Origin of the sequence: Kitasatospora cineracea, from assembly GCF_003751605.1 — a bacterium.
GTDB lineage: Bacteria > Actinomycetota > Actinomycetes > Streptomycetales > Streptomycetaceae > Kitasatospora > Kitasatospora cineracea.
The window spans coordinates 228,000-284,524 of sequence record NZ_RJVJ01000002.1; the positions used below are offsets into that span (position 1 = coordinate 228,000).

General features: G+C 74.7%; 46 protein-coding genes, 6 pseudogenes and 1 riboswitch (2 of these 53 cut by a window edge). Of the genes and pseudogenes, 29 read left to right on the forward strand and 23 right to left on the reverse strand.

The features are described 5' to 3' along the window. The 7 genes from EDD39_RS27535 to EDD39_RS27565 all read left to right on the forward strand — a co-directional run. Positions 1-226 carry the end of a hypothetical protein gene (locus tag EDD39_RS27535; RefSeq protein ID WP_208765666.1) on the forward strand. It extends 275 nt beyond the left edge of the window, so only the last 226 of its 501 coding nucleotides appear in the window; its start codon lies off the left edge, out of view; it ends in the stop codon at positions 224-226. A gap of 115 nt (positions 227-341) precedes the next feature. After that, positions 342-2,084, forward strand: a complete 1,743-nt coding sequence (locus tag EDD39_RS27540) for a class I adenylate-forming enzyme family protein (RefSeq protein ID WP_123561267.1) — start codon at positions 342-344, stop codon at positions 2,082-2,084. Beyond that, positions 2,081-3,349, forward strand: a complete 1,269-nt coding sequence (locus EDD39_RS27545; RefSeq protein ID WP_123561269.1) for a beta-ketoacyl-[acyl-carrier-protein] synthase family protein — start codon at positions 2,081-2,083, stop codon at positions 3,347-3,349. The genes EDD39_RS27540 and EDD39_RS27545 overlap by 4 nt, the downstream gene beginning before the upstream one ends. Further along, positions 3,346-4,347 (forward strand): VOC family protein, encoded by a 1,002-nt coding sequence (locus EDD39_RS27550; protein WP_123561271.1) that lies wholly within the window; start codon positions 3,346-3,348, stop codon positions 4,345-4,347. The genes EDD39_RS27545 and EDD39_RS27550 overlap by 4 nt, the downstream gene beginning before the upstream one ends. 17 nt (positions 4,348-4,364) lie before the next feature. Beyond that, entirely contained in the window at positions 4,365-5,282 is a 918-nt protein-coding gene (locus EDD39_RS27555) for a phytanoyl-CoA dioxygenase family protein (RefSeq protein ID WP_123561273.1), read from the forward strand. Beyond that, positions 5,279-6,247, forward strand: a complete 969-nt coding sequence (locus EDD39_RS27560) for a thiamine pyrophosphate-dependent dehydrogenase E1 component subunit alpha (RefSeq protein WP_208765667.1) — start codon at positions 5,279-5,281, stop codon at positions 6,245-6,247. The genes EDD39_RS27555 and EDD39_RS27560 overlap by 4 nt, the downstream gene beginning before the upstream one ends. Next, positions 6,244-7,206, forward strand: coding sequence for an alpha-ketoacid dehydrogenase subunit beta (locus EDD39_RS27565; RefSeq protein ID WP_123561275.1), 963 nt, complete (start codon positions 6,244-6,246; stop codon positions 7,204-7,206). Before EDD39_RS27560 ends, EDD39_RS27565 begins: the two co-directional genes overlap by 4 nt. 123 nt (positions 7,207-7,329) lie before the next feature. On the opposite strand, the gene EDD39_RS27570 is transcribed toward EDD39_RS27565, so the two are convergent. Both EDD39_RS27570 and EDD39_RS27575 read right to left on the reverse strand, forming a co-directional pair. After that, positions 7,330-8,511 (reverse strand): globin domain-containing protein, encoded by a 1,182-nt coding sequence (locus EDD39_RS27570; RefSeq protein ID WP_123561277.1) that lies wholly within the window; start codon positions 8,509-8,511, stop codon positions 7,330-7,332. A gap of 283 nt (positions 8,512-8,794) precedes the next feature. After that, positions 8,795-9,232: pseudogene (locus EDD39_RS27575) on the reverse strand (RrF2 family transcriptional regulator); the annotation flags it as partial. Positions 9,233-9,513: 281 nt separating this feature from the next. Between EDD39_RS27575 and EDD39_RS27580 the strand changes: the two are divergent. Continuing rightward, complete coding sequence (locus EDD39_RS27580; RefSeq protein ID WP_123561279.1) at positions 9,514-10,992, forward strand: carboxyl transferase domain-containing protein; 1,479 nt, start codon at positions 9,514-9,516, stop codon at positions 10,990-10,992. A 16-nt stretch (positions 10,993-11,008) separates the two neighbouring features. On the opposite strand, the gene EDD39_RS27585 is transcribed toward EDD39_RS27580, so the two are convergent. The 4 genes from EDD39_RS27585 to EDD39_RS27595 all read right to left on the reverse strand — a co-directional run bounded on the left by EDD39_RS27585 (position 11,009) and on the right by EDD39_RS27595 (position 14,312). Continuing rightward, complete coding sequence (locus EDD39_RS27585; protein ID WP_148089538.1) at positions 11,009-11,467, reverse strand: hypothetical protein; 459 nt, start codon at positions 11,465-11,467, stop codon at positions 11,009-11,011. A gap of 117 nt (positions 11,468-11,584) precedes the next feature. Beyond that, positions 11,585-13,222, reverse strand: coding sequence for an alpha/beta hydrolase (locus EDD39_RS27590; protein WP_162870228.1), 1,638 nt, complete (start codon positions 13,220-13,222; stop codon positions 11,585-11,587). Next, entirely contained in the window at positions 13,219-13,527 is a 309-nt protein-coding gene (locus EDD39_RS39875) for a hypothetical protein (protein WP_123820738.1), read from the reverse strand. Before EDD39_RS39875 ends, EDD39_RS27590 begins: the two co-directional genes overlap by 4 nt. A 257-nt stretch (positions 13,528-13,784) precedes the next feature. Further along, on the reverse strand, positions 13,785-14,312 hold the full coding sequence (locus EDD39_RS27595; RefSeq protein ID WP_123561285.1) for an HAD domain-containing protein: 528 nt from the start codon (positions 14,310-14,312) through the stop codon (positions 13,785-13,787). Between the two features lie 48 nt (positions 14,313-14,360). Here EDD39_RS27595 and EDD39_RS27600 point away from each other — a divergent pair, with 48 nt between their 5' ends. The 3 genes from EDD39_RS27600 to EDD39_RS27610 all read left to right on the forward strand — a co-directional run bounded on the left by EDD39_RS27600 (position 14,361) and on the right by EDD39_RS27610 (position 18,336). Further along, entirely contained in the window at positions 14,361-15,362 is a 1,002-nt protein-coding gene (locus EDD39_RS27600; protein ID WP_123561287.1) for a PDDEXK-like family protein, read from the forward strand. Positions 15,363-15,473: 111 nt separating this feature from the next. Beyond that, positions 15,474-15,914, forward strand: coding sequence for an effector-associated constant component EACC1 (locus EDD39_RS27605; RefSeq protein ID WP_148089539.1), 441 nt, complete (start codon positions 15,474-15,476; stop codon positions 15,912-15,914). 91 nt (positions 15,915-16,005) lie between these two features. Further along, on the forward strand, positions 16,006-18,336 hold the full coding sequence (locus EDD39_RS27610) for a caspase family protein (RefSeq protein WP_162870229.1): 2,331 nt from the start codon (positions 16,006-16,008) through the stop codon (positions 18,334-18,336). 477 nt (positions 18,337-18,813) lie between these two features. On the opposite strand, the gene EDD39_RS27620 is transcribed toward EDD39_RS27610, so the two are convergent. After that, positions 18,814-20,016 carry an alpha/beta hydrolase family protein gene (locus EDD39_RS27620; protein WP_244257318.1) on the reverse strand — a complete coding sequence of 401 codons (1,203 nt, stop codon included), beginning with the start codon at positions 20,014-20,016 and terminating at the stop codon, positions 18,814-18,816. A gap of 301 nt (positions 20,017-20,317) precedes the next feature. Between EDD39_RS27620 and EDD39_RS27625 the strand changes: the two genes are divergently transcribed. The 5 genes and pseudogenes from EDD39_RS27625 (at position 20,318) to EDD39_RS27645 (ending at position 23,879) form a co-directional block, all read left to right on the forward strand. Then, the gene (locus EDD39_RS27625; protein WP_232795147.1) at positions 20,318-20,764 is read left to right on the forward strand and encodes a MarR family winged helix-turn-helix transcriptional regulator; all 447 of its coding nucleotides are present in this window, start codon (positions 20,318-20,320) and stop codon (positions 20,762-20,764) included. A gap of 187 nt (positions 20,765-20,951) precedes the next feature. Further along, complete coding sequence (locus tag EDD39_RS27630) at positions 20,952-21,200, forward strand: ribosomal protein L7/L12 (RefSeq protein ID WP_123561295.1); 249 nt, start codon at positions 20,952-20,954, stop codon at positions 21,198-21,200. A gap of 427 nt (positions 21,201-21,627) precedes the next feature. After that, on the forward strand, positions 21,628-22,671 hold the full coding sequence (locus EDD39_RS27635; RefSeq protein WP_148089541.1) for a hypothetical protein: 1,044 nt from the start codon (positions 21,628-21,630) through the stop codon (positions 22,669-22,671). A 118-nt stretch (positions 22,672-22,789) separates the two neighbouring features. After that, positions 22,790-23,299, forward strand: a pseudogene (locus tag EDD39_RS27640) (transposase family protein); the annotation flags it as partial. Between the two features lie 94 nt (positions 23,300-23,393). Beyond that, positions 23,394-23,879 carry a TnsA-like heteromeric transposase endonuclease subunit gene (locus EDD39_RS27645; protein WP_341869361.1) on the forward strand — a complete coding sequence of 162 codons (486 nt, stop codon included), beginning with the start codon at positions 23,394-23,396 and terminating at the stop codon, positions 23,877-23,879. Here the strand turns inward: EDD39_RS27645 and EDD39_RS42270 are convergent. Next, positions 23,789-24,091 carry a hypothetical protein gene (locus EDD39_RS42270; protein WP_279638450.1) on the reverse strand — a complete coding sequence of 101 codons (303 nt, stop codon included), beginning with the start codon at positions 24,089-24,091 and terminating at the stop codon, positions 23,789-23,791. The genes EDD39_RS27645 and EDD39_RS42270 overlap by 91 nt on opposite strands. A gap of 713 nt (positions 24,092-24,804) precedes the next feature. Here EDD39_RS42270 and EDD39_RS39070 point away from each other — a divergent pair. The 3 genes from EDD39_RS39070 (at position 24,805) to cobM (ending at position 27,368) form a co-directional block, all read left to right on the forward strand. After that, entirely contained in the window at positions 24,805-25,089 is a 285-nt protein-coding gene (locus EDD39_RS39070) for a hypothetical protein (protein ID WP_148089542.1), read from the forward strand. A gap of 189 nt (positions 25,090-25,278) precedes the next feature. Next, a complete protein-coding gene (gene cbiE, locus EDD39_RS27655) occupies positions 25,279-26,631 on the forward strand; it encodes a precorrin-6y C5,15-methyltransferase (decarboxylating) subunit CbiE (protein WP_123561301.1) in 1,353 nt (450 codons plus the stop codon). Beyond that, entirely contained in the window at positions 26,628-27,368 is a 741-nt protein-coding gene (cobM, locus tag EDD39_RS27660; RefSeq protein WP_123561303.1) for a precorrin-4 C(11)-methyltransferase, read from the forward strand. Before cbiE ends, cobM begins: the two co-directional genes overlap by 4 nt. Before the next feature lie 70 nt (positions 27,369-27,438). On the opposite strand, the pseudogene EDD39_RS27665 reads toward cobM, so the two are convergent. Beyond that, a pseudogene (locus EDD39_RS27665) lies at positions 27,439-28,631 on the reverse strand (FAD-dependent oxidoreductase). A 118-nt stretch (positions 28,632-28,749) separates the two neighbouring features. On the opposite strand from EDD39_RS27665, the gene EDD39_RS27670 reads away from it, so the two are divergent. Further along, positions 28,750-29,403, forward strand: a complete 654-nt coding sequence (locus EDD39_RS27670) for a TetR/AcrR family transcriptional regulator (RefSeq protein WP_123561305.1) — start codon at positions 28,750-28,752, stop codon at positions 29,401-29,403. 351 nt (positions 29,404-29,754) lie between these two features. On the opposite strand, the gene EDD39_RS27675 is transcribed toward EDD39_RS27670, so the two are convergent. Both EDD39_RS27675 and EDD39_RS27680 read right to left on the reverse strand, forming a co-directional pair. After that, positions 29,755-30,243 carry a DIP1984 family protein gene (locus EDD39_RS27675; RefSeq protein WP_123561307.1) on the reverse strand — a complete coding sequence of 163 codons (489 nt, stop codon included), beginning with the start codon at positions 30,241-30,243 and terminating at the stop codon, positions 29,755-29,757. Positions 30,244-30,392: 149 nt separating this feature from the next. After that, entirely contained in the window at positions 30,393-31,007 is a 615-nt protein-coding gene (locus tag EDD39_RS27680; RefSeq protein WP_123561309.1) for a TetR/AcrR family transcriptional regulator, read from the reverse strand. A 76-nt stretch (positions 31,008-31,083) separates the two neighbouring features. Here EDD39_RS27680 and EDD39_RS27685 point away from each other — a divergent pair, with 76 nt between their 5' ends. After that, on the forward strand, positions 31,084-31,758 hold the full coding sequence (locus EDD39_RS27685) for a peroxiredoxin-like family protein (protein WP_208765668.1): 675 nt from the start codon (positions 31,084-31,086) through the stop codon (positions 31,756-31,758). 35 nt (positions 31,759-31,793) lie between these two features. Here EDD39_RS27685 and EDD39_RS27690 read toward each other — a convergent pair whose 3' ends face one another. From EDD39_RS27690 to EDD39_RS27705, 4 genes are all read right to left on the reverse strand, one after another. Further along, positions 31,794-33,524: a proline--tRNA ligase gene (locus EDD39_RS27690; protein WP_123561311.1), complete on the reverse strand. Its 1,731-nt coding sequence runs from the start codon at positions 33,522-33,524 to the stop codon at positions 31,794-31,796. 161 nt (positions 33,525-33,685) lie between these two features. Then, a complete protein-coding gene (locus EDD39_RS27695) occupies positions 33,686-34,315 on the reverse strand; it encodes a bifunctional 4-hydroxy-2-oxoglutarate aldolase/2-dehydro-3-deoxy-phosphogluconate aldolase (protein WP_123561313.1) in 630 nt (209 codons plus the stop codon). 81 nt (positions 34,316-34,396) lie between these two features. Beyond that, positions 34,397-36,097: an N-acyl-D-amino-acid deacylase family protein gene (locus tag EDD39_RS27700; RefSeq protein ID WP_123561315.1), complete on the reverse strand. Its 1,701-nt coding sequence runs from the start codon at positions 36,095-36,097 to the stop codon at positions 34,397-34,399. Further along, positions 36,097-37,536 carry an alanine racemase gene (locus EDD39_RS27705; RefSeq protein ID WP_123561317.1) on the reverse strand — a complete coding sequence of 480 codons (1,440 nt, stop codon included), beginning with the start codon at positions 37,534-37,536 and terminating at the stop codon, positions 36,097-36,099. The genes EDD39_RS27700 and EDD39_RS27705 overlap by 1 nt, the downstream gene beginning before the upstream one ends. A 248-nt stretch (positions 37,537-37,784) precedes the next feature. Between EDD39_RS27705 and EDD39_RS27710 the strand changes: the two genes are divergently transcribed. The 3 genes from EDD39_RS27710 (at position 37,785) to EDD39_RS27720 (ending at position 40,181) form a co-directional block, all read left to right on the forward strand. Further along, a complete protein-coding gene (locus EDD39_RS27710; RefSeq protein ID WP_123561319.1) occupies positions 37,785-38,855 on the forward strand; it encodes a sugar kinase in 1,071 nt (356 codons plus the stop codon). Positions 38,856-38,979: 124 nt separating this feature from the next. Then, positions 38,980-39,738 carry an IclR family transcriptional regulator gene (locus tag EDD39_RS27715; protein ID WP_123561321.1) on the forward strand — a complete coding sequence of 253 codons (759 nt, stop codon included), beginning with the start codon at positions 38,980-38,982 and terminating at the stop codon, positions 39,736-39,738. Between the two features lie 32 nt (positions 39,739-39,770). Beyond that, positions 39,771-40,181, forward strand: a complete 411-nt coding sequence (locus EDD39_RS27720; protein ID WP_030463315.1) for a RidA family protein — start codon at positions 39,771-39,773, stop codon at positions 40,179-40,181. Here the strand turns inward: EDD39_RS27720 and EDD39_RS27725 are convergent. Then, the gene (locus EDD39_RS27725; RefSeq protein ID WP_123561323.1) at positions 40,171-41,280 is read right to left on the reverse strand and encodes a cobalt-precorrin-5B (C(1))-methyltransferase; all 1,110 of its coding nucleotides are present in this window, start codon (positions 41,278-41,280) and stop codon (positions 40,171-40,173) included. The genes EDD39_RS27720 and EDD39_RS27725 overlap by 11 nt on opposite strands. 267 nt (positions 41,281-41,547) lie before the next feature. Between EDD39_RS27725 and EDD39_RS27730 the strand changes: the two genes are divergently transcribed. Then, complete coding sequence (locus EDD39_RS27730; protein ID WP_123561325.1) at positions 41,548-42,288, forward strand: cobalt-precorrin-6A reductase; 741 nt, start codon at positions 41,548-41,550, stop codon at positions 42,286-42,288. A gap of 7 nt (positions 42,289-42,295) precedes the next feature. Here the strand turns inward: EDD39_RS27730 and EDD39_RS27735 are convergent, their stop codons facing one another. Genes EDD39_RS27735 through EDD39_RS27745 form a run of 3 tightly spaced genes read right to left on the reverse strand, consistent with a single transcriptional unit; the run spans position 42,296 to position 45,773 of the window. After that, on the reverse strand, positions 42,296-43,933 hold the full coding sequence (locus EDD39_RS27735; protein ID WP_123561327.1) for a precorrin-2 C(20)-methyltransferase: 1,638 nt from the start codon (positions 43,931-43,933) through the stop codon (positions 42,296-42,298). Further along, entirely contained in the window at positions 43,930-44,556 is a 627-nt protein-coding gene (locus tag EDD39_RS27740) for a precorrin-8X methylmutase (RefSeq protein WP_030909799.1), read from the reverse strand. The genes EDD39_RS27735 and EDD39_RS27740 overlap by 4 nt, the downstream gene beginning before the upstream one ends. Next, positions 44,553-45,773 carry a cobalamin biosynthesis protein CobG gene (locus tag EDD39_RS27745; RefSeq protein WP_244257321.1) on the reverse strand — a complete coding sequence of 407 codons (1,221 nt, stop codon included), beginning with the start codon at positions 45,771-45,773 and terminating at the stop codon, positions 44,553-44,555. The genes EDD39_RS27740 and EDD39_RS27745 overlap by 4 nt, the downstream gene beginning before the upstream one ends. Positions 45,774-46,009: 236 nt before the next feature. Next, positions 46,010-46,074, forward strand: a riboswitch (cobalamin riboswitch). Positions 46,075-46,269: 195 nt separating this feature from the next. On the opposite strand from EDD39_RS27745, the gene cobN reads away from it, so the two are divergent. Further along, on the forward strand, positions 46,270-49,878 hold the full coding sequence (cobN, locus tag EDD39_RS27750; RefSeq protein ID WP_123561330.1) for a cobaltochelatase subunit CobN: 3,609 nt from the start codon (positions 46,270-46,272) through the stop codon (positions 49,876-49,878). A gap of 92 nt (positions 49,879-49,970) precedes the next feature. After that, positions 49,971-51,530 (forward strand): apolipoprotein N-acyltransferase, encoded by a 1,560-nt coding sequence (gene lnt / locus EDD39_RS27755; RefSeq protein ID WP_123561332.1) that lies wholly within the window; start codon positions 49,971-49,973, stop codon positions 51,528-51,530. Between the two features lie 116 nt (positions 51,531-51,646). Here the strand turns inward: lnt and EDD39_RS27760 are convergent, their stop codons facing one another. Then, positions 51,647-52,417: a VOC family protein gene (locus EDD39_RS27760; RefSeq protein WP_123561334.1), complete on the reverse strand. Its 771-nt coding sequence runs from the start codon at positions 52,415-52,417 to the stop codon at positions 51,647-51,649. 280 nt (positions 52,418-52,697) lie between these two features. Here EDD39_RS27760 and EDD39_RS27765 point away from each other — a divergent pair. Both EDD39_RS27765 and EDD39_RS42785 read left to right on the forward strand, forming a co-directional pair. After that, a pseudogene (locus EDD39_RS27765) lies at positions 52,698-52,892 on the forward strand (GTP cyclohydrolase); the annotation flags it as partial. A gap of 135 nt (positions 52,893-53,027) precedes the next feature. Next, positions 53,028-53,204: pseudogene (locus EDD39_RS42785) on the forward strand (IS630 family transposase); the annotation flags it as partial. A gap of 166 nt (positions 53,205-53,370) precedes the next feature. Here the strand turns inward: EDD39_RS42785 and EDD39_RS27770 are convergent. From EDD39_RS27770 to EDD39_RS27780, 3 genes and pseudogenes are all read right to left on the reverse strand, one after another. Further along, a pseudogene (locus EDD39_RS27770) lies at positions 53,371-53,493 on the reverse strand (transposase); the annotation flags it as partial. 186 nt (positions 53,494-53,679) lie between these two features. Then, positions 53,680-56,010, reverse strand: a complete 2,331-nt coding sequence (gene hypF / locus EDD39_RS27775) for a carbamoyltransferase HypF (protein WP_123561335.1) — start codon at positions 56,008-56,010, stop codon at positions 53,680-53,682. Between the two features lie 8 nt (positions 56,011-56,018). Then, positions 56,019-56,525, reverse strand: the 3' portion of a protein-coding gene (locus EDD39_RS27780; protein ID WP_162870230.1) for a class I SAM-dependent methyltransferase. It continues 393 nt past the right edge of the window; only the last 507 of its 900 coding nucleotides appear in the window; its start codon lies off the right edge, out of view; its stop codon occupies positions 56,019-56,021.

A 56,525-nucleotide genomic window follows, 5' to 3' on the forward strand; every position in this document is an offset into this window, starting at 1 on the left:
GCTGCTGTTCTTCCAGTCGAACCCGAACGCCGTGCTCGGCCACGTCGCCGCCCGCTGGCAGGTGGACGGTCCGGTCGTCGCGCTCGGCCCCGGCTTCCCGGACGGGCCCGAACTGCACGAGCGGGCGGCCCTGTTGATCGAGGACGGCGACGCCGAGCAGGTGCTCCTGATCACCGCCGTCCAGGGCCCGCCCGACCGCGCCACCGCCGTCCTGCTCGCCCCCTGAACCACCGCAGCCCCGCAATCCCCCCGCACCCCCCGCACCCCCGGACTCCCCGTCGCGCGCCGCGGCCCGCCGAGGGGACCTCCCCCTTTCCCGCACCACGAGAAGAACGGGAACGATGAGCCTCCGCACCCTTCGCGCCGTGCTGTCCGCCGACAGCTCCGTCGGCGCCGGCAACGTCCTGACCACCCGCGTCGAGCAGGGTCTCGGCCCGGACTCGCCGACCCTGACCTTCGACACCCCCGTCGACGCCCACCCGGCGGGCGAGTCCCTGACACTCAGTCAACTCGACCTGGCGGTAAGGATCCGGGCCGCCGCCCTGCACGCCCGGGGGGTGCGCCGCCGCGACCCGGTCGCCGTTCAGGCGTCCGCCGCGGCCGACCAGGTGCTGTGCTTCCTCGCCCTGAGCCGCCTCGGCGCGATCCCGGCCCTGCTCAACCCGGCGCTGGACGCGGACACCACGGCCCGCTACCTGCGCCGGTTGAACGCGGTCGGGCTGCTCGCCGACACCGCGCACGCCAAGGCGCTGGCCGACGCGGCCCCCGCCGATCCGGCCCTCGGCGATCCGGGCTGCGGCACCCCGCTGCTCGCCGACATCGCCGAACTCGCCGGCGGTGAACCGGAGTCGGCGCCCGAGCCGTACCGGCACTGGCCGACCGACCCGGTGGCGATCACCCACTCCTCGGGCACCACCGGCCTGCCGAAGGCGGTGCTGCACACGCACGCCAGCCTGTACGCGGCGATCCGGCACCGCCTGCTGCTGCCCCGCCCGCAGGGCATCGACCGGGTGCTCAGCGCCCTGCCGGCCGCGCACGCCGCGACCCTGATCGCGGTCAACCTGGCGCTCAGCTTCGACGCCCAACTGCACCTGATCTCCGGCCAGTCGGGGCCGGCGGTGCTGGACGCCATCGAGCGCTGGCAGCCGCAGGGCGTGTACGGTTTCGCCACCACCTGGGCCGACCTGGCCCGGCAGGACCTCTCGGCCCGTGACCTGTCCTCGGTCGGCCTGTGGTGGAACACCGGCGACTGCGCGCACGAGGCGCACATCCGCCGCCTGGTCGCCCAGGGCTCGCGGGAGACCGCCACCCGGCAGGGCCGGGTCCGCACCGCCGGGTCGGTGTTCGTCGACGGCCTGGGCTCCTCCGAGATGGGCCACTCGCACTTCCACATCACCCACACCGTCGACTCCGCGCGCTACGGCCGCTGCGTGGGCCGCCCGCACGCCTTCGTCGACTGCGCGGTCCTCGACCCGGACGGCAACGAGCTCGGCCCGGGCCTGGTCGGCGAGCTGGGCACCCGCTCGCCCACCCTGTCGCCCGGCTACTGGAACGACTCGGTGACCACCCACCGCACCCGGGTCCGCGACTACTTCCTCACCGGCGACCTGATGTACCGCGACGAGGACGGCTACTACTACCACGTGGACCGGGCCGTCGACACCGTCGACCTCGGCGACGGCCGCCGCCTGCACACCGCCGCCAGCGAGGAGCGCGTCCTGGCGGCCTGCCCGGACGTGCACGACTGCACCGTGGTCGCCTTCCGCGACGGCGACCGGACGGTCGCGGACGTGCTGCTGCAACTCGACCCGGCCGCCGTCCGCGCCGCCACCCAGGACGACGCCCGCACCGCGACCCAGGACGATGCCGGGACCGCCGCCCGGACCACCGAGGTGCTCGCCGCGCTGGAGCCGCACGTCGCCGCCGTCGTCCGCTCGGTCCTGGTGGTCGAGGACGCGGACATCCCGCTCGGGCCGACCGGCAAGGTCCGCAAGGTGCTGCTGCGCCGGCGCCACCTCGCCGCAGCGACCTCGGCGACCTCGGCGACCTCAGCGACCTCGGCGACCTCGGCGGCCGCCCGATGAGCACGGTCGCCGCGCAGGTCACCGGCATCGGCTGGGTGACGCCGCTGGGCCGGGCCGTGCCGGAGGCGTTCCGGGCGCTGGCGGCCGGCCGTTCCGGCCTGGTCGCCCCGCCGGAGGGGCACCCGGCGGGGGGCTGGCTGCGGGTGGCGGGCATCGCCCCGCCCGTCCCGGCCACCGAGGTGCTGCCGCCGACCGAGACCCGGGTCGCCGACCGCTTCCTGCTGCTGGCGCTGGCCGCCGCCGAGGACGCCCTCACCGACGCGAAACTGACGATCCGTCAGGATACCGACCCGGAGCGGGTGGCGGTGGTGCTGGGCACCGGCGGCGGCGGGCTGGAGAGCTACGAGCAGCAGGCCGCCGGGCGGCGCGAGCGCGGCCGGGCCGCGGTCAGCCCGTACCTGCTGCCGGGCATGCTGTCGAACATGGCGGCCGCCCGGATCGCCATCGCGTACGGCATCCGCGGCTACAGTTCGGCCGTGATCACGGCCTGCGCGGCGGGCGCGCAGGCGATCGCCGAGGGCCTGCGGCTGATCCGCGGCGGCGAGGCGGACGTGGTGGTGTGCGGCGGCGCGGAGGCCCCGCTGCACCCGACGATCGCCGCCGCCTTCGACAACTCCCGTGCACTGGCTGCTGGTTGGGATGATCCGACGCAGGCGTCCCGGCCGTTCGACGCCCGCCGCAACGGCTTCGTGCTGGGCGAGGGCAGCGCCGTCCTGGTGCTGGAGAGCGCCGAGCACGCGGCGGCCCGCGGCGCGAGCGGCTACGCCTCGCTGGCCGGCTGGGGCGCGGCCACCGACGCCCACCACCCGACCATGCCGCGCCCGGACGGGGCGGGCGCGGTCTCGGCGATGCGGGCCGCGCTGCGCTCGGCGGGCCTGGAGCCGTCGGCCGTGGACTACGTGAACGCGCACGGCACCGGCACCAAGCTCGGCGACGTCGCCGAATCGGCGGCGCTGCGCGAGGTGTTCGGCGCGCACGAGCCGTTCGTCAGCTCGACCAAGGGCGCGACCGGCCACCTGCTGGGCGCCTCGGGCGCGGTGGAGGCGGCGGTGTCGGCGCTGGCCGTCGCCGAGGGCCTGATCCCGCCCACCCTGAACCTCGAACAGCCGGACGGGGCCTGCGCGTTGCGGCACGTCCGGGGCGCGGCCGAGCACAGCGTCGTGCGGCACGCCCTGTCCAACTCGATCGCGTTCGGCGGCCACAACCTGAGCCTGCTGTTCGGTCCGCCGAGCATCACGGCCAAGCACCTCGGAGGGGACTCATGACCGTGCCGGGCATCGCGTACACCGAACTGTACGTGGAGGACGCCCACAAGTACGCCGCGCGGCTGCGCGACGACTGGGGCTTCACGCTGTACGAGCCGGCGGCGGCCGCGCCGGGCACCGCGCAGGTGGTGGCGCACCAGGGGTCGGTCCGGGTGCTGCTGACCTCGGCGGTGGAGGCCGACCACCCGGTGGCCGGCTGGGTGCGGCGGCACGGCGACGGCGTCGCGGTGATCGCGCTGCGGCACGCCGACGCGGCGTCGGCGGCCGCGGCGGCCGAGCGGGCGGTGGCGGCGGGCGCCGTACGGCTGGACGGGGCGGGCACGGTGTCCGGCTTCGGCGACCTGGCGCTGCGCTTCACCGGCCCGGAGGACCTGCTGCCGCCGGGTGAACTTCCGGGCCCGGGTTCGCTGTTGTCGCTGGACCACGTGGCGGTGGTGGTGCCGGGCGGGCAGCTGGGCGACTCGGTGCGGTGGGCGGTCGAGGGGCTGGGCCACCGGGAGGTGTTCCGCGAGTACGTGGAGGTCGGCGACCAGGCGATGGACTCCCGGGTGGTGCAGAGCCCGTGCGGGACGGTCACCTTCACCCTGCTGGAGCCGGACACCTCGCGGGCGTCCGGCCAGATCGACGGCTTCCTGGCGGCGCACGGCGGCGCGGGCGTCCAGCACCTGGCCTACGCGACGGGCTCGATCACCGTCGCGGTACGGGAGTTGGCGGCCCGCGGGGTGGCGTTCCTGAGCACGCCGGGCGCGTACTACGACGCGCTGGAGTCCAGGCTGGGCCCGACGGCCATCCCGGTGGCGGAGCTGCGCGACACCCACGTGCTGGTGGACCGGGACCACGGCGGCGAGCTGTTCCAGATCTTCGCCCGCTCCACCCATCCGCGCCGGACGCTGTTCCTGGAGCTGGTGGAGCGGCGCGGCGCCGGCAGTTTCGGCACCGCCAACATCAAGGCCCTGTACGAGGCGGTGGAGCGCGAGCGCGCCACCGCGGACAGCTGAGCAGAGGGGAGAGGGAAGTGACCACCGTCATCGAGCAGTTCGCGTTGACCGAGGAGGAGTCGGCGCTGCTGCCGACCGTCGAGGAGGTGCTGGAGTACGCGGAGCGCGGCTGGTACCTGTCGCGGCGGCTGTTCTCCGACGCCGAGCTGGACACCCTGCAGGCCGCCACCGAGCGCTACTACGCGGGCGAGCGGGACCGTGAACTCCCGGCGCGGCCGCCGCACCTGGCGTCCTGGAAGCCGTCGGACGGGCCGGTGCAGCGGCACAACGACTACGTGCACTACGAGCACGCGGAGATCGGCCGGATCCTGCGCAAGCCGCTGCTGGGCGCGGTCGCGGCGCGGCTGGCGCAGGCGGCGGAGGTCCGGCTGTTCCAGTCGACGCTGATCTACAAGCCGCCGGTGCCGGGCGAGCCGAGCAACGTGGTGCCGTGGCACTTCGACAAGCACTACTGGCAGACCTCCACCTCGCAGCGGATGCTGACGGCGTTCCTGCCGTTCCACGACTGCACGGAGGAGATGGGCACCATCACCATGGTGGACGGCAGCCACCGCTGGGAGGAGCGGCCGGGCGGGGACGACTCGACCCGGCACTTCGCCGCCCGGGACCGCTCGGAGCTGGAGCAACTGCTGCACGAGAACGCCGAGTTCAACGGTACCGAGGTCCGCACCGTGCCGGTGGAGATCCCGCGCGGGCACGTGTCCTTCCACCACTGCCGCACCTACCACGGCTCGGGCCCGAACCGGTCCGCGCAGCCGCGCCGGGCGGTGTCGCTGCACCTGCAGGACGGGTCGAACCGGTACCGTCCGTTCCTGCGGCCGGACGGCTCGCCGGTGGCGTACAACCACGACGCGGTGGTGCGGCGGGACGCGAACGGGCGACCGGACTACGCGGACCCGGAGTTCTGCCCGGTGCTGTGGCGGTCGAGCCGGTGAGCCTGCCGCACCTGACGGACCCGGCGGGCCGGTACCGGGCGATGCGGCTGATCCGCTCGTTCGAGGAGCTCGCCCTGGAGTGGGTGCGCTCGGGGCTGGTCGTCGGCGGCACGCACCCGTACATCGGGCAGGAGGCGGTGGCGGTCGGCGTGTGCGCGGCGCTGGATCCGGCCGACCAGCTGACCTCGACCCACCGCGGGCACGGGCACGTGCTGGCCAAGGGCGCCGACCCGGGCCGGCTGCTGGCCGAACTGCTGGGCCGGGTGGGCGGGTTGAACGGCGGCCGGGGCGGGTCGATGCACGCCGCGGACTTCTCGCTGGGCATCCTGGGCGCCAACGGCATCGTCGGCGCGGGCGCGCCGATCGCGGTCGGCTCGGCCTGGGCGGCGCAGCAGCGCGGCGAACCCACCGTGGTGGCCTCGTTCTTCGGCGACGGCGCGCTCAACCAGGGCGTGCTGCTGGAGGCGTTGAACCTGGCGTCGATCTGGCGGGCGCCGGTGGTGTTCGTCTGCGAGAACAACGGCTACGCGACGACGCTGCCGGCCGCCGCGGCGGTGGGCGGTTCGGCGTGCGGCCGGGCGGCGGCGTTCGGCATCCCGGCCGAGACGGTGGACGGGATGGACGTGGAGGCGGTCCGGGCGGCGGCCGAACGGGCGGTGCAGCGAGCACGCGCGGGGGGCGGGCCGTCGTTCCTGGAGTGCCTGACGTACCGGTTCGAGGCGCACCACACGATGGAGCGGCGCTTCCGGCTGTCGTACCGGACGGCCGCGGAGGTGGCGTCCTGGCGCGAGCGCGACCCGCTGGCGACCGGCCTGCCGGAGGCGGCCCGCATCGATCGCGAGGTGGCCGAACTCCTTTCCGCCGCCGCCGAGTTCGCGCTCGCCTCGGCGGAGCCGGATCCGGCGACGGCCACTGACCACCTGTACGCGAGCGGGCTGCGGCCCCGGTCGGGAGCGGCCCTGTGACGCTGTTGTCGTACGCCAAGGCGATGAACCGGGCCCTGTCGGACGCGCTGGAGGCCGATCCGGCGGTGTGCGTGTTCGGCGAGGACGTCGGCGCGGGCCTGGCCGGGCTGACACCGGGCCTGCAACGACGCTTCGGCGCCGGGCGGGTGGTGGACGTGCCGCTGTCGGAGCAGGCGTTCACCTCGGCCGGGATCGGGGCGGCGCTGAACGGGATGCGGCCGGTGATCGAGTTGCAGATCCCGTCGCTGCTGTTCCTGGTGTTCGAGCAACTCGCCAACCAGGCGCACAAGTTCCCGCTGATGACGGGCGGGCAGGCCCGGGTGCCGCTGACCGTGGTGGTGCCGGGTTCGGGCTCGCGCAGCGGCTGGGCGGGCCAGCACTCGGACCACCCGTACGGCCTGTTCGCGCACGTGGGCATCAAGACGCTGGCGCCCGCGACGCCCACCGACGCGTACGGGCTGCTGAGTTCGGCGATCGCGGACGACGACCCGGTGGTGCTGTTCGCCCCGGCGGGGGCGCTGGCCGTGCGCGAGGACGTGACGGCGCCGCTGGCGCCGGTGCCGATCGGCGCGGCCCGGATCCACCGCGCGGGCACCGACGTGACGGTGGTCGCGGTCGGCCACCTGGTGCACCAGGCGGTGGCGGTGGCCGAGGAGTTGGCGGACGAGGTGTCGGTGGAGGTGCTCGACCCGCGCACCCTGTACCCGCTGGACCGATCCGCCCTGGTGGAGTCGCTGCGCCGCACCGGCCGGCTGGTGGTGGTCGACGACTCCAACCGCTTCGCCGGGTTCGCCGCCGAGGTGCTGGCGGTCGCCGCCGAGGAGTGCCGCCTGCTCGCCCCGCCGCTCCGGGTCACCCGCCCGGACGGCGCGGTCCTCCCGTTCGCCCCGGCCCTGGACCGGGCGCTGCAGCCGGGCGCCGAGCAGTTGCGGGACGCGGTCCGGGCCGTGCTGAAGTGACGGCCCGGCCCCGGCGGGGCGACGGCCCGGCCCCGGAGCGGTGCGCACCGCTCCGGGGCCGGGCCTCTGCGGTCATCCACCGCTTCCCGCGCGGCAGTTGACGGCTCGGGGGTGGGTCCGCGGTCAGGCCCGGCCGAGCCACAGGTCGGGGCCGAAGACCTCGTAGTGGATGTCGGCGGCGGGCACGCCCGCGGCCAGCAGCTGGGTGCGGACGGAGCGCATGAACGGGAGCGGGCCGCACAGGTAGGCGACGGCGTCGGCGGGGACGTCCAGGCCGGTCAGGTCGACCCGGCCGGTGCGGTCGGCGGGCCACTCGCCCTCGGGGCGCTCGTACCAGACGTGCGCCTCGGCGTCGGGGAGCTTGTCGACCAGCAGCGCGAACTCCTCGCGGAAGGCGTGCGCGGACTCCTGCCGGTCGCCGTGCACGGCGATCACCTTGCGGGCGGCGCCGGTCTCGGCGAGGTGGGTGAGCATCCCGACGATCGGGGTGCAGCCGATGCCGGCCGAGGCCAGCACGACCGGACGGTCGCCGTCGGCCAGCTGCACGTCGCCGAACGGGGCGCCGACCAGCAGGGTGGCGCCCTCGTCGACGTGCTGGTGCAGGTGGTTGGAGACCTCGCCGGCCGGGTCGCCGGCGACCTTCTTGACGGTGATCTGCAGGCCGCCGTCGGGCTGCCCGGACAGGCTGTACTGGCGGATCTGGTGGGCGCCGTCGGGGAGTTCGACCTGCACCGAGACGTACTGGCCGGGCTTGTGCGCCGGGACGGGGCCGCCGTCGGCGGGGCGCAGCAGGAAGGTGGCGACGTCGGCGGTCTCGGCGGTGCGGGCGGCCACCGTGTAGCGGCGGCGCTCGCCGCGGGTGCCGCTCTCCTCGTACAGGCGGGCCTCGATGGCGATCAGGGCGTTGGCCATCAGCCAGTACACCTCGTCCCAGGCGGCGGCGACCTCGGGGGTGACGGCGTCGCCGAGCACCTCGACGATGGCGGCGAACAGGTGGGTGTGGACCACCTGGTACTGGTCGGGGGCGATGCCGAGCGAGGCGTGCTTGTGGGCGATGCGGGCGAGCATGGCGTCCGGCCGCTGGTCGGGGTGCTCGATCAGCGCGGTGGCGAAGGCGGCTATCGAGCCGGCCAGCGCCTGGCGCTGGCTGCCGTCGGCCTGGTTGCCCCGGTTGAACAGGTCGCGCAGCAGCTCGGGGTGGGCCGCGAACAGCCGGTCGTAGAACGATCCGGTGATCTCCCCGATGGCCGCGCCCACCACGGGCAGGGTGGCACGCACGGTCTGCGCGGACTTCTCGGACAGCATCCGAAACTCCAAACTCGCATCTGAGATGCGCATTCAATGGCATGGAAAACCGACACGCGGAACCGGGCGGAGGACCGACCGGGGACCGGACGGGGACCGGACGGGGACCGGTGGAGAACTGCTGGTGACCGCATGGGGCCCGCCCGGCGTCCGCATGGTGACCGCCTGGGGCCCGCCTCGATGCTCGCCCGGGCGGGCTACGGCGAGGAAGGGCCGAACGGCCCCGGCCCCGGCGGGCCACCCGGACCTCCGGGGGGCCCTCCGCCCCCGGCGGGCCGCCGAACACCGGCAGTCCGAGCAGGACCGGACCGCCGGGCTCGCTCGGCACGCCGACCAGGTCGTTGACGGTCAGCGGGTCGAGGGTGGCGAAGAACGCCTCCTGGGCCCGCCGCAGCGCCCCGCGCAGCCGGCAGGAGTGGCGCAGCGGACAGGGCGGCTCGTCCTCGCAGCCGACCACGTCGCCGACGCCCTCCAGCTCCCGGACGGTCCGGCCGAGCGATCCGGTGCGCCCGGCGGCGGTCAGGGCGAGCCCTCCGCCGCGGCCGCGCCGGGCCTCGACCACGCCCAGGTGCTGGAGCCGGCTGACCACCTTCGCCGCGTGGTTGTAGGGGACGCCGACCGCCTCGGCCACCTCGCGGGTGGTCGGGGTCTGGTCCTCGTCCAGCACCGCCAGGCGCATGGCGATGCGCAGTGCGATGTCGGTGCTCTTGGTCAGCCTCACGGGCCTGACTCTAATCAATTGCGCATCTTGGATACCAATTACACCGGTGTCTGGTGCGTCACGTCCCGGCGCCCCTCCGCCCGGTCCGCGCGCCGCCGTCGCGGACCGGTGATCCTGCTCACCCTCGTGCGGCGCACCAGCAGCCGGCCCCGCCGCCCCGCTAGCCTCGGTGACGCCCGGCCACCCCGTCCCCGGCCCGGGCCGCCCTTCCCCTTGCTCCCGCTCCTGTTCCCCTTCTTGTTCCCGTTCTTGTTCCCGTTTCCCCGTGACGGAGGCCCCCGGTGACGGCACGTCAGCTCCTCGACCGACTGGTCGACCCCGGCAGTCTGCACAGCTGGGACGAGCCGATCACCGCCGAGTACGCCGACCCCGGCTACCGGGACGCGCTGGCCCGGGCCCGGGAGCGCACCGGCCTGGACGAGGCCGTGACCACCGGCCGGGCCCTGCTGGACGGGCGGCCGATCGCCCTGGTGGCCTGCGAGTTCGCCTTCCTCGGCGGCTCGATCGGCGTGGCCACCGCCGAACGGATCACCCGCGCCGTGGAGCGCGCCACCGCCGAACGCCTGCCACTGCTCGCCCTGCCCGTCTCCGGCGGCACCCGGATGCAGGAGGGCTCGGCCGCGTTCCTGTGCATGGTGCGGGTCACCGCCGCCGTGCACGCCCACCGCACCGCCGGACTCCCCTACCTGACCTACCTGCGCAACCCCACCATGGGCGGGGTGTTCGCCTCCTGGGGCACCCTCGGCCACCTGGTGCTCGCCGAACCGGGCGCCCGGCTCGGCTTCCTCGGCCCCCGGGTGTACGAGGAACTGCGCGGCGAACCACTGCCGCCCGCCGTCCAACGCGCCGAGACGCTCGCCGCGAACGGCCGGCTGGACGCCATCGTCCCGCCCGAGCGGCTGCGCACCTTCCTCTCCCGCGCCCTCACCGTCCTCACCGCCCGCCCCGCACCTGCGGTTTCCGCCGCCACCCCGCCCCCCTCACCCGTCCCCACTCCCCCGGACGCCTGGGAGTCGGTGCTGCTCAGCCGCCGCCCCGACCGCCTCTCCGCGCTCGAACTCCTGCACCACACCGCCGAGTTGTTCCTCCCACTGGACGGTGACAGCGCCCTCGTCCGGGGCCTGGCGCTGATCGGCGGACAACCCGTCATGGTCGTCGCCCAGCAGCGCCAGGGGCCCGACCGGCCCGCGCTGCCGGTCACCGCCGCCGACCTGCGGGCCGTCCGACGGCAGGCGGAGATCGCCGAGGAACTCGGGCTGCCGCTGCTCACCGTGGTCGACACCACCGGCGCGGAACTCTCCGTCGAGGCCGAACTCGACGGCGTGGCACTGGAGATCGCCCACTGCCTGACCACCCTGGTCGGGCTGCGCACCCCCGTGCTCGCCGTCCTGCTCGGCCAAGGCAGCGGCGGCGGCGCACTCGCCCTGCTGCCCGCCGACCGGGTGCTCGCCGCCGAACACTCCTGGCTGGCCCCGCTGCCGCCCGAGGGCGCCTCCGCGATCGTCCACCGCGACGGCGACCACGCCCCCCAACTCGCCCGCGCCCAGGGCATCACCGCCACCGCCCTGACCGCCACCGGCCTGGTCGACCAGGTGGTCCCCGAGACCGACGACCCCGCCGACCTCCGCGACCGCCTCGCCACCGCGATCACCGCCACCCTCGCCGAACTCACCCGACTCCCCACCCCCGAACGCCTCGCCGCCCGCGCCACCCGCAACCGCCGCCTCGGCGGCCCCACTTCGCCCCTCCCCCCGCGATGAACGCCCCCACCGCCGCCTAGTGCTGCGCCGTGGAGGAGGCGGAGGACGGCATGAGGCAGCGGGTGTTGATGGTGAAGGTGAGCCGGTCGGGGCCGCCGCCGGTGCTGACGTTGATGAAGTAGCGGCCTTCGTTGTGCTTGGCGTACAGAAGTGCCTCAGGCCGGCCGTTCACGGTCTCGCGGTAGCTGGTGACGGTGAAGCCGTCCTGCTCCAGGACGGGTTTGAGCTTGCGTACCGCACCGGGGTGCTCGGCCAGGGGGACAGTGCTCGCCACGTGGTAGGCCAGGGTGTAGCGGCCGTCCTCGACGACCTCACCGTTCTTGCCCTCGCAGTTGCTGAAGAAGGGATTGACGCTGTCCTTGTTCAGAGTGACGCCGGCGGCTTGGGCCATGTACTCGGTCATCTTCTGCGCCCATACCTGGGTGTCGGCCTTGGCCATGACAGGGAGCGGCTCGTTCGGGTCAGGACTGTTCATACAGGCTCCCAGGAGGAGTGACAGGGACAGGGTTGCAGCGCCTGCGAGAACGCGGCGCCTGGCAGGTCTGCTCGGTTGGTGCATCGAAGCGCCTCTTTCAGGGACAGCGTTCAGGTGTCAGAGGCCGGACACGATTGCACCGGGTTCGCCCCTGTGGTTGTCGACGGTGCTCGGTGTCATTCCGGCGATGATCCTTCCCTGGTTGGCCAGGCTCTCGCTGTCGGGGTCCCAGTAGCCGCTGTGGCCGGAGGTGTCGATCCTGATGGTCCGCCCTCCGAAGGCGCCGAGTGTCGGGTCGGGGCCGAGGGTCAGGCCGGTAGCCAAGCTGATGTTGTCGTCGGCCGCGGTCCCGGCCCAGAAGTGGTCGGGGTCGACGTGGAGGTTCGCGGCGTTGTCGGTGGACATGCCGGGGCTGGCGATGGCGACGATGTCGTCCGCCTGCAGTCCTTGACCGCCTGCTGCGGCGGCTCCGACAGCGGTGGTGCCGTAGCTGTGGCCGATGACGGTCAGGTGGCTGCGGTGGTCCCCTTCGGAGACGCGCAGGCCACCGGTGAAACGGCGCATGTCCTCGGCGCCGCCCTCGGCACGGCCGGGCGTCATGACGCTGGCGCTCACCTCTGGCGCGTCGTAGCCGAGCCAGGACACCACTGCGACCGTCTCGCCTGAGCGTCCCGCGTCCTTCGCCGAGTCCTGCAGTTTGTTGATGCGGTCGATCTGGCCGGGCATCTCCTTCACGGTGGTACCGGTGCCGGGCACCAGGACCGCGGTGTGGTCGGCGGTGTCCGGGTTGCCGGTGGACACGATGGCCTTCCCGTCGCCCCTCGGGTCCAGGCCCAGCAGGAGCAGCCGGTGCTGCTGGTCCGCCCCGTCGCGCTGGTCGAGTTTCTCCTTCAGCACGCGGAGGCTGGTCTCGCGCTGGTGGTACTCGTCGGCCGTCATCCCCGAGCCCCGCGCGTCGCCGGCCTTCAGGGCGTCGAGCTGCTGCTCCAGGACGAGGCGGTTGGCCCGGTCGCGGACGGTCGAGGGGAGGCCGTCGAGGCGGCCGATCTCCTCGGGGTGCAGGGCGGTGTAGTTCTGCTGCTGTTCGGGTGTCAGCGACTTCCACCACTCGGCGCTCTGCCGGGGGTCCTTGTTCTCCGGGATGTACGGCGCGGCGAGGCCGAGGTCCTTGGCGACGTCCTGGACGTCCTGCGCCGATTCGGCCGCCGCTCCGAACACCCGGGGCCGGGCGAGGATGTCGGCGCCGAGCCGTCCGAGTGCGCGGGCGCCCTGGTCGCTGGCCTCGCGGGCGGCGGCGAGCGCGGCGTGGATGCGGTCCTGGACCTGGTCGCGCAGCACGACCTGGCCCTGCCGCTCCTCCCGGGCGTCCGGGTCGTGGCGGTCGGGTGCCGCCTGCGGCGGCAGGCCGACCGTTCCGTCGTCCGCCACCGGCAGGTTCCACTCGTCGGCCCGTTGGAGCGCGTTCGACAGGTTCGTCCGGGCCTGGTCCATCCGGTCGGCGACGGTGTTCAGCACGAGTGCGGCCGACTCGGCCTCCACCCGGACGATCTCGAGCTTCTGCTCGGTGGACTCCATCGTGAAGAACGCGCTGTCCGCGTCCCTGCCCTGCCAGTGCCCTCGCAGCGGCCCGTTGACCCGGTGCCGGTGCAGGCCGTTGGCGTCCTCCGCCGCGGCGGACAGTCGGCGCCAGCCTTCGGCCGCGGCACGGAGCCCGGCGGGGTCGAAGCGCCGCAGCAGCGCGAAGTCGCCGCTCACCGTTCTCCGTTCCCGCGCCAGGTGCCGGCGATCCGGTCGTCGTTCCACTCGTGGCCCTGGGCGGTGGCTTCCAGGGCCGAGGCGGTGGTGGTCAGACGCTCCGCCAGTCTGTCGAGGGTCGGGTCCCAGCCTTCCGCGAGGCGCTGCAGTTGCCCTCCGATCGACCATCCGGCCAGTTCGCTGCCGGTCGAGCGGCTGGCGGCGACCGCCGTGGTGGCCGGCTGCTGCAACTCCTCGCCGATGCTCCGGGCGGCCGCCGCCGAGGCCCGCAGCTCGGCCGGGTCCACGCTGATCCGTTCGCTCACTGATCCCCCTGGTCGGCGATACCGGTGGTGATCGTAAGGTCACGGAGGGGCAGGGGCGTCCGTACTCGTACGCGGAGTCCGCGCGCGGCCCGGGCGACGGCCGGACGACGACCCGGGCGACGGCCGGGCGACGGCCCGGGCGACGCGCAGCGGGGCCGGTGCGGAGGCGGGCCGGTTCCGTTCACCCTTGGGGGCAGGGCGGGTTGACCGGTTCGCCCGTCCGGACGACGGCCCCGGACCGGTCCACCGCCGCCCCGTCAGACCGGGACGCGCAGCCACTCCTCCAGGACGGTGAGGTCCTCGTCCGTCAGGCCCGTCCGGGGGTCGACCCGGAGCAGCAGCGCGGGCCCCGGGTGCCGGGCGGCCACCCACTCCCGGTCGGCCGTCCCGATCTCGTCGTCCACCCAGGCGAACGCCGCCCCGCCCGCGTGCCCCACCACCAGCGGCGCCTTCCAGTGCACCCCGGGCGGAAGGTCCGCCGGGGCCGCCCCGTCCGGTTCCTCCAGCACGGGCCACGGCGGCAGTCCGAGCAGCGGCGCGACGCACACGTTGGCCTCGTGCTCCCACGTGGTGGCCCACACCGGACGGCAGCGCAACCCCGCCAGCCGCGCCCCCACCCGGGGATCCAGCCGCCCCAGCAACGGATGCCCCTCCGCCGCCCGCTCCACCACCTGCCGCACCCGACGCCCCGTCAGGTGCTCCACGTGCCACCCGGCCGGCCCGCCGAACGGGATCAACGGCCCGTCGACATCGAGGTACAGCAACGGCAGTCCCATTCCCCGCATTCTGCCGTCCCGCCCCGGGCGGCGGGCGACGGCGGGTAGCGTCCGACCGTGGCCTACGGACTGACGCGCCTGCTGCGCACCGAAGAGGACTGGTCGGACCTGCTCTGCTTCCTCGCCGAGCTGGACCCCGAACCGCTCCGGGCGGCGCTGCGCCTGGCGCCGGGGGCGGTGGCGGTCCGGCGGGAGGCCCCGGTGGCGGGGGGCCGGGCCGACCTCGTGGTCCTGCTCGACGGCGCCGAGCGCGCGGTGCTGGAGGTGAAGATCGGCGCCGGCGTGCACGGCGGACAGTTCGCGGCCTACGACGCCTGGGCGGAGTCGAAGGGCGTCCCGGCAGCGGACCGCCACCTGGTGGGCCCGAACACCGATCCCGTCCCGAACCAGCCGGCCCACTGGTCCCGCCGGCTCACCGTCCCCGGCCTGCTCGCCGGCTGGAACCGCTCCACGGACGACCTCGCCCGGCTGCTGTCCGTCCGGGCGCTCCGGCAGTTCACCCGGGTCGAGGCCGAGCTGACCGGCCCGGCGGACCGCGCCTCCGACGCGCTCAGCGACGCCCTGCGCCTGCGGCGGCTGGCAGGCGTCACGCAGGCGTCCGCCCCGCCCGGCACGGTCTTCGCGGCCAGGCAGCGCTCCCGGTCCGGGAACCCGAACGTCTGCGCCTGGCGGCCGACGGAGGACGGGTACGCCGTCGCCGAGATCCAGCGCCTGAACCCGAGGAACGGCACGGGCACGCCGTTCGAGATCCGCCTCATGGTCCAGACCCGGCAGGCCACCTCCGCCGCCAACGGGGCCCTCGCGGACCGGCACCGGGACTGGCTCGCCCGCAGCAGCTTCGTCCGGTACGCCGGCCCCGGCGTGCGGGAGCTGGTGACGGAGCCGGAGGGCGACGGGTTCAAGAAGAAGCCGGGGGCGAAGGGCCACCCGCGGTACTACGGGTACGAGGGCGGCGGGCACGGCAGCTCCGTCCTGCTGAAGGCCGCCGTCGACCTCGACGGCATGGTGACCGCGTTCGCCGCCGCCCTGCGCTACCTCGCCACCTACCCGGCCCGGTAGACCGGAGCCGGGCGGACGTCCCCGCACCACTCCGCACCACCGGTTCCGGCGGGCGGGAGAGCCGGCAGGCGAAGGTGCTGCGGACCGCCCGGGGTTCCTGCCATGATGCGCGTGACAGCACAACGGACGGGAAAGCAGGGCGAGTTGACTGGTGCGCAGATACGGCTGTCCGGTGCCGACCCGATCGGCGAGACGGCCGCCCTGTGGGAGTGGCTGCGCGGCGAGGAGCAGCTCCGGGGCCTGGTGAAGGCGGTGACGCCGCCGCCCGGCGAGGGCGAGCTCGGCGGGGCCGTGGAGGTCCTGCAGGTGGCCCTCGGCGCGACGGGTGTCGCGGGGGTCCTGGCCCGGTCGCTGACGGTGTGGCTGCGCACCCGCCGCTCGGACCTGAAGGTCACCGTGACCCGCGACGGCGGCGGCGCGACCACGGTCGAGGTGAGCAACCTCGCCCCCGGACAGGTCGAGGAGGTCCTGCGCCGGGCCCTCGACGGCGGGACGGAACGGGGCGACGGTGCGGGGCCCGGCGGGGGACGGGGTGGCGAAGGGGATGCCTGAACCAGGCGGACCGGACGGACCGGACGAACCGAACAGGCCGAGCGGACCGGACGGACCCGGCGGACCGGCCGGGCCCCGGGGACTCCGCGGGTTGCCGGGGCTGCCGGGGCTGCCCGGCGGCCCCGGGCTGCCGGCCGGGCTGACCTCCCGGGCCATCCTGATCGGCACGTCCAGCTACCAGGACCCCGCCTTCACCCAGCTGCCCGCCGTGGCCAACAGCCTCGATCGGATGCGGCGCATCCTCCTCGACCCGGAGCTCTGCGGCTGGTCCGAGGACGAGGTGACGGTCTTCCGGGACCCGCAGAACATCAAGGTGCTGGCCCCGCAGCTGCGCCGCTCGATCGAGAGCACCGACGGCGTCCTGCTGCTGTACTACGCCGGCCACGGCCTGCTCCAGCCGAACGCCCAGCTCTGCCTGACGTTCACCGACACCAACCCGACCGACCCCGACGTCAGCAGCCTGACGTACGAGAAGGTCCGCGACAACCTGCTCGGCTGCCCCGCCCGGGTCCGGATCGTCATCCTCGACTGCTGCCACGCGGGCCGCGCCACCCGGGCGCTCTCCGGCCCCGGCGGGGCGGGCATCGGGGCGCTCGGCGGCGCGCACCTCGACATCGAGGGCACGTACATCCTGGCCGCCGCCGAGGGCCCCGCGGACGTCGTCCCGCTGGAGCAGCAGCACCGCACGGCGACGTCCTTCACCCGGCACCTGACCGGACTCGTCGAGGAGGGCGTCCTCGGCGGGCCTCCGCTGCTCAGCCTCGGCGCGCTCTTCCCGCACCTGCGCAGCCGGCTCGTCGGCCACAATCTGCCGCTGCCGACCCAGTCGAACACCAAGTCGGCCTACCTCTTCCCGTTCACCCGCAACGCCGCCTGGGAGAGCGCCACCCGGGCCCTGCGCGAGTACCGGACGGCGATGGCCGACGCCCTCACCCGGGCCGACCGCCACGGCCTCGACGCCGACGCCCTCGCCACCGCGCTCGCGCTGTCCGCCGACTCGGCCCGCGCCTACCTCGACGGCCACTGGATCGTCCCGGCCGACATGCTGCGCGACTACCTCGCCGTCCTCGACCGGCACGGCTGCGCACCCGACCGCCCCGCCCGGGAACACCTCGCCGAACTGCGCACCCTCGCCGAGGCCGCCGCCGCGAACGACCCGGCCGAGGTGCCCGCCCTGCTCGCCCGCAACCACGCCCAGGCCCGCGAGATCCGCGAGCTGCGCAGCGCCCTGGAGCGCGAGCGCGCCGACGCCGCCGCGGCTGCCGGGGCCTCGGCGAAGGCCTCCGCCGCACTGGAAGCCGCCGACCGGGCCCGGGCGGAGGACGCGGCGGCCGCCGCCCGGGAGCAGCAGCGGGCCGAGGAGGAACTCGACCGCCTGCGCGACCAGGTCGACCACCAGCGCCGGCAACTCGTCCAGGCCACCCACTACACCCGGGCGCTGGAGTCGGAACTGACCGACGTCCGGCACGAGGCGGACCAGATCTCCCGCGAACTGCGGGTGCTGCGAAGGCAGTTGAACGCGATGACGGCCGCACCGGCGGTCCTGCCGCCACCGCGCGCCGCCGAGACCCCGATGACGGCGGGAGCCACCGCCACGACCGCCACCGGCACCGGTGCGTCCGCGACGACGGAGAGCGCCCCGCCGTCACGCCCCCGGCCGGCGCCCGGCCCGGCCGTCCCGCCGACAGCCCGCCCCGCCAGGGCCGCCGCAGCATCCGCCGCACCGTCCGCGCCACCGTCCTCGGCGCGGTGGCGGCGACGGTTCGGCAGGGCCTACACCTCCCTCAGCGTCGATTACCTGTCGCGCGGGTCGTCCGGCCGGGGCCGGTTCACCGAGCGGGCGGTCCTGCTGTGCGGCCTCGCCGCCGTACTGGGCGGCATCACCTGGGGCGTCCTGCTGCGGGCCGACGCGACCGCCGACGTGTTCGCCCCGCCGTGCGCCGCCGCGGCCGCCCCGGCGGCGGACTGCATCACCACCGAGACCGGCCAGGTCACCGACAAGAACCACCACTCCAACGGCGACAGCGACACCTGGACCCTGAAGGTCACCCACGGGACGGCCCACAGCAGTTACGACGTCGACCTGACGCTCTACGACTCGCTCCGCAGCGGCGACAGCATCGACGTCAAGAGCTGGAAGGGACAGGTCGTCCGGCTCGAACACGCCGGCCACTCCGACCGGGTCCGACCGGACTTCGCCCTGGACCGCCTCCTCGCCGTCCTGCTGATCGTCGCGGGCCTGGTCGTCCCCGTCGCGGTCCTGCTCCGGGCCCCCGTGCTGCGGACGGCGTACGTCCTGGCCTGGTGCTCGTTCTGGGAGGCGTTCCCCGGTCTGACACTGATCGCCAGCACCTCCTGGTGGGCCCTGCTCGCCATCCCCTGGGGCGCCATCGGCCTGATGAGCCTGGCCGTCCTCGCCTGAGCCCCTTCGCCGGCTCCAGCACCTCCCGGACTCCCCAGACCCCTCAGCCCCGCGCGCGGAGCCGGTAGCCGCCCTCGCTCACGTGGAAGCCGGGGCGGGGGCGGCGCACTTCACGGTCTTCGGCGGAGCGGTCGGGTCCTTGAAGTCCAGGACGTCCGACCAGCCGACCCGCGCCTGACCGCCGCCACCGCCCCGGCCTCCGCCTTCGCCTTCGCCGCCCGAACTGCCGCCGCCCGCAACGCCGTTGCCCGGCCGTCCAGGGAGAAGCCAGACCCGGTCTCCGGGTGCCACCCGCTCGACGGGACGGACGACTGGGGCGTGCCCGGCGGGACGGCGCAGGTCAGCGACCGCACCGTCCCGGTGTCGCGCCCGTCCGGGAGGAACTGCGCCGCGCACTCCGCCTGCGTCATCTTCTGCAAGATCGCCTGCCGCGTCTCCATCCACTCGTCTTCGACCGGCCCCCGGTGACCGGACGCCTCACCCGGCCGCCGCCACCAGAGTCTCCGTCGCCGGGGTCTCCGCTGCCAGGGTCTTTGTCGTCAGGGTCTCAGCCAGCCAGTCGGCCAGGTCGGGGAGCCAGTCCGGCAGGGCGTTGCCGAGCAGGTGGTTGCCGTACGGGACGTGGAGCAGTTCGACGTCCGGCAGGTCGGCGGTGAGGGCGTCGGCGTTGGTGACGCCCGGGATGCGGTCCGCACCGCCCTCGACCAGCAGCACGGGCAGCCCGCGCAGCCGGGGCGCCAGGGCGGCCAGGTCGAGCTGCTCGACGAAGGCCCGGGCGGCGGACGCGTCGCCGCAGCGCCGGGCGAGGGTGGCCGTGACGAACGGGACCACCCCGTCCCAGTCCAACCGGTACGGCCCGCTGACCAGCGCCGCCGCCCGGACCCGCGGGTCGTGGGCGGCCACGGCGGCGGCCAGGTAACCCCCGAGACTGAGCCCGAGCACCGCGATCCGCCCCGGATCGATCACGCCCCCGGCCGGGACGACCGCCCCGACAGCCCCGGCGCATACGCCCGGGTCGACGGACGGCATGGCGGGCAACTCGGCGGCGACGGCCAGGGCGTGGTCCAGGGCCCGGCCGATCGCGTGCCGGTGGTCCGGGCCGAGCGCCGGGCCGTCGGCCAGTACGCCCTGGCCGGGGCCGTCGACGGCCAGCACGGCCACCCCGCGGGCGAGCAGCGCGTCGGCCGGGCCGTGGAACTCCTCCTTCGAGGAGTCCATCCCCGGCACCAGCACCACCAGCGGGAACCGTTCGCCTGCCGCGTCCGCCGGTTGCGGCAGCCGCAGCCACCCCGCGTAGCCCTCGCCGGCGATCCGCCGGGCCCGGGGTTCGAGCAGGGCGAGGGCGGCACCCATCGAACGGTCCGCCTCCGCGGCGACGGCGGCGGCCCGTTCGCGGTCCGGGTCCGGGAGCAGCGCGGCGAGGTGGAACCAGCGGGCCGCCAGCCGGTGGTGCTGCCCGGCGGTGCGGACCCGGCCGCGTTCGGCGGCCCGCTCGGCCCGGGCGCGGTGGTCGAGGGCGGCCGCCCGGCAGGCGTCCGGCCACTGCAACAGGGAGCCGATCGGCGCGGTGACCCGGTCGTACTCGTACGGGTCGATGCCCGCGCCGTGGGCGCGCGGGCGGGTCTCGGCGATGAACCCGGCCGACATGCCGGGGGCGGTGAGGAAGGAGAGTTCGGTCATGGGTGCGCGGTCCTCCGAGGCGTGGCGAGTCCTGAACGGTCGGTCGGGTGGACGAGCAGACAGGCAGGCGGGCAGACGGGCAGACGGGCAGACGGGCAGTCAGGCTGATAGATCGACAAATCGATGGCCTGGAAGGTGCGTAGGCGGGCGGTGCACCCTCCGTGGCGCGGCGCGCGCAGCGGGTCGCGGCAGCCCGGCCGCCCCCGGCGTCAACAGCAACATCAACACCAGCCATAATCATCAATGCATTGATGACTGTCAACGACAATGATTGATGCGGGCCGCCCTGTAACATCGCCGCATGGGAATGCCCGTCAGTGACCGCCTCGGCATCGATCTGCACCGCGCCGGCCAGGAGTTGCTGGCCTCGAAACGCCTCGCGGTCGAACCGGCGGGGCTGACCGTGCCTCAGTACGCGGCGCTGTTCGTGCTCGCCGACAGCCCGGGCATCAGCGGGGCCGCACTCGCCCGGGCCTGCCAGGTCACCCCGCAGGCGATGGCCATCCTGCTCAAGCACCTGACCCAGCGCGGGCTGGTGGAACGGGCACCGCACCGCTGGCACCGCAACGTGCTGGAGACCCGGCTGACCGATCGCGGCCGGGCCGCCCTGGAGTTGGCCGACGACCGGGCGACCGAGGTCGAGCAGTGCCTGGCCGACGAGTTCACCGAGGCCGAGCAGGAGCAGTTCCGCACCTTCCTGTCCCGCGCCACCCGCGCGCTGCGCCGCGCCGCCGACGACCTCGGCTGACCCACCACCCGCACCCGCACCCGCCCCGCGCCCTTCCCCTTCGGTGTCGACCACGGGCAACCCCCGGGATGGCGCTGTTGGCGGATCCACCGGCGGGTTCCGGTTCTCGGCCGGCAACAAAAGGTCTGCGGGCCACCAGATGTGCGTTCTATGCTGACCGCCTGCGCACACCTCGAAGGAGTTCAGGATGGCAGTCGAGTACGCCTTACTGATCTGCGACCAGGGGCCCATTTCGGTGGTTCTGACCGACCCCGGGCCGCGCCCCTTCGAGGTCGTGAAGGTGGTCCGTCGGAGGACCGGGTTGAGCCTGTGGCACAGCAAGTCCCTCATCAGCGACCTGCCGGCCACCATCCTCGAGGATGCAGCACAAGAGGTGGCTGAGGCCACGGTGCGCGAACTCCTCGAAGCGGGAGCCCACGCCGAGGTGCGGGAGTAGAAGCACCCACGGGGCGCCTTCCACGGAATCACGGCCAGAACCGTTTTCAGGGTTCGCCATTACGTCATTACGTCACCAGGGCAGGTTCCACGGAGAAATGGACAGTGCCCGCGCAGCATGGACAACAAGCGGGCAATTCCAGGGTTCTGCGGACAATGAGCCTTTTCGAAGTGGCCACCGACCGGGCGCCGGTCGGCCTGATGCCATCTGTGGGGTTTTTGGAGCTGCGGCCCGGGTTGATGGAGTAGGAGCTGTAGAGCCGATGGGCGAGGGCGTGGTGGTGACCCTGCGCTCTGTGGTGCTGTCGGGGGCCGCCTCCAGGGTGACCAGCAAGATCGTCATCGGGTCACCCCGGCGTGGCTGGAACCGGTCGGAAGAGGTTGGTGTGGGTTGGTGGCACAGGGGGCCGGGAGAACGGGAGCACTGGGTGCTCGATCCGCTGGCGGGGGTGGGGCCGCTGCGCTTCGGGATGGACCCGGCGCAGGTCCGGGAGGCGCTGGAGGGAGCGGGCGTCCGGCCCGAGATGACGTGGCAGACGGGAGACTCCCGGGAGTACTACGACGAGCCGGGGCTGACCGCGTTCTACGCGCCGGGGCCGCGGTTGGTCGCGGTGCTGATCGACGCCACGGGCGGGCCGCTGGTGCGACTGGGGGACGTCGAACTGGTCGCCCGGGTGCCCTCCGAGGCCCGCGCCGACATTCACCGCCTCGCCCTCCTCGACGGGGCCGAGGTGCGGGTGAACCACCACGGGGAGCCGGAGGTTCTGGCCTGGGGGCTGTCCCTGTGCGCGGCGCAGGAGTGGGGGCGTTCGTCCGCGGGCCACCGGGAGCGTCGCGACAGGATGATCACCGGCCTCCTGGTCACCGGCTCCGAACTGGCCGAGGATCCCTGGAACACGGAGCCGGTCACCGGCTTGACCCGCAATTCGTACGCCCGGCGGACGCCCCCGGGCCCGCCGCCCGTGATGGCCGATCAGGACCGGCTGCGTTGGGAGTGCGCGCCGCTGCGGGGGGTCGGGCCGCTGCGGTTCGGGATGAAGCCGCGGCAGGTGGCTGCCGCGCTGGGCGGCCGGGAGCCTGTCGACCGCGAGGGCCACCACCCGTTCCGGCCGGGCGGGGGCCGCGACCTGGACAGGTGGGAGCTGGACCGCGAGCACTACGACCACGCCGGGGTGAGCGCGCACTACTGGGAGGGTGCGGACGGCCCCGAACTGAGCGCGGTGAGCGTCCACGGCCGCACCGGCCCGCAGGTCTCCCTCCACGGCGTCGAACTGGTCGGCCGCCGGCCCTCCGTCGTCGAGGCGGAGCTCTTTCGGCATGCCGAGGACCATCCGTTGAAGCTTTACTACAGCCCGTACGGGAACGTGGGCTCGGTCGAGCTCAACGTGTGGGTGCGGGCCGAACGGGTCGGGGACGGCACGATCACCGGGGCCCTGTTCTGCGTCGAGCAGTGGGAGTACAGCGACGACTGATGCCGAGCCCATCAAGGCAACCGCCGATCGGATGGTTGCGGAGGTGGAAGAACCGGCAGGGCTCTTGGGCGGTTGAGTGAGGTATCCGACATCTCAACTCTGCTGCCCGGGAGTCCCGCTGGTCACCCATCCAAGTGCACTGGACCTGCCGCACGCGCTCGTCGAGTGGGTCACCATGCTCATCGTCACCCGCGAAGGCGACCGCCGCTGCAAACTCCGGCCCTCCCAACGCGCGCTGGTCGCGCTGGTGTACCTGCGCAAGCACGACACCCTCGCCCGGATCGCCGCCGGCCCCGAGTACGTCCTGGTCGACGGCACCCTCGCGGAATGCGACCGCGTCGGTGATGGCCGGGCCGACTACTCGGGCAAGCACCGCCGCCACGGTGTGAACCACCGGGTCATCACCAGCCCGACTGGTCGGCTCTTGTGGATTTCCCGCGCTCCGCCCGGCCGCACCCACGACCTGACCGCAGCCCGCACCCACCGCATCGTCAAAACCTGCGCCAGGCTGCACATCCCGGCCCCGGCCGACATGGCCTGCACCGGTGCTGGCGGAACGTTCGCCGTGCCGACCAGACGCCTGCCCCGCAAGGAGCCCAGCGTCAGGCAGCGATCGGTGAACCGGGCCCACGGTACGGATCAGGTACGACGAGTCGTCCGTGCGGGAGATTCCCTTCAGGCAGCTGCAGTCGACGGATTTCACCTGGTCGATGCCGTGTTGACTGGAGCCGGCCCGGCTGCTCCTGGCCGACATGGTTCCGGCCACGAGCGCGATCCACGGCCAGCCGTGCCTCGTGACGGCCCGGGTCGGCGACCGGGCACGACGTCATGTCCCGGACTTTCTCCTGGTCATGAGATCCGGAGTGGTGCGGGTGGTGAACGTCAAGCCGGCCGACCGGCTCGCGGATCCCGTGATCGCCGATGCGCCGGCATGGCCCGGCGACTTGGTCCGGCAACACGGTTGGGAGTACGAGATCTGGTCAGGAGCGGATCGTGTGGTGCTGGAGAACGTACGGTTCCTGGCGGCCTACCCTCGCCCAGAAGTGGTTCCCGAGGCTACTGAAGTTGAACTCGTGATGTCGGCCCAGGATCTCACCGTGCTGCCAGGACGGCCGCTCTACGATCCTGTGCTGTCCAAGCGTGAGGCAACAAGCGCCACGAAGTGCTGGAGGGCGGCGAACGGCAGCGTTTGCGTCGCGTCGAAGTAGACCTCCGGCGGCTTCTCCTCCTCGGCTGCGTAGACAACCACCGTCACAGCCGTCGGCCCTGGAGCCGGGGAGGCAGGCATCGAGGGGCCTCCGCCTGGAACCATGCGGGCCTCGCTGAGCTCGAAGTGTGTCATCAGGTCTTCCGCTGAGCCCGTCACGGTAGTGAGGGCACAGAACAGATCACCTTCGCAGTCCCAAGTCAGGAATGACATGGCGATGATGTTGCCATACCAGGTGCCGTAGGCGATCGTGCACGTTCATCGCTCGGAGCGCGACGATTGCCCACACGACACCCACAGAATCAGTGACCGTCGGACGTAGAATCTGACGTTTCCACAGGGCCCAGTGCTCATCGCAACGCAGGCCCTGCAACCAGCGTGGCCGGAGATGTTGTCCACTGCCCGTGTCGGGCGGTCGTGCGGCGCATGTCGCGTCCGTGGACGGCTCGGGTGATGGTCCTTCGACCCCGGCGCGGGTGTGGTGGCGCTGGCGCCGTTCGTCGGCCTGCTGGTCGGTTCGGGCTTTGCGCAGGGCCTCGAGTTCGCCGTGGTGGTGGAAGGTCATGGAACAGGGAACATGACGGATAGTCAGTGGTGGCACGGTTCCCGTCGGGTGCGCCCGGGTCGGGTGGGCGTGCCGCGTACAGGCGTTACCGACCGAGGGAAGGTGTCCGTCCGTGATCGGCAGTTCTTCGACCCGTCGCCGTTCGAACGTCCTGAGGGGTGCTGCCGCGGCCGTCGCCGCCGTGGGCCTCCTGTCCGCCGCGGGGTGCGGGAGCGGGGGCGGCCCGGCGGCGGATGCGGCCCGACCGTCCGCCTCCGTGCCCCCGGCGTCCACGTCCACGTCCACGTCCTCCACCGCCCCCTCCGCGTCCCGCAGTGGCGGTCTGACGATCCAGGCCGGTTGCGAGGACCACGCCGAGATCATGAAGGAGCTGGACCAGGTCACCATCGCCGGGCGGTACGGGAACAAGCCCGCGCAGATCGGGGACCTGCTCCGGGAGGCGCAGGGCCGGTTGTCGGCCGATGTCGCCCGGGCGAAGGTCCCGGCGGTCAAGGAGGGCCTCCAGAAGGAGTTGGCGGGCGTCACGGCCGCGCTCGACGCCTACACGGCCGGGGACAGCAGCGGGGTCGACAAGGGGCTGCTGGCGGCCACCCTCGACGGTGCGAGCTTCGCGTGCATCGAGGCCGCGGCCGCGCCTCCGGCCTGACCCGCAGCCGGTCCCCGTCCCCGTCCCCGCTCCGTTCCACCCCCGCCGGGTACCGCCGGGTGCCGCCGTCGAGGGCTACCGCCGGTGTGGCCAATGTCGCACGGCGGATCTCCGCAGCTCGTGGGGGGTACGACGGGCGGCTGCGGGTAGGCTGCGGCTGCCCTGTCCCGGAGTCGTGAGGAGTTGTGCGTGTCTGCGATCACCGTTGTCGGGGTGGGGGCGGACGGCTGGCCGGGGCTCTCGGCGGTGGCGCGGGAGGCGTTGGCCGCGGCGGAGGTGGTGCTCGGCGGGGCGCGTCAGTTGGCGCTGCTGCCGGAGCAGCCGGCGGGGTCTGCGGGAACGACTGGAACGACGGACGCGGCGGGAACGGCGGGGGCAGTGGGGGTGACGGCGGAGCGGGTGCCGTGGCCGTCGCCGTTGCGGCCGTCGGTGCCGGGGTTGCTGGAGCGGTTCGCGGGGCGGCGGCTGGTGGTGCTGGCCAGTGGTGATCCGATGTTCCACGGGATCGGGCGGACGCTGCTGGAGTGCGGTGTCCCGGCGGAGTCGTTGCGGGTGCTGCCGCATCCGTCGTCGGTGTCGCTGGCGTGTGCCCGGCTGGGCTGGCCGGTGGAGGAGACCGAGGTGGTGACGCTGGTCGGCCGACCGGTGGAGTCGTTGCACGCGGCGCTGTACCCGGGGCGCCGGCTGCTGGTGCTGAGCGCGGACGCGTCGACGCCCGCGCGGGTGGCGCGGGTGCTGGTGGAGCGCGGGTTCGGGCCGAGCCGGGTGCGGGTGCTGGAGCAGTTGGGCGGTGCGGCGGAGGCGGTGCGCGAGGGGGTGGCGGCGGGTTGGTCGCTGCCGCCGGGCGATCCGCTGAACGTGCTGGCGGTGGACTGCGTCCGCGATCCGGCCGTCGCGGCGGAGGCTCCCCGGCAGCAGCTGGTTCCCGGCCTGCGGGACGAACTCTTCGAGTCGGACGGGCAGTTGACGAAGCGTCATGTCCGGGCGGCGACGTTGGCGGCGCTCGCGCCGGCGCCGGGCGAGCTGCTGTGGGACGTCGGCGGCGGTTCGGGGTCGATCGGCATCGAGTGGCTGCGGGCGCACCGCAGTTGCCGGGCGGCGAGCGTGGAGCGGGATCCGGTGCGGGCGGAGCGGATCGTCCGCAACGCGGCCGCGCTGGGCGTGCCCCGGCTGCGGGTGGTGACGGGGGCGGCGCCGGGGGCGCTGGCCGGGCTGGCGGCCGAACTCGGCCGTCCGGACGCGGTGTTCGTCGGCGGCGGGCTGACCGTGCCGGGGGTGCTGGAGGCGTGCTGGTCGGCGCTCGGTCCGGGCGGGCGGCTGGTGGCGAACACGGTGACGCTGGAGTCGGAGGCGCTGCTGACGCAGTGGTACCGGCGCCACGGCGGCGAGTTGGTGAAGCTGGCGGTGGCGCACGCGGTGCCGGTGGGCGGGTTCACCGGGTGGCGGCAGGCGATGCCGGTGACTCAGTGGAGCGTCGTCAAGGGCGAGGTTTCCGGTGCCGGGGCTTCCGGTGCGGACGAGGTTGTCGGAGGAGCGAAGTGACGGTCTATTTCATCGGTGCCGGTCCGGGTGCCGCGGATCTGATCACGGTGCGCGGCCAGCGCACCCTGGCCCGCTGCGGGGTGTGCCTGTACGCGGGCAGCCTGGTGCCGCCGGAGCTGCTGGCGGACTGCCCGCCGGACGCCCGGCTGGTCGACACCGCGAACCTGGACCTGGACCGGATCCTGGCCGAGATCGTCCGCGCGCACGGCGAGGGCCTGGACGTGGCCCGGCTGCACTCCGGCGACCCGTCGGTGTTCTCGGCGATGGCCGAGCAGATGCGCCGGCTGGACGCGGCGGGCATCCCGTACGAGGTGGTGCCGGGGGTGCCCGCGTTCGCCGCGGCGGCGGCGGCGCTGAAGCGGGAGCTGACGGTGCCGACGGTCGGCCAGACGGTGATCCTGACCCGGGTGGCCCGGCAGGCCACGCCGATGCCGCCCGGCGAGGAGCTGTCCGTCCTCGGGAAGAGCGGCGCGCTGCTGGTGCTGCACCTGGCGGCCCGTTACGTCGACAGCGTGGTCGAGGAGCTGCTGCCGCACTACGGGCCGGACTGCCCGGCCGCGGTGGTCGCCATGGCCAGCCGCCCGGACGAGCTGGTGCTGCGCGGCACGCTCGGCGACATCGCCGTGCAGGTGAAGGCCGCGGGCGTGCTGCGCACCGCCGTGATCATCGTCGGCCGGACGCTGGCCGCGACGGAGTTCCGCGACAGCCACCTGTACTCGACCACCCGGGCTCGCTGACCCGTCCCGGGCCCGGGCCGCCCCCGGCCCGCCCCGCCTCCGTTCAGCCCCGCCTCCGTTCAGCAGAGGCTCACCGGACGCCGGACGGCTCGGGTGCGCCCTCGCGCGGCTCGCCCTGGTGCGGTTCGTCGGACAGCAGGCCGTCGACGGCGCCGTCCAGGAGGCGCTGCATGTCGGCGGACCGGGGCAGCATGGTCGCCTCGTAGGCGCGGACGGCCCCGGCGAGGGTGTCGTGTCCGGCGATCGCGAGGGCGAGTTCGCAGGCGTCGAGCATGGCGAGGTTGACGCCGACGCCGAGCGGAGGCATGAGGTGGGCGGCGTCGCCGAGCAGGGTGACGGCGGGGTCGTGCGTCCAGGCGTGCGGGACGGGCAGGGCGTGGATCGGGCGGTCGACGTAGGGGCCGTCGTTGTCGGTGAGGAGTCGGCGCAGGCTGGGCGCCCAGCGGCGGTAGCGGTCCAGCAGGAGGGCGCGCAGGGCGTCGGTGTCCTGGACGGTGTGGCCGGCCCGGGCGATCCAGTCGGCGGGGACGCGCTGGATGACGTAGACCCGGATGTGGTCGCCGCTGTTGCGCTGGGCGAACAGTCCGCGTGTGCCGTCGGCGGCGGAGGCGCTGCCGGGGCCGACGAGGGCTGCGAGCTCGGGGTGGCGGCGGTCGACGTCGTGGAACCAGGCTTCGAGGAAGCCGGCACCGGTGTAGTGGGGGTGGCCGGGGAGAGCGCGCGGCGGACCTTGGACCAGGCGCCGTCGGCCCCGATGACCAGGTCGGCCTCGGCGGCGGTGCCGTCGGCGAAGTGCAGGCGGCGGGGGCCGCCGGCGGGGCCTTCCACGGAGCGCAGGGCGCGGCCCCAGCGGACGGTGTCCGGTGCGAGCGAGCGCAGCAGGAGGTCGCGCAGCTGGCCCCGGTCGATCTCGGGCTTGAACCGTTCGCCGTCCTCGGGGACGTGGTGGAAGCCGATCTCCCCGGTCAGGGCGTCGAGTTGGCGCATCTCCTGCCCTTCGGCGCGGGCGAGGCGGAAGAAGTCGTCGAGCAGTCCGGCTTCGCGCAGGGCGAGTTGGCCGTTGTCCTCGTGCAGGTCGAGCGTGCCGCCCTGGTCGCGGGCGTCGGGGCCGAGGTCGTGGTCGTACACGGTGACGGCGATGCCGTGGCGTTGCAGGATGCGGGCGCAGGTCAGGCCGCCGGGCCCGGCGCCGACCACGGCGATGCGGGGGGCGGAGGGGCCGGAGCGGGTGGAGGGGGCGGAGGGGGTGGAGGGGGTGGTCATGGTGGGGCTCCTTCCGGACGGGGCGCGGCGGTGCCGCGCTCCCAGAGGACCACAACGAGTACAAAAGTGCAACGACTCAACTTTTGAACCGAGTGAACCCGACAGGTAGGATGCCCCCATGCCCGACACCCCACCGCCTCCACCGCCCCAGCCGCCCCCGCCGCCTCCCCCACCGAGCCCCGCACCCCCGCCCCCGCTCCCGCCCCCGGGGCGCCGTGAGCGCAAGAAGGCCGCCACCCGCCAGGCCATCGCCGACGCCGCGCTGCGCCTGTTCCTGGAACGCGGCTACGACGACGTCGGCATCCGCGAGATCGCGGACGCCGCGGACGTCTCCACCACCACGCTGTTCAAGCACTTCCCGGTCAAGGAGGCGCTGGTCTTCGACGAGGAGGCCGACCTGGAGGCCGACCTGCTCGCCGCCGTGCGCGAGCGTCCCCCCGGCCGGTCCATCCCAGCCGCCCTGTGCGACCACGCCCTGCACCACCGCCGGGCCGCCGGCGACGGCGATCCCCGTTTCGCGGCCTTCACCGCCCTGGTGGACTCCACCCAGGCCCTGCGCGACTACCACCAGGCCATGTGGCTGCGCCACACCGCCGCGCTCGCTGCGGTGATCGCCGAGCAGAGCGGCCGTCCCGCCGACGACCCCGCCTGCACCGCCCTGGCCCACTTCGCCCTCGAGGCACCCCGGGCCGCCCAGGCCCACCAGGACGTCCGCGGGGCCGTGGTCCGCGCCTTCGACCTCCTCGACCGGGGCTGGGGCGGCCTCGACTGAGGCGCCCGCCCGGGTGTCGCACGAACGCGCGGACGCGGGGACGCAGGGACGCAGGGACGCAGGGACGCGGGGACGCGGGGGCTGCGGGAGTGTGGCGCGAGGGCCGTGCCGGTGGGCACGGCCCTCGCGCCGGGTGTGGGTTCCCCGTTCCCGCCCTCGTCGCCGGATCTGCACGTGGTGGTGAACTGTGCGTGGTGCACGGTCACTTGTGCGCGGTGCTGAGCTGCACTGTTGACGGGGAATCGAACCCCTGCGTTGCTCTTCACGCACCAAGGGCCGGATGGACCGCCGGCCGCGGTGTGTGCACGCCTCCGCTGTGACTACCTGCTCCCACACCCGGTACGCGGGGGATCAGCCGTCGGCCGTCCCGTCCTCGATCAGGTCGATCTCCCAGTTGGTGCGCTGGATCAGGGTGTCCACCTCGCGGATCTCCTTGGCCAACAGGTCGGCGCGGGAGCGGAGTTCGGCGACCGGCAGGGCAGGCAGCATCCGGAGTTCGGAGCGCAGTTGCCGCACCGAGCCGCGCTGGTCCTGTCCGGCGGCGGCGTCGGCGGCGGCGCTGGTCACCGCGTGGCGCAGCCGCAGGACGTCCCGGCGGGCGAGCGCGTCGGTGAGGGTGCCGCCGCCTTCGACGCGGGTGGCGGAGTTGGTGCGGTTGATCCGGCGGATCAGCTCCTCCAGCTCGTCCAGCACCTCGCCGGTCCGGGCCAGTACCTCCGCCGCGTTCTCGGCGGGTTCCTCGCCCTCCTGGTAGCGGGCGCTGCCGACGACGCGTGCCCGCAACTGCTCGACCTGCCGCATCGCGGCCGTGCGCCGCGCGAGCGCCTCCGCCAGTTTCACCGCGTCCTCGCCATCGTCGCCGCCTGCCCGCCGTCCGGTCCGTCCGGAGACCTTCCGGCGCGGGTGCGGTCGGTGTGCGCACCGCCGCCCGACGGCATGCTACCGGGAGCCGCGCCGGGAACCGGTCCCGGGCCCGGTCCCGGTTCAGGTCAGGTCAGGCCGAGGCCGTCCAGGACGGTGCGGGCGCCGTCGGTGAAGGCGCGGGCGGGGTCGGTGGCGGCGCGGGCGGCCAGGGCGGCGGAGAGCAGCGGGAAGGTCTCGGGGACGAGCGGGCCCGCAGGAGCGGCAGCGGCAGCGGCGTGGTGCTCGAGTTCGAGTTCGCCGATCACGTAGGAGACCAGGGCGTGCAGGGCCGCGGCGCGCTGCGGTGCGTCGAGTCCGGCGTCGGCCAGGGCTTCTAGGAGTTGTTCGCGCCAGCGCAGCGCGGGCAGGCAGTTGCCGTGGTGCCGGACGGCGAGCGGGAGGATGCCGGGGTGGGCGCCGACGGCTTCGCGCATGAGGTCCAGCAGGGTGAGCAGCCGGGTCCGCGGGGAGGGCGCCGCGGGTGCGCGGGTGGCGCGGTCGAGGACGGGGCCGAGGGCGAGGTCGACGACCAGGCACTCGAGTTCCTCGCGGTCCTCGACGTAGCGGTAGAGGGCCATGGTGCGGCGGTCGAGTTCGGCGGCGACGGTGCGCATGGAGAGGGCGGGCAGGCCGTCGCGGTCGATCACGGCGAGGGCGGCGGCGGCGATCTGGCGGGTGGTCAGGGAGCGTGGGCGGGGCACGGGTTGACAGCGTACGGCATACGCCTACAGTTTTGGCGTACGGTCTACACCTACGAGGAGCCCCCGAGGAGCCCGCGTGTCCCGACTCCGGACCGGCACCACCGCCCCTGCCCTCCCCGCCACCGACGCCGCCGGCGCACCACTGCCGCCGGTGCCCCCGGACGGCCTGACGCACCTGCAGTTCCGCCGCTTCGCGGGCTGCCCGATCTGCAACCTGCACCTGCGCGGCTTCGCCGTCCGCCACCCCGAGCTGCGCGCGGCGGGGGTCCGGGAGGTGGTCGCGTTCCACTCCCCCGCCGACGAACTGCGGCCGTACACCGACGGGTTGCCGTTCCCGCTGCTGGCCGACCCGGAGCGGCGGCTGTACCGCGCGTACGGGGTCGAGCGCGGGGCGCGGGCGCTGCTCGACCCCCGAGTGTGGCCGTCGATCGTGCTGGGGGTGCTCAGCGGCGTGCCGCAGGTGCTGCGCGGCCGGGAGCGGCTGCCGTCGGCCCGTCCGTCGGGCGGGCGGCTGGGCCTGCCGGCCGACTTCCTGATCGCCGCGGACGGGCGGCTGCTCGCCGCCCACTACGGCACCCACGCGGCCGACCACTGGCCGGTGGCCCGGGTCCTCGCCCTGGCCGCCGAACACCGCCCGACCCCGACCCCGGCCCCGGCCCCGACCCCGGCCCCCGCACCCGCAGCAGCCCCGGCCCCCACAGCAGCCCCGGCCCCCACAGCAGCCCCGGCCCCGGCCGCCCTGCCCGACTGATCCCCGGGCCCGGCCCGTCGGCCCCGTCGGCCGCGTCAGCCCGCGAGGGGCGCGACGGCCGCGCGGACCAGGGCGGCCACGTGGGCGGCGGCCTCCGCCACCGGCACCTGGACGGTCTCGCCGGTGGCCCGGGTGGTGACCTCGACGACGCCGTCCTTCAGGCCGCGCGGGCCGACGGTGATCCGGTAGGGGATGCCGACCAGTTCGATGTCGGCGAACTTGACGCCGGGCCGCTCGTCCCGGTCGTCCAGCACCACGTCGATGCGCTCGGCGCGCAGCCGGCCGTACAGGTCGTCGACCACGGCGGCGGTCTGCTCGTCGGCCTTGCCGATCGGGACGACGGCGACCTCGAAGGGGGCGACGGCGACGGGCCAGGCGATGCCCTTCTCGTCGTGGTGGGTCTCGACGATCGCGGCGATGGCCCGTTCGATGCCGATGCCGTAGCTGCCCATGATCGGCTTGACGGCCGCGCCGTCCTGGCCGAGCACGGTGACGTCCAGCGCCTCGGTGTACTTGCGGCCGAGCTTGAAGATGTGGCCGACCTCGACCGTCTGGACCACCTCCAGGGCTTCGCCGCACTGCACGCAGGGCTCGCCGGCCCGGACTTCGCGCAGGTCCGCCCAGCGGGTGACGGCGATGTCCCGGGCGACGTCGACGCCGCGGAGGTGGACGCCGTCCTGGTTGGCGCCGGTGGTCATGCCGGTGCGGCCGGCCAGGGCGTGGTCGGCCAGCACGGTGACGCCGGTGACGCCGGTGACGCCGACCGCGCCGAGGCTGCCGGGCAGGGCGCCGAGCAGGCCCTTGATCTCGTCGGCGTCGGCGGGGCGGACCGTGCGGGCCCCGGTGGCGTCGAGGAGCTTCTGCTCGACCAGGCTGTGGTCGCCGCGCACCAGGGCGAGCAGCGGGCGGCCGTCGGCGACCAGCACCAGGGTCTTGATCTGCTGTTCGGCGGGGACGCCGTGCAGCCGGGCCAGTTCCTCGATGGTGCGGGCCTCGGGAGTGTCGAAGCGCTCGGGGGCGGCGAGCGCCTCGCCGTCCGCCGCGGCGGGCAGCGCGGAGCCGGCCTTCTCGACGTTGGCCGCGTAGCGGCAGGCGGGGCAGTGCACGACCAGGTCCTCGCCGGCCGGGGTGGGCGACATGAACTCGACCGACGCCGAGCCGCCCATGCTGCCGCTGGACGCCTGGACGGGGATGGCGGGGATGCCGATGCGGGCGAAGATCCGGGTGTAGGCGGCGTGGTGCAGGTCGAAGGAGCGGTCCAGCCCGGCCTGGTCGAGGTCGAAGCTGTAGGAGTCCTTCATGGTGAACTCGCGCACCCGCAGCAGGCCGCTCTTGGGGCGCGGTTCGTCCCGGAACTTGGTCTGGAACTGGTACCACATCTGCGGGAGTTGGCGGTACGAGGAGAGTTCCTGGGCGAGGGTGGTGAAGATCTCCTCGTGCGTCATGCCGAGGGCCAGGTCCGCGCCCCTGCGGTCCTTGAGCCGGAACATCTCCTCGCCCATGCCCTCCCAGCGGCCGGTGCGCTGCCAGATCTCGGCGGGGTGGAGGGCGGGCAGGATCCACTCCTGCGAGCCGATCCGCGCCATCTCCTCGCGCACCACGTCGACGATCTTGCCGCGCACCCGCACCGCCATCGGCAGCAGCGAGTAGTGCCCGGCCATCAGCTGCCGCACGAACCCGGCCCGCACCAGCAGCCGGTGGCTGGCCGCGTCGGCGTCCGCCGGGTCCTCGCGCAGCGTGGGGACGTACAACTGTGACCAGCGCATGGGAGTGTCTTCCTGCTCGGGAACCGGGGTCGAATCGTATGCCAGGACGCCGCGGCCCCCGTTCAGCCCGGACGCCACGTCGCCGCGGCCCCCGTTCAGCCCGGACGCCACGTCGCCGCGGCCCCCGTTCAGTCCGGATGCCGGGACGCCCCGGCCCCCGTTCAGCCGAGCGAGGCGGTGAACTCCTTGGCGCGGCGGGTGATGTCGGCCCAGTCGCCGTCCGCGACGGCCTGGGGCGGGACGACGTCGGTGCCGGCGCAGACGGCGAGGGCGCCGTGGTCGAGGAAGGCCCTGGCGTTGCGGGTGTTGACGCCGCCGGAGGCGACCAGCGGGACGTCGGGGTAGGGGCCGCGCAGGTCCTTGAAGTAGCCGGGGCCGAACGCCTTGGCGGGGAAGATCTTGACGGCGGCGGCGCCGAGGTCGACGGCGTCGGCGACCTCGCTGGGGGTGAGCGCGCCCATCACGACCGGGACGCCGGCTTCGCGGGCGGCGTCGGCGACGGCGGGGCGCAGGCCGGGGGTGACCAGGAAGCCGGCGCCGGCGGCGATCCCGGCCCTGGCCTGGTCGGCGGTGAGGACGGTGCCGACGCCGATCCGGCAGCCGGCCCCGGCGGCGCGGGCCAGGTGGCGGGTGACGTCGGGGGTGGTGAAGGTGAGTTCGGTCCAGGCGATGCCGCCTTCGGCGAGCGCCTCGCAGAGCGCGACCGCGTCGGGTATCACGGGGGCACGCACCACGGCGATCACCGGCTGCCGCGCCAACGCCAGCCGCAGTGCGGCCGTTTCGGTTCCCATCCTGGCAACTCCTCTTCACACGTGAATTCTTCGGATTGGCAATGCGGAACGAGCTTTCTCCGCAAGGAAATTGACGGCCCGTCAGCCGACTGCGCGGACCTTCCGGTCGGCGCCGCGCCGCAGGGCGCGGCCGGCCAGGTCGCCGGTGGGCTTGCCGTCGGTGAGCGCGGGGACGCCGTTGACCAGGACGTGCCGGATGCCTTCGGCGGGCTGCCGGGGGTGGTCGAAGGTGGCGGTGTCGCGGACGGTGTCGGGGTCGAACAGGACCAGGTCGGCGTGGTGGCCGGGGCGGACCAGGCCGCGCCGGTCGAGGCCGAGGCGGCGGGCGGGGCGGCCGGTCATCCGGGCGACGGCCTGTTCGAGCGTGAGGACGCCCAACTCGCGGCTGTAGCGGGCCAGGTAGCGGGGGAAGGTGCCCCAGGCGCGGGGGTGCGGGCGGGCGCCGACCAGCAGTCCGTCGCTGCCGACGGTGTGCGCGGGGTGGCGCATGATGGCGCGGACGTTCTCCTCGTGGCCGACGTGCTGGAGGATGGTGGTGCCGAGCTGGTCGGCGCGCAGCAGGCCGAAGAAGACCTCGGTACCGGTGCGGCCCTGGGCGGCGGCGAGTTCGGAGATCCGCTTGCCGACGACGGCGGACAGCGCGCCGTGCCGGACGCCGGAGACCTGGATGGTGTCCCAGTCGGTGACGACGCCGTGGCAGCCGTCGCTGCCGCGTTCCTCGACGTCGGCGCGGATGCGCTCGCGGGCAGCGGGGTCGGCGAGCCGGGCGAGGGTGGCTTCGGGGCCGCCCTCGGTGGACCAACTGGGCAGCAGGGCGGCCAGGGTGGTGGAGCCGGGCAGGTAGGGGTAGCTGTCGAGGGTGAGGTCGACGCCGTCGGCGAGGGCGGCGTCGACCAGGTCGAGGAACTGTCCGGCGCGGCCCTCGTTGACGCCGAAGTTCATGGTGGCGTGGGTGAGGTGCAGCGGGCAGCCGGAGCGCCGGGAGATCTCCACCATCTCCGCGTAGCCCTCCAACGCGCCCGCGCCGTAGGAGCGTTGGTGGGGGGCGTGGAAGCCGCCGCGGGCGGCGACGGTGGTGCACAGGGCGACGAGTTCGGCGGTGTCGGCGTACATGCCGGGGGTGTAGGTGAGCCCGGTGGACATGCCGACCGCGCCGTCCGCCAGTGACTGGTCCAACAGCTGCTGCATCCGGGCGAGTTCGGGGCCGGTGGGGGGACGGTTGTCCCAGCCCATGGCGAGCATCCGGACGGTGCCGTGCGGGACGAGGTAGCAGGTGTTGACGGCGGCGCCGGCGTCGAGGCGGTCGAGGTACTGGGCGACGGTGCGCCAGTTCCAGTCGAGGTCCTCGTCGGCGGGGTCGCCGTTCCAGCCGGCGAGTTGGCGGCGCAGCGCGGCGAGGGTGGTGTCGTCGGCGGGGGCGTAGGAGAGGCCGTCCTGGCCGAGGACTTCGAGGGTGACGCCCTGGGTGATCCGGGAGGGGTGGTCGGGTTCGAGGAGCAGCCGCAGGTCGGAGTGGGCGTGCATGTCGATGAAGCCGGGGGCGAGGACGAGTCCGTCGGCGTCGATCGTCCGACGCCCCGCCAGGCCGTGGCCGGTCGGGCGGGAACCGGTCCGGCCGGTCCGGTCGATCCGGTCGGTCGGGTCGATCCGGTCGGTCGGGTCGATCCGGTCGATCTGGTCGATCTGGTCGATCCAGCCGTCGGTGACGGTGACGTCGGCGCGGTAGCGGTCGGCGCCGGTGCCGTCGACGACGGTGGCGGCGCGCAGCAGCAGGTCGGCCATCAGAAGTACGTCCGGACCAGGTCGACGACGCGGGGGTGGTCGGTGTCGGCGTGGTCGAGGACGGGGATGAGGCTCCACTTGTCGAAGGCGGTGCAGGGGTGGGAGAGGCCCAGGCGCAGCACGGCGCCGACGGGGGCGGCGGGTCCGGCGCCGCGCAGGAAGGCGTGCTGGTCGTTGAGGGCGGTGACGGCGGCGCCGGTCAACGGGCCTCTGCCGCGGACGAGTTGGGGTTCGGGCAGGCCCTCGTCGAACGGGAGGTCGCGCTTTCCGGCGTCGAGCAGGGCGAGTTCGGGTTCGGGGTGGGAGACGACCCGGGCCCAGCCGTGCATGGCGGAGCGCAGCGGGGTGGCGTCGGAAGTGCGGGAGAGCGGGGAGATGCCGCGGTAGAAGCCGTCGTCGTGGGCGAGGTAGGCGCCGGCCCGGACGACGACGACGGTGCCGGGGACCTGCCGGGTGAGCGGGGTCAACTCCTGCGCGACGGTGTCGAAGTAGGCGCTGCCGCCGGCGGTGACCACGGGGGTGGCGGTGGGGTAGTCGGGGGCGAGGCGGCGGTGCAGGTCGGCGAGGTCGGCGAGGTAGCCGCGGACGGCGGCGAGGGCGGGGTCGGAGGCGTCGTGGGCGAGGGCGCCCTCGTAGCCGCCGACGCCGGCCAGGCGCAGGGTGGGGGCGGCGAGGACGGCGGCGGCGACCTCCAGCGCGGCGGGGACGCCGCGGGCGCCGGTGCGGCCGCCGGGGCCGCCGAGTTCGACCAGGACCTCGACGGGGCGGCGGGCTCCGGCGGCGCGCAGGGCGGCGTCCATCTGCCGGACGCTGTCGGCGGAGTCGACCCAGGAGGTGAAGGCGAAGCCGGGGTCGCGGTCGAGTTCGGCGGCGATCCAGGCGAGTCCGGCGGGGTCGAGCAGGGTGTTGGCGAGCAGCAGGCGCTGGACGCCGAAGGCGCGGGCGACGCGCAGCTGCGGGAGGTTGGCGAGGGTGACGGCGTGGGCGCCGGCGGCGAGTTGGGCCTGCCAGAGGGCGGGGGCCATGGTGGTCTTGCCGTGCGGGGCGAGCAGCACGCCGGCGTCGCGGCACCAGGCGGCCATGGTGCGCAGGTTGTGGTCGAGGGCGGCGGCGTCGAGGGTGAGCAGGGGGGTGCCGAGGCCGTCGAGGGTGGGGCGGGTGGCGAGCCAGTCGCGGACGGTGCGTCCGTGGGCGGCGGCGGGGACGGCCTTGAAGCGGAAGTCGAGCGTCTCGTCGGCGAGGGCCGCGACGGCGGCGGTGTCGAGGCCGGGGCCGGACGCGGGGTCGGCGAAGTACTGCGGGCCGTCGGGGGTGCGCCGCTGCCCGGCGCCCGGCTGTTCCGGCCGCCTCGACGACGGCTCCGACGACCGCTCCGACGACGACCCCGACGACGGCTCCGGCCGCCCTTCCGCGCCCGTCCGGTCCACCGTTTCGTCCATCGCCGTGCCTCCGTTCGCAACCCCGACCCACCTGCGAGCTGGGGAGTTGCAACATGCGCAACCTCTATTGCGCATGTTGGTGATACGGTTCTAGCATTCACGCCGGACGGCGGTCAACGGACCGCGACGCGACCCGTCCACCCCTCCCACCAGGCACGCAGCACCGGGGCTCACCGCCGAGCGCCGGGCCGCGCGGGCGCCGGACGGTGGGAGCGGGGCACGGGCCCGAGGGTGAGGGAGCGGGTTTGATGGCGGATCAAGGCGGTGCGGCGGCTGCCGCCCGGGCAGTGTGCCTGGGCGAGTCGATGGCGGTGCTGCTGCCCGACCGGCCGGGGCCGTTCGAGGCCGTCGGCGCGTTCCGCCCCTCGGTGGGGGGCGCCGAGTCGAACGTGGCGGCGGCGCTGGCCGCGCTGGGCGTCCCGACGGCGTGGATCAGCCGGGTCGGCGCGGACGGCTTCGGCCGCCGGCTGACCGGCGACCTCGCGGCGGCGGGCGTGGACGTGTCGGCCGTCGCGGTCGACCCGCACCGCCCCACCGGCGTGTACCTGAAGGAGACCGGCGGCTCCGGCCTGCCGCACGACCTCGGCCCGGGCCGCTCCCGGCTGCACTACTACCGCACCGGCTCGGCGGCCTCGGCGCTCTCCCCCGCGCTGCTGGACGACCCGGCGGCCGCCGCGCTGCTGGACGCCGCGCCGCTGCTGCACCTGACGGGCATCACGCCCGCGCTGTCGGACGACTGCCTGGCCCTGGTGCGCGCCCTGCTGGCCCGCCGCCGCCCGGGCCGGCTGGTCTCCTTCGACCTGAACTGGCGCCCGGCGCTGTGGCGCCGGCGCGACCCGGCGGTGCTGCCGGAGCTGCTGGACGCCGCGGACGTGCTGCTGCTCGGCGCGGACGAGGCGCAGGACGCGTTCGGCGCGGGCGACCCGCAGGCGCTGCGCCGCCGCTTCCCCTCCCCCGCGACGCTGGTGGTCAAGGACTCCGGGCACCTGGTCACCGCGCTGGACCGGGACGGCCGCTCGGTCACCGAACCGGCGCTGCGCGTCGAGGTGGTGGAGCCGACCGGCGCGGGCGACGCGTTCGCGGCCGGCTACCTGGCGGGCACCCTGCGCGGCCTGGACCAGCGCTCCCGGCTGCGGCTGGGCCACCTGGCCGCGGCCGGCGCCCTGACCGCGCCCACCGACCACGGCACCCTGCCGGACGCCCGGACGGTGGCCGCGCTGCTGGCCGCCGACGAGCGGGACTGGGCGGCGACCCGGGTCCGCGCGTCCGGCATCGACTCCCCCGTCCTGCCCGCGCCCGATCCCGTCTCCGCCCGTTGAAGCACACCCCCCGAAGCCCCGTCCGAAGCCCCGTCCGAAGTCCCGTCCGCAGCAGCCGCCCTGAAGCACCCGACCCGAAGCACCCCACCACTCCCGGCACCCTCGAAGAACCCTCGGGACACCCATGAGCCAGACCGTCACCCGCGCCCTGCGCCTGCTCGCCGAACTCGGCGAGGGCGAACGCTCCCTCGACCAGTTGGCCGACCTGATCGGCGTGCACAAGACCACCGTGCTGCGGCTGCTGCAGAGCCTGGAGGAGGAGCGCTTCGTCCACCGCGACGCCCAGTACCGCTACCACCTCGGCGCGGGCCTGTTCGCGCTGTCCAGCCTCGCGCTGGAGCAGCGCGGCATCCGCCGCACCGCCGCCCCGCACCTCGCCGAGCTGAACGCGGCGACCGGCCAGACCGTGCACCTGGCCGCGTACGAGGGCGGCGAGGTGGTGTACATCGACAAGTACGACTCGCGGCACCCGGTGCGGATGTACTCGCGGATCGGGCTGCGCGCGGCGCTGCACAACACGGCGGTGGCGAAGGTGCTGCTGGCCGACCTGTCGCCGACCGAGCGGCGCCGGGTGGTGGACGGGATCGAGTTCACCGTGCACACCCCGAACACGATCACCAGTCCGCACGCGCTGCTGGCCGAGCTGGACCAGGTCGGCGCGCAGGGCTGGGCGCAGGACCACGCCGAGCACGAGGCGTTCATCAACTGCGTGGCCGCGCCGATCCGGGACGCCTCGGGCCGGGTGGTGGCCGCCGCGTCGATCTCCGTGCCGGACGTGGTCCTCCCGTACGAGCAGGTGCTCGACCTGCTGCCCCAACTGCTCGCCTGCACCCGGGCGATCTCCGCCGACGCGGGCCTGCCGGTCCGCGGCACCGTTCACTGACGCACCGTCAACCCACCTATGGAGCAATGCACATGAGCGACAAGATCGAGGTCCGTACCGACGGCGCGCCCGCCCCGGCCTGGATGTTCTCCCAGGGCGTGCGCAAGGGCCCGATCCTGCAGGTGTCCGGCCAGGGCCCGCAGGACCCGGCGACCGGCGAGTACCTGTACCACGGCGACGTGAAGGCGCAGACCCGGCGCACGCTGGAGAACGTGAAGGCGATCGTCGAGGCGGGCGGCGCGAGCATCGAGGACGTGGTGATGTTCCGCGTCTACCTGACCAAGCGGGCCGACTTCCCGCTGATGAACGAGGTGTACGCCCAGTTCATCGAGGAGAACGTCGCGCCGGGCGGCGTGAAGCCCTGCCGCACCACCGTCTTCGTCGAACTCCCGCAGGAGCCGATGCTGGTGGAGATCGACGCCCAGGCCGTCGTCACCTCCTGACCCCGGTCCCTGACGGACCGGCGGGGGCGGCCCGGCCGACGATCGTGCCCGCGCGGTCGATGCAGATCACGTCGACCGCGACGGGCGCGCCGAGCAGCACGCCGAGGGCGGTGGCGCGGGCCCGTTCGGCCACCAGGTCGCCGAGCGGGACGCCCGCCGCCGCGCACGACTGCAGCGCCTCCAGGGCGGTGTTGGCGGCCGCCACCCGCGCCGCCAGCGCCGCGTCCGCGCCGGCCTCCGCGGCCAGCGCGGCCAGGTGGCCCTTGTCGACCTGGGAGCGGCCGGAGTGCAGGTCGAGGTGCCCGGCGGCGAGCTTGGAGAGCTTGGCGAAGCCGCCGCAGACCGTCAGCCGCGGCACCGGGTGGCGGCGCAGGTACTTCAGGACGGCGCCCGCGAAGTCGCCCATGTCGAGCAGCGCGTCCTCGGGCAGGCCGTACTCGGTGACCACCACCTTCTCCGAGGTCGAGCCGGTCGCGCCCGCGACGTGGGTGCGACCGGCGGCCCGGGCCACGTCGATGCCGCGGCGGATCGACTCGATCCACGCCGAGCACGAGTACGGGACGACCACGCCGGTGGTGCCGAGGACGGACAGGCCGCCGAGGATGCCCAGCCGCGGGTTCCAGGTGCGCCGGGCCAGCTCCTCGCCGTGGTCGACGGAGAGTTCCACCTCCACGTCCCCGGTCCCGCCGAACTCCGCCGCCACCTCGGCGACCGCCTCGCGGATCAGCTGCCGGGGCACCGGGTTGACGGCCGGCTCGCCGACCGCCAGCGGCAGGCCCGGCTTGGTGACCGTCCCCACCCCCGGCCCGGCCCGGAACACCACGCCGCTGCCCGCCGGACCCGGCCGCACCGTGGAGCGCACCAGCGCGCCGTGCGTCACGTCCGGGTCGTCGCCCGCGTCCTTCACCACCCCGGCGCTGGCCCGGCCCTCGCCCAACTCCTCGACCGCCAGCGCGAACCCGGGCTGCTCGCCCCTCGGCAGCGTGATCACCACCGGGTCCGGGAAGCCCCCGCCGAGCAGCGCCGTGTACGCGGCCTTGGTCGCCGCGGTCGCGCACGCCCCCGTCGTCCACCCGGGCCGCAGCCCGCTGCTGCGCAACTGCCCCTTGCGCCCGCCGACCGCACCCTCACCGACCGCAGCCCCGCCGACCGAAGCCCCGTCACCGCCACTGCCACTGCCGCCGACCGCAGCAGCAGCACCATCACTGCCGCTGCCACTGCCGCCCTGCGTCTCGTCGCCGCTCACCGCTCGCCCTCCGCTCTCCTCGTCCGCTCCGACTCCCGCCGCCCCCGCCGCCCCCACCGTCCCACGCCGACCGCCCGGTTAGGGTGGTGTGTCCTGATCGCACCGGCCCCGGGAGTCCGCATGCACGTCCTGATCCTCGGCGGCACCAGCGAGGCCCGCCGGCTGGCGGACGCGCTGGCGGCCGACCCGGCGCTGCGGGTGACCAGCTCGCTGGCCGGGCGGGTGGCCCAGCCCCGGCTGCCCGCCGGAGAGGTCCGGATCGGCGGTTTCGGCGGCCCGGCCGGCCTGGCCGCCTGGCTGCGCGCGCACGCCGTGGACGTACTGCTGGACGCCACCCACCCGTTCGCCGAGCGGATCAGCCGCAACGCGGCGCTGGCCGCCGCCGACACCGGCACCCCGCTGCTGGCGCTGCGCCGCCCGAGCTGGACCGCGCAGGACGGCGACCGCTGGCACCCGGTGCCGAGCCTGGCCGCCGCCGCGGACGCGCTGCCCGCGCTCGGCACCCGGGTGTTCCTGACCACCGGGCGCCAGGGCATCGGCGCTTTCGCGCACCTGGACGGCCTGATGTTCCTGGCCCGCTCGGTGGAGCCGCCGGTGCCGCCGATGCCCGCCGTCACCGAAGTGCTGCTGGAGCGCGGCCCGTTCACCCTGGACGGCGAGCGCGCGCTGCTGCGCGCGCACCGGATCGAGGTGCTGGTGACCAAGGACAGCGGCAGCGCCGCCACCGCGCCCAAGCTGACCGCGGCCCGCGAACTGGGCCTGCCGGTGGTCGTGGTGGAGCGCCCGGCCGCCCCGGCGGGGGTGCGCACCGCCCCGGACGTGGCCGGGGCGGTCGCCTGGGTCGGCGGACTGAGGGGCTGACGGTCCGTCAACTCCCCTTCTGCTCCTCGGGGTAGCGGCGCGGCGTCCACACCACCTCGGTGTCGCCGCCGCGCCGCACCCACCGGGTCTGGGTGGAGCCGACCAGCAGCAGGGTGCGCATGTCGACGTCGGCCGGGTCGAGTTCGGCGAGCGCGACGGTGCGGACCCGCTCGGTGGGGCCGCCGACGTCCCGGGCCAGCACCACGGGGGTCTGCGGGGAGCGGTACTCCAGCAGCAGGTCGCGGGCCGAACCCACCTGTGTGGTACGGGACTTGGAGCCGGGGTTGTAGAGCGCGAGCACCAGGTCGGCCTCGGCGGCGGCGCGCAGCCGGCGGGCGATCACCTCCCAGGGCTTGAGCCGGTCGGAGAGCGAGATCACCGCGTAGTCGTGGCCGAGCGGCGCCCCGGCCCGGGAGGCGGCGGCGTGCGCGGCGGTCATGCCGGGCAGCACCCGCACCGGGACGTCCCGGTAGGGGTCCTCGCAGGCGGCCTCCAGGACGGCGGTGGCCATGGCGAAGACGCCCGGGTCGCCGGAGGAGACCACCGCGACGCGGCGGCCGCGGCGGGCCAGTTCGAGGGCGAACTCGGCCCGGACGCCCTCGACCTTGTTGTCGGAGCCGTGCCGGACCTGCCCGGCCCGCACCGGCACCCGGTCCAGGTAGGTGGTGTAGCCGACCAGGTCGGTGGCGTTCGCCAGGGCGCCGCGGGCCTCGGGGGTGAGCCAGAGCGGCCCGGCGGGCCCGGTGCCGACCACCACGACCTCGCCGACCGTCCCGTCGACCGCCCCGTCGACCTCTCCGCCGACCGGCTCGCCGACCGCCCCATCCACCGGCTCCTGCGGTGCGACCGGTGCGACCGGTGCGACCGGGGCGTCCGCCAGGGCCTGGAAGGGCTGCCCGGCGGAGTCGAGCGCGGCGACCTTGCTGGGCAGCACGGCGACCGAGAAGTACGGGACGCCGTCGGGGTCGACGTCCGCCAGCCGTCCGGTGCGCTCGCCCTCCATGGTGGCGCGTTCCACGTACCGGGCGTCGTCGAGGCGGCCGGCCCGCTCCAGGGCGCGGCGGACGGCGGGGAAGGTGCGGCCGAGCTTCATGACGACGGCGGAGTCGGTGGCGGCGAGCCGGGCGGCGAGCTCCTCCTCGGGGAGGGTGCCGGGGATGACCGTGAGGATCTCCTCGGCCTCGACCAGCGGGGTGCCCAGGCGGGCGGCGGCGGCGCTGATCGAGGTGACGCCGGGGACGACCTCGGTGGGGTAGCGGTGCGCGAGCCGCTTGTGCATGTGCTGGTAGGAGCCGTAGAACAGCGGGTCGCCCTCGGCGAGGACGACGACGTCGCGGCCGGCGTCGAGGTGGGCGGCGAGCCGTTCGGAGGCTTCCCGGTAGAAGTCGTCGAGGGCGCCGCGGTAGCCGCCGGGGTGGTCGGTGGTCTCCACGGTGACGGGGTACATCAGCCGCTCCTCCACCTGGCCGCCGGTCAGGTAGCGTTCGGCGATGGCCCGGGCGTGCGAGCGGCCGTGCCGGGCGCAGTGGTAGGCGATGACGTCGGCCTTGCCGATGAGTTCGGCGGCGCGCACGGTGACCAGCGACGGGTCGCCCGGTCCGACGCCCACCCCGTAGAGCTTTCCGGTCGTCTGACGGTCCGTCATTCTTCTTCGCTCGCAATCGCGTTGATGGCGGCGGCGGCGATGGCGCTGCCGCCGCGGCGGCCCCGGACCACGAGGTGTTCCAGGGCGGCGGGGTGGTCGGCGAGGGCCTGCTTGGACTCGGCGGCGCCGATGAAGCCGACCGGGACGCCGATCACGGCGGCGGGCCGGGGCGCGCCGGCCTCGACCATCTCCAGCAGGCGGAACAGCGAGGTGGGGGCGTTGCCGACGGCGACGACGGCGCCTTCGAGGCGGGGCAGCCAGAGTTCCATCGCGGCGGCGCTGCGGGTGGTGCCCATGGTGCGGGCGAGTTCGGGGACGGCGGGGTCGGTGAGGGTGCAGATCACCTCGTTGTCGGCGGGCAGCCGCTTGCGGGTCACGCCGCTGGCGACCATGTTGACGTCGCAGAGGATCGGCGCGCCGTCCAGCAGGGCGCGGCGGGCGTCGGCGACGGCGTTCGGCGACCAGAGCAGGTCGTCGACCAGGTCGGTCATGCCGCAGGCGTGGATCATCCGGACGGCGACCCGGGCGACGTCGGCGGGCAGGTGGGCGAGGTCGGCCTCGGCCCGGATGGTGGCGAAGGACTGGCGGTAGATGGCCGCGCCGTCCTTCTCGTAGTCGATCATTTGGGCCTCCGCCATGGGGTGTTCCGGGCTTCGGCGACTGCCTCGGCCGTGTCGTTCTCTTCGGTGTCGCGGACGGTGCCGTCGACGGTGACGCGGTGTCCGGCCGCGGTGGCCAGGACGTCGACCCAGCGGCCGGCGGGGTGCCCGCAGCGGCGGGCGCAGCCGGACCAGTGGACGGGCAGTCCTTCGGCGGGGACGGCGGCGACGGCGCGGGCGGCCTGGGCGCGGACGTCGGCGAGCGACTTGGCGCAGCCGGGCAGGCCGGTGCAGGCGGTGACGCCTTCCCAGGGGCCGCCGGGGGTGGTGCGCAGTCCGGCGTCGGCCAGGCGCGGCAGCCAGTGGGGGTCGGCGTGCGGCAGGACGGCGCCGCGCCAGGGGGTGAGCCGGGCGGGGTGCGGGGAGGTGTCGCCGAGGGCTTCGGCGAGCAGCCGCCACTGGGCGCTGCCGAGGCGGCCGAGGCGCGGGGCGACGGAGAGGCCGCCGGGGACGGCGCCCAGGGCGGGCGGTTCGCCCGCGAAGGGGGGCAGCGGGACGTCGCCGTCGGGCAGTTCGTCCTGGATCTCGCGCGGGTGCCAGGCGCGGCCGGCGGCGAGGTCGAGGAAGCGGCGGGCGGCGTCGAGGGCGGCGGGCACCGGGTCGTGGACGGCGGTGGCGCGGCGGGCGCGGCCGAGGCGGAGCAGGGCGCGGCCGTCGCCGACTGCGAGCAAGGTCACATCGGCGTTGAGGGCGGCGACGTCGCCGCGGCCGTCGTCGAGGGCGAACAGGAATTTGCCGGACAGTGCGGCGGCCCACGGCGCGGCGCACAGCGCCTGGTCCAACTCCCGTACCCAGTCGGCGATTCGGTTCCCTCCGGCGCCGCGGCCGTCGAGTCCGGCGAGCGGGGAGGCGACGATGTTGCGGACGCGTTCGTGGGTGTCGGAGGGCAACAGTCCGACGGTGCGCAGGCGTTCGGCGAGGTCGGCTGCGCAGCCCGCGGCGAGGCCGCGCAGCTGGAGGTTGCCGCGGGAGGTGATCTCGGCCTCGCCGTCGCCGAGGGTGTCGGCGGCGTCGGCGACGGCGAGCAGCTGACGGTGCGTCAACTGTCCGCCGGGCAGGCGGAGTCGGGCGAGGTGCCCGTCCTCGGCGGGGTGCAGGCGGAGCGCGCCGGGGCAGGCGTCGGCGCGGCCTCGGTCGGGCCCGACGGAGGGTGCCTGGGCGGCGTCGGGTGTGGGTGGCATGGCGGCGAGCATACCCATCGGTCCGGCGCGCGCCACCGCCTCGTGCATCACACCGCCGCTCCGGGCGGGCGGGCGATTGCCCAGCTCAGCGCGGGGTGGGCCGGGGGCGGGCGGCGCGGACGGTCGGGTTTCGGTCAGCGTCGCAGGTCACACTCCCCCGGGGGCCGATCACCCCGTACGATGCTGGCGGGCGCCTCTCGGGGCGTCCGCTGCCAGCGACGGCACAGCGGAGGAAGTCCGGTGCGAATCCGGTGCGGTCCCGCCACTGTGACCGCGGCTCAGTGAGCCGCGGGAGCCAGGAACTCCGGCCGTCCTCCACTGCCCGGGGCGAGGACCCCGAGGAAGGCTGTTCCATGCGCTGCCGCATGTCCGTGCCCCGCCGGGTGCCCGCCGTCGCCGGGTCCTCCCGTGCCGCCGGGCCGTCCTGTGCCGCCTGTCCCGGGCCGTTGCGCTCCGCCCGCCCCGTGCCGTCCGAGACGCCCGGGAGGGCTTCCGCATGATCCTGCTGCTGTCGACGTCCGACACCGACCTGCTGAGCGCCCGGGCGGCGGACGGCCCGGTGCCGTTCCGCTGGGCCAACCCGGCCCGGCTGTCGCCCGCGGAGCTGCCCGCGCTGCTGACCGGCGTGGAGCTGGTGGTGGTGCGGCTGCTGGGCGGGCGCCGGGCCTGGCAGGAGGGTCTGGACGCGCTGCTGGCGGGCCCGCTGCCGGTGGTGGTGCTGACGGGTGAGCAGGCGCCGGACGCGCAGCTGATGGAGCTGTCGACCGTCCCGGCGGGCATCGCGGCGGAGGCGCACGCGTACCTGGCGCACGGCGGTCCGGCGAACCTGGCGGAGCTGGGCGCGTTCCTGTCCGACACGGTGCTGCTGACCGGGCACGGTTTCGCGCCCCCGGCGTCGGCGCCCGCGTGGGGCCCGCTGGAGCGGGAGGCCCGCACCTCGCAGGGCCCGGTCGTCGCGGTGCTGTACTACCGGGCGCACCACATGAGCGGCAACACGGCGTTCGTGGAGACGCTGTGCCGGGCGGTCGAGGAGCAGGGCGCGCAGGCCCGGGCGTACTTCTGCGCCTCGCTGCGCGGGGCGGAGCCGGAGCTGCTGGCGGAGCTGGGCGCGGCGGACGTGATCGTGACGACCGTGCTGGCGGCGGGCGGCACCCGGCCCGCGGACGCGCAGGCGGGCGGGGACGAGGAGGCGTGGGACGCGGGCGCGTTGGCCGCCCTGGACCGGCCGATCCTCCAGGCCCTGTGCCTGACCTGGTCGCGGGCGCAGTGGGAGGGCAGCGACGACGGCCTGTCCCCGCTGGACACGGCGACCCAGGTCGCCGTCCCGGAGTTCGACGGGCGGCTGATCACCGTCCCGTTCTCGTTCAAGGAGGTCGACGAGGACGGGCTGACGGTGTACGCGGCGGACCCGGAGCGGGCGGCCCGGGTCGCGGGCATCGCGGTGCGGCACGCCCGGCTGCGGCACACCCCGGCGGCCGAGCGCCGCCTGGCCCTCGTGCTGTCGGCGTACCCGACCAAGCACGCCCGGGTGGGCAACGCGGTCGGCCTGGACACCCCGGCGTCGGCGATCCGGCTGCTGGAGCGGCTGCACGCGGAGGGCATGGACCTGGGCGACGGCCTGCCCGGTTTCCACACCGGGACCGAGCACGGCCACGAGGGCGACGCGCTGATCCACGCGCTGATCGAGGCGGGCGGCTACGACCAGGCGTGGCTGACCGAGGAGCAGTTGGCCCGCAACCCGGTGCGCATCCCGGCCGCCGACTACCGCCGCTGGTACGCCGGCCTCCCGGCGGCGCTGCGCGAGCGGGTGGAGGAGCACTGGGGCCCGGCGCCGGGCGAGCTGTACGTGGACCGTTCGCAGAACCCGGACGGCGACCTGGTGCTGGCGGGCATCCGCTCCGGCAACCTGCTGGTGCTCGTCCAGCCGCCGCGCGGGTTCGGCGAGAACCCGGTGGCGATCTACCACGACCCCGATCTGCCGCCCAGCCACCACTACCTGGCGGCGTACCGGTGGATCGCGGCGGACCGCGCGGACGGCGGTTTCGGCGCGCACGCGGTGGTGCACCTGGGCAAGCACGGCAACCTGGAGTGGCTGCCGGGCAAGACCGCCGCACTGTCGGCGGAGTGCGGCCCGGACGCGGCGCTGGGCGATCTCCCGCTCGTCTACCCGTTCCTGGTGAACGACCCGGGCGAGGGCACCCAGGCCAAGCGCCGGGCGCACGCCACGCTGGTCGACCACCTGGTGCCGCCGATGGCGCGCGCCGACTCCTACGGCGACATCGCCCGCCTGGAGCAACTCCTCGACGAGCACTCGAACATCGCGGCGATGGACCCGGCGAAGCTGCCCGCGATCCGGGCGCAGATCTGGACGCTGATCCAGGCCGCCAAGCTGGACCACGACCTGGGCCTGGCCGAGCGGCCCGAGGACGACGGCTTCGACGACTTCCTGCTGCACGTCGACGGCTGGCTGTGCGAGGTGAAGGACGCCCAGATCCGCGACGGCCTGCACGTGCTGGGCCAGGCCCCGGCGGGCACCGACCGGGTCAACATCGTGCTGTCGATCCTGCGGGCCCGGCAGATCTGGGGCGGCGTGCGCGCCCTGCCGGGCCTGCGCGAGGCGCTGGGCCTGGACGAGGCGGCGCTGACCCTGGGCGCGACGGACGCCGCCGAGGCCGAGGCCCGCGCGCTGGTCGAGGCGATGGAGGCCGAGGACTGGAACCCCGCCGCGGTCGCCGGGGTCGCCGAGGGCCTCCCCTCCGCCGTCGCCGACGTGCTGTCCTTCGCCGCGACCCAGCTGGTGCCCCGACTCGCCGCCACCACCGACGAGTTGGACGCGGTGCTGCACGCCCTGCGGGGCGGCTTCGTTCCGGCCGGGCCCTCCGGTTCCCCGCTGCGCGGGCTGGTCAACGTCCTGCCCACCGGCCGCAACTTCTACTCGGTCGACCCGAAGGCCGTCCCCTCCCGGCTCGCCTGGGAGACCGGTCAGGCGCTGGCCGCCTCCCTGGTCGAGCGCTACCGGGCCGACAACGACGGCCAGTTCCCGCCCTCGGTGGGCCTCTCGCTCTGGGGCACCTCGGCGATGCGCACCGCGGGCGACGACATCGCCGAGGCGTTCGCGCTGCTGGGCGTGCGCCCGGTGTGGGACGACGCCTCGCGCCGGGTCACCGGCCTGGAGCCGGTCCCGCTCGCCGAGTTGGGCCGTCCGCGGATCGACGTGACACTGCGCATCTCGGGCTTCTTCCGGGACGCCTTCCCGCACGTGGTGGCCCTGCTGGACGACGCGGTGCGCCTCGCGGCCCGCCAGGAGGAGCCGGACGCCGACAACTTCGTCCGGGCCCACGTCCAGGCCGACCTGGCCGAGCACGGCGACGAACGCCGGGCCACGGTACGGGTGTTCGGGTCCCGCCCGGGCACCTACGGCGCGGGCCTGCTCCAGCTGATCGACAGCCGGGACTGGCGCACCGACGCCGACCTCGCCGAGGTGTACACGGTGTGGGGCGGCTACGCGTACGGGCGCGGCCTGGACGGGCGGCCCGCGCGCGAGGAGATGGAGAGCGCCTACCGGCGGATCACCGTCGCCGCGAAGAACACCGACACCCGCGAGCACGACATCGCCGACTCCGACGACTACTTCCAGTACCACGGCGGCATGGTGGCCACCGTGCGGGCCCTGACGGGCAGCAGCCCGGCCGCGTACATCGGCGACTCCACCCGCCCGGAGACGGTGCGCACCCGCACCCTGACCGAGGAGGCGGCCCGGGTCTTCCGGGCCCGGGTGGTCAACCCGCGCTGGCTGGAGGCGATGCGCCGGCACGGCTACAAGGGCGCGTTCGAGATGGCCGCGACCGTCGACTACCTGTTCGGCTACGACGCGACCACCGGCGTGGTCGCCGACTGGATGTACGAGAAGCTGACCGAGGAGTACGTGCTCGACCCGGTCAACCGCGAGTTCTTCGCCGAGGCCAACCCGTGGGCCCTGCACGGCATCGCCGAACGCCTGCTGGAGGCCGCCGGGCGCGGCCTGTGGGCGGAGCCGGACGCGGCGCTGCTGGACGAGCTGCGGCAGGTGCTGCTGGAGACGGAGGGCGACCTCGAGGGCGAGTGAGCGCGCGGGATCGGGGCAGGAGGAGGGCGACCCTGACATGCCGATGATCGAATAGGGGTGCCTTCCCGCCCTCCCGGGCGGACAATCTCCGCATGAGCCTGCGAACCGCACTCACCCGCCCGGCCCGCTACGGCGCGCTGGCCTCGGGCACGCTGCCCGTCCTGACCTTCCCCGGCGTCGGCCTGGCCTGGCTGGCCTGGGCGGCGCTGGTACCGGGGCTGCTGCTGATGCGGGCGGCGGACGGTCCGCGCGAGGCGGCGGTGCGCGGCTGGTGGTTCGGCGCCGGGTTCATCCTGACCGGGATGTACTGGCTGATCCCGTCGATCGGCCCGGCGCTGCCGGTGCTGGCGGTGCTGTTCGGGGCCCTGCAGGCCCCGTTGGGCCTGGCCGCGTGGTGGCTGCTGCACGGCGAGCCGACGGCGCGCCGGGCCGCGGCCGCGCTGGCGGTGCTGCCCGCGGTGTGGGTGAGCGCCGAGTTCGTCCGCTCCTGGGACGCGCTGGGCGGGCCGTGGGCGCTGCTCGGCGCCACCCAGTGGGAGCACCCGGCGGTGCTCTCGCTGGCCTCCATCGGCGGGGTGTGGCTGGTGAGTTGGGCGCTGGTCACGGTGAACACGGCGCTGCTGGTGCTGCTGTGCGCGCACGAGGTGCGGCTGCGCGCGGCGGCGGGGACGGCCGCGCTGGCGGTGCTGCTGGCGGGGCCGCTGGTGTTCGCCGAGCAGGCCGCCCCGGCGACCGCCGGCTCGGCCTCGGTGGGGCTGGTGCAGTCCGGTCCGACGCCGGACGAGCAGGCCCGGCTGGAGGCCAACATCAAGATCACCCGCTCGCTGGCGGGCCGCCCGGTGGACCTGGTGGTGTGGGGCGAGAGCTCGACCACCGACGACCTGGACCGGAAGCAGTCCACGGTGGACCGGCTGGCGGCCCTCTCCCGCAGCACCGGCGCGCAGCTGCTGGTCGGCGAGGACGCCCGGAAGGCGGACGGCCGGATCTCCAAGGACGCGGTCCTGGTGGACGGTTCGGGCCTGGTCGCCCGCTACCGGAAGATCCGGCTGGTCCCGTTCGGCGAGTACATCCCGCTGCGCCCGCTGCTCGGCTGGATCGCCGGGGTGAGCGCGGCCGCGGGCGAGAACCGGGCCCCCGGCAGCGCGGTGCACCTGCTCCCGGTCGTCGACCGGGACGGGCGCCCGCTGCCGGTCGGCACCCTGATCTGCTTCGAGTCGGCGTTCCCCGACATGTCGCGCACCAGCGCCCAGCAGGGCGCCGCCCTGATCGTCTACCAGTCCGCGACGTCCACCTTCCAGTCCACCTGGGCCCCCGCCCAGCACGCCTCACTGGGCGCCCTGCGCGCCGCCGAGACCGGCCGCCCCGTCGTCCAGGCCGCCCTCACCGGCGAATCCGTCGCGTACGACGCCCAGGGCCGGCGGCTGGTCCGGCTGACCACCGACGAGTCCGGCGCCGTGACCGTGCGGCTCTCCCTCGCCGCCCCCTCTGCCCGCACCTGGTACGTCCGGCTGGGCGACTGGGTCCCGCTGACCGCCCTCGCCGTGGTCCTCGCCGCAGCCGCCACCGCCGCCCTCCCCCTCCTGCGCGAACGCCGCCGCCCGGGCCCCCCGCCGTCCACCACCCCCACCGGCGCACCCCCGGCCCGGGTCTGACCCGCCCCCCTTCTCCTCTCTTCTCTCCCTCGGACTACTGGCCGCCCCCTCTCCCCGCCTGCGCGAACGCCGCCGCCCGGGCCCCGCCCCCTTCCCCCCTTCTCCCATCCCCCGAACTACTTGCCGTCCCCCTCCTCCGCCACGTGGATGCCGAAGACCGCGCCCTGCGGGTCGCGCAGCACGGCCAGCCGCGGCCCGTCGGGGACGTCGGTGGGCGGGAGGGTGACGGTGGCGCCGAGCAGGGCGGCGCGCTCGGCGCCGAGGTCGACGTCGGCGACCGCGAAGTACGGCATCCAGTACGGCAGCACCTCGGCCGGGAACTGGTCGGACATGTCCATCATGCCGCCGAAGTCCCGTCCGCCCAGGCCGAATTCGGTGTACATCTCGCCGGTGTTGACGCTCCAGCCGAACACCCGGGCGTAGAACTCGGCGGCGGCCCGCGGGTCCCGGGTGGCGAGTTCGACCCAGCCGAGGGCGCCGGGCTCGTCGCGCAGGTCGACGCCGTGCAGCCCGGCGGGCTGCCAGGTGGCGAAGACCGCGCCGGTGGGGTCGGCGGCGACCGTGAAGCGGCCCCGGTCCGGGGCGTCCGTCGGGGGGACGATCAGCCGGCCGTCGGCGTCGGCGATCTCGTCGGCGGTGCTGTCGGCGTCGGCGGTGTGGAAGCCGATGGTCCAGGCGGTGGCCCGGTCGGGCCGCAGCAGGCCGCCGAGTCCGGCGACCAGCTGCTCGCCCAGGTACAGCCGGGTGTAGCCGCGGGCCTGCTCGTCGGCCGCCGTCTCGGCGCGCCAGCCGAACAGCTCGTGGTAGAAGACCCTGGCGGCGGCCGGGTCCTCGGTGGCGAGCTCCACCCAGCAGGGCGCGCCGGGGCTCGGTTCGGTGATCTTCACGGTCGGCTCATCTCCCAAGCTCGCGCTGCCTCGGGTCGGGTCCGCGCCCCCGTCGCCGGGTCGTCGCGTCGCCCCGCCCGCTCCGTCTCCCTGTCCACCTTGCCGGGGTACCGGCGGGTAGCCGGGGGCTGGTGGGCCGAACGGGAGGGCCGTGCGTCCGCACGAACGACGGGGCCGGCGGGGCGGGGAATGCCGTCCGGGACGCCAGTTGTTCGAATTGGAACCACGGTGTAGCGTCGGGCGAGCACGATCCGGTTCGAATTTGAACAACCCGGTGGCCGCCGCCACCCCCCTGGTCCGCCTGCACTCCGAGTGCCTCACCGGCGACGTCTTCGGCTCCGCCCGCTGCGACTGCGGCCCCCAGCTGCGCGAATCCGTCCAGCGGATCGCCGAGACCGGCGGCTACCTCCTCCACCTCCGCCAGGAGGGCCGCGGCATCGGCCTCTACAACAAGCTCGACGCCTACGCCCTCCAGCCCTCGTGCACTGCGATCACAATCAAATAGTGCGGACACGCAACGGCAACCACTGAGCTTGATTGAGTGATGTCGGAGCCGTTCGCCCGACAGCGGTCTGCCGGCTCCGGTAGCCCTGGTTTCGTGAGGTATGAGGTACGCGCAGGGCGGCGGGCCTGGCGCGAGCGTGGAGAGGTGGGCGTCCGGCCGAAGGGTTCGCCGGGTCGCCCGAGGCCCGGTCCGGGCCAGATCGCCAAACTGGGAAGGGAGTTGGAGCGCGGTCCGCTGACCCGCGGGTGGGCGGACCAGCGGTGGACGCCGGCACCGATCCAGCGCAGGTCGCGCAGCATCAGCTCCCGGTGCCCGTCGGAGCCGGCCAGCATCACGACGCAGCCCTCGTCGCACTCGCCCGACGCCGCGTCGGCGTCCTCTTCGCCATGCTCCGCGGCGGCACCGTCTACCGGCCCCCAACTGCCGTCACCGCTCGGCGAAGACCGTACTCGAACACCTCGGCCTCCTGCCAGCGGCCGAGCCTCCGCCGGCAGGTCTGCCCGGAACCGAATCCCAGCTCCGGCGGCAACTGCTGCCGGGTGAGGCCGGTGTGCAGCACGAACAGGATGCCACGCCGGCAGCAGCAGCTCGATCCTGGCCCGCAGCTCGTCGCCCACGACCCACGGCTTGTTGCTCACGCCATCACGAACGGACGGGTCGTCACACCGGTTACGCTCCACCAGCAACGATCAGCAAGATCGTGTTACGAATTCTCAACGCGGTGTCGGAAGGAGACCGCCGGTCGCAGCGGGCCCTGTCAGGGGTGGAGCAGGTCACGGAGGCGGGCGGCGGCAATGGCAGCCTGGCCGAGGCTGAGGCCGCCGTCGTTGCACGGGACGACCGCGTTCCGGTAGACCGTGAAGCCATCGGCCTGCAGTTCGGTGGTGAGCAGGCCGAGCAGCAGGGTGTTCTGGAAGACGCCGCCGCTCAGCGCCACCCTGTCGAGCCCATGCCGACGTCGGGCGGCCCGGCAACGGGCGGCCAGTACTGTCGCGAGCCGGACGTGGAAACGGTGGGCAGTCTCGGCGAGCCCGCAGCCCGCGCGCAGGTCCTCGACAAGGGCACGGACCAGCGCCGGCGTGTCGATCGGCCCGCCCTCGGCGAGAACCCCGTCGGTCGGCGGTAGCGCACGGGTGGGTGCCCGATGGCGCAAGGCGAGTTCCTCCAGCGCGACTGCGGCCTGTCCCTCGTACTGGTTGTGGTGGCGCAGGCCGAGGATCGCGGAGACCGCGTCGAACAGGCGGCCCGCGCTGGACGTGAGCGGTGAGGCGGCTCGGTCGGCGATCAGGCGGTCAAGGGCGGCGGTGCGCTCCGGCGGCAGTTCGCGCAGCAGCGGCAGCGCGGCGGGGTCGGCGTCGTCGCCGAACGCCGCCCGCAGGTACACGTAGCCGAGCATCCACGGCCGCCGGACCGCCTGCCGAGCGCCGGGCAGCGGTACCGGGGTGAGGTGCGCGAACCGGGAGAACCCTCGCAGGCCACCGACCAGCACCTCGCCGCCCCAGATGGTGCCGTCCGGTCCGTGGCCGGTGCCGTCGGCGGCGACGCCGATCACCTGACCGGTGATCCGGTGCTCGGCAATGACGCTGGCGATGTGCGCCTCGTGGTGCTGGACGCCGATCTTCACCGGTATCCCCGATTCGAGGGCGTAGCGGGTCGAGCGGTAGCGCGGGTGGTAGTCGTGCACGACGACGACGGGAGCGACGTCGAACAGGCGACGGTAGTGCTCGACGGTCCGTGCGTACGACTCGGCGGCACGCGGCGCGTCGAGCTTCCCGATGTGGTGGCTGACGAACGCCTGGTCGTCCTTGACGAGGCAGAAGGTCGCCTTGTTGTTGGAGCCGCAGGCCAGCAGGGGTACGGGTGACGCCTCCGGCAGGGTGACCGGGGCGGGGGCGTGGCCACGGGCCCGGCGCAGCACCTGCGGCCCGCCGGGCGCCATCCGGACCAGCGAGTCGTCGCACCGCATGTGAATCGGCCGGTCGTGGAGCAGCACGGCGTCGGCGATGCCGGGCAACTGTGCCAGTGCGTCCTCGTCGCGGTAGACGATCGGGTCGTCCGAGGCGTTCGCACTCGTCATCACCAGTACGGCGGGCCGGTCCACCGGCCGCACGGCCCGGTAGGCGTCCAGCAGCACGTGGTGCATCGGCGTGTAGGGGAGCATGACCCCGAGGGTCCCGGTGTCGGGGGCGACGGGCGTCATGTCCGTCGAGCCGTGGTGCCGGCGCAGCAGGACGATCGGTCGTTGAGGGGATTCCAGCAACCGTCGCTCCTCGGCGGAGATCGCGCACAGCGACTCGGCGGTGGCCAGGTCGGGCACCATGACGGCCAGCGGTTTCGCTTCCCGGCCCTTGCGTCGTCGCAGCTCCGCCACGGCTGTCGGGTCGGTGGCGTCGCAGGCCAGGTGGAATCCGCCGAGGCCCTTCACGGCGAGGATCCCGCCGTCGGCGAGCAGCCGTGCCGCCCGGTCGAGCGGCCCGTCGCCCGGCCCGGGCTGCTCGCGCCGGTCGGCGAAGGAGAGTCGGGGGCCGCAGTCGGGGCAGGCGTTCGGCTGGGCGTGGAAGCGGCGGTCGGCGGGGTCGGTGTACTCGGCGCGGCAGCGGGCGCAGAGCGGGAAGCCGCTCATCGTGGTGTTGGCGCGGTCGTACGGGATGTCCCGGGAGATGGTGAACCGCGGCCCGCAGTTGGTGCAGTTGATGAACGGGTAGCGGTGGCGCCGGTCGGCCGGGTCCAGCAGTTCGGCCAGGCAGTCCGCGCAGATCGCGGAGTCCGGTGCGATCAGGGTGTTGCGCTGCTCGTGGTGGCCCCGACTGGCGACGATGGTGAACTCCTCGCCGCCGCGGGGTGCCAGGTCCTGCTCGGTGATCCCGTCCACCCGCGCGAGCGGCGGGGCCTGGTCGCGCAGCGCGGTGACGAATGCCGACACGTCCTTCGGGGCGCCCTCGGCCTCGATGAAGACCCCGTCCGCGTCGTTGCCGACGAAACCGGTGAGCCGGTGGCGCCGGGCCTCCTGGTAGACGAACGGCCGGAAGCCGACGCCCTGGACGATGCCGCGGACCCGGATTCGCCGGCGCTGGAGGGTTGTCCGCATGTCGCTCCTCAGGATTCGGGTCGGGCGGGCGCGGGGGCACCGCCACGGGTCGGGCGCGGGTCCGGTCGGCCTCGCCGTTCCAGGCGCGCCAGGTAGTGCGGGCCGTCCTCGGTCACCTCGGCCAGGGTCCAGCCGGTGCCGACGGCCAACTGCTCCAGTTCGGTGGGGGAGGCGAGCAGGTAGTCGAACCAGTCCGTGGCGACCGCCCCGTCGCGGACACGGAAGCGCTGCTGGCCGGGTAGCCGCCCGGCGGCCCGGTTCGCGTCGGCGTACCGGGCGTGTTCGGGGCTCTTCAGCCGCTCCGGGTCGATGCCGACGCCCAGCAGCACCCCGTCCGCCGTGGTCAGGTCGGCGAGCAGCGCGAGCAGCTGCGGTGCCTGCTCGCGGTTGCCCAGCAGACCGAGGTTCTGGCCGCCGAGCAGGACGGTGTCGAACCCGCCCAGGTCGGGCTGCAACTCGTCCAGCCGGGCCTCCAGCACCTCCACCCCGCGCTCGCGGGCCACCGCGGCCGCACC

Bases quoted from the DNA above. Each gene is read 5' to 3' on its own strand.
- EDD39_RS27740 (WP_030909799.1), bottom strand. From the start codon at position 44,556: ATGATCGACTACGAGAAGGACGGCGCGGCCATCTACCGCCAGTCCTTC.
- cobN (WP_123561330.1), top strand. From the start codon at position 46,270: ATGATCCTGCTGCTGTCGACGTCCGACACCGACCTGCTGAGCGCCCGG.
- EDD39_RS27690 (WP_123561311.1), bottom strand. From the start codon at position 33,524: ATGCGCTGGTCACAGTTGTACGTCCCCACGCTGCGCGAGGACCCGGCG.
- EDD39_RS27540 (WP_123561267.1), top strand. From the start codon at position 342: ATGAGCCTCCGCACCCTTCGCGCCGTGCTGTCCGCCGACAGCTCCGTC.
- EDD39_RS27545 (WP_123561269.1), top strand. From the start codon at position 2,081: ATGAGCACGGTCGCCGCGCAGGTCACCGGCATCGGCTGGGTGACGCCG.
- EDD39_RS27705 (WP_123561317.1), bottom strand. From the start codon at position 37,536: ATGGACGAAACGGTGGACCGGACGGGCGCGGAAGGGCGGCCGGAGCCG.
- EDD39_RS27695 (WP_123561313.1), bottom strand. From the start codon at position 34,315: ATGGGAACCGAAACGGCCGCACTGCGGCTGGCGTTGGCGCGGCAGCCG.
- lnt (WP_123561332.1), top strand. From the start codon at position 49,971: ATGAGCCTGCGAACCGCACTCACCCGCCCGGCCCGCTACGGCGCGCTG.
- EDD39_RS27570 (WP_123561277.1), bottom strand. From the start codon at position 8,511: ATGCTGTCCGAGAAGTCCGCGCAGACCGTGCGTGCCACCCTGCCCGTG.
- EDD39_RS27585 (WP_148089538.1), bottom strand. From the start codon at position 11,467: ATGAACAGTCCTGACCCGAACGAGCCGCTCCCTGTCATGGCCAAGGCC.
- EDD39_RS27720 (WP_030463315.1), top strand. From the start codon at position 39,771: ATGAGCGACAAGATCGAGGTCCGTACCGACGGCGCGCCCGCCCCGGCC.
- EDD39_RS27625 (WP_232795147.1), top strand. From the start codon at position 20,318: ATGGGAATGCCCGTCAGTGACCGCCTCGGCATCGATCTGCACCGCGCC.
- EDD39_RS27710 (WP_123561319.1), top strand. From the start codon at position 37,785: ATGGCGGATCAAGGCGGTGCGGCGGCTGCCGCCCGGGCAGTGTGCCTG.
- EDD39_RS27630 (WP_123561295.1), top strand. From the start codon at position 20,952: ATGGCAGTCGAGTACGCCTTACTGATCTGCGACCAGGGGCCCATTTCG.
- hypF (WP_123561335.1), bottom strand. From the start codon at position 56,010: ATGCGGACAACCCTCCAGCGCCGGCGAATCCGGGTCCGCGGCATCGTC.
- EDD39_RS27550 (WP_123561271.1), top strand. From the start codon at position 3,346: ATGACCGTGCCGGGCATCGCGTACACCGAACTGTACGTGGAGGACGCC.
- EDD39_RS27700 (WP_123561315.1), bottom strand. From the start codon at position 36,097: ATGGCCGACCTGCTGCTGCGCGCCGCCACCGTCGTCGACGGCACCGGC.
- EDD39_RS27670 (WP_123561305.1), top strand. From the start codon at position 28,750: ATGCCCGACACCCCACCGCCTCCACCGCCCCAGCCGCCCCCGCCGCCT.
- EDD39_RS42270 (WP_279638450.1), bottom strand. From the start codon at position 24,091: ATGTCATTCCTGACTTGGGACTGCGAAGGTGATCTGTTCTGTGCCCTC.
- EDD39_RS27730 (WP_123561325.1), top strand. From the start codon at position 41,548: ATGCACGTCCTGATCCTCGGCGGCACCAGCGAGGCCCGCCGGCTGGCG.
- EDD39_RS27715 (WP_123561321.1), top strand. From the start codon at position 38,980: ATGAGCCAGACCGTCACCCGCGCCCTGCGCCTGCTCGCCGAACTCGGC.
- EDD39_RS27745 (WP_244257321.1), bottom strand. From the start codon at position 45,773: ATGCCACCCACACCCGACGCCGCCCAGGCACCCTCCGTCGGGCCCGAC.
- EDD39_RS27595 (WP_123561285.1), bottom strand. From the start codon at position 14,312: ATGCGGGGAATGGGACTGCCGTTGCTGTACCTCGATGTCGACGGGCCG.
- EDD39_RS27620 (WP_244257318.1), bottom strand. From the start codon at position 20,016: ATGACCGAACTCTCCTTCCTCACCGCCCCCGGCATGTCGGCCGGGTTC.
- EDD39_RS39070 (WP_148089542.1), top strand. From the start codon at position 24,805: ATGAAGGAGCTGGACCAGGTCACCATCGCCGGGCGGTACGGGAACAAG.
- EDD39_RS27735 (WP_123561327.1), bottom strand. From the start codon at position 43,933: ATGACGGACCGTCAGACGACCGGAAAGCTCTACGGGGTGGGCGTCGGA.